Annotated in this window: 58 protein-coding genes and 1 other RNA gene (2 of these 59 only partly in view); 39 read left to right on the top strand and 20 right to left on the bottom strand. The window is 44.0% G+C overall.

What is annotated here, in order from left to right:
* Nucleotides 1–247: the end of an amidohydrolase family protein gene (locus tag GGE08_RS06820; RefSeq protein WP_179384148.1), read on the top strand. Its footprint begins 1052 nt before the window's first position; the window shows 247 of its 1299 coding nt (coding positions 1053–1299); its start codon lies beyond the left edge, outside the window; the stop codon is at nt 245–247.
* A 60-nt stretch (nt 248–307) separates the two neighbouring features.
* Here the strand turns inward: GGE08_RS06820 and GGE08_RS06825 are convergent, their stop codons facing one another.
* Complete coding sequence (locus GGE08_RS06825; protein ID WP_179384149.1) at nt 308–1117, bottom strand: DUF6503 family protein; 810 nt, start codon at nt 1115–1117, stop codon at nt 308–310.
* Between the two features lie 49 nt (nt 1118–1166).
* Between GGE08_RS06825 and GGE08_RS06830 the strand changes: the two genes are divergently transcribed.
* The 15 genes from GGE08_RS06830 (at nt 1167) to GGE08_RS06900 (ending at nt 19863) form a co-directional block, all read left to right on the top strand.
* Nucleotides 1167–1988 carry an RNA methyltransferase gene (locus GGE08_RS06830; RefSeq protein ID WP_179384150.1) on the top strand — a complete coding sequence of 274 codons (822 nt, stop codon included), beginning with the start codon at nt 1167–1169 and terminating at the stop codon, nt 1986–1988.
* A gap of 3 nt (nt 1989–1991) precedes the next feature.
* Nucleotides 1992–3224, top strand: coding sequence for a M48 family metallopeptidase (locus tag GGE08_RS06835; RefSeq protein ID WP_179384151.1), 1233 nt, complete (start codon nt 1992–1994; stop codon nt 3222–3224).
* A 44-nt stretch (nt 3225–3268) separates the two neighbouring features.
* Nucleotides 3269–5473 carry a RelA/SpoT family protein gene (locus GGE08_RS06840; RefSeq protein ID WP_179384152.1) on the top strand — a complete coding sequence of 735 codons (2205 nt, stop codon included), beginning with the start codon at nt 3269–3271 and terminating at the stop codon, nt 5471–5473.
* 41 nt (nt 5474–5514) lie between these two features.
* Nucleotides 5515–5970, top strand: coding sequence for a Fur family transcriptional regulator (locus GGE08_RS06845; RefSeq protein WP_179384153.1), 456 nt, complete (start codon nt 5515–5517; stop codon nt 5968–5970).
* A gap of 12 nt (nt 5971–5982) precedes the next feature.
* Complete coding sequence (locus GGE08_RS06850; protein ID WP_179384154.1) at nt 5983–7251, top strand: adenylosuccinate synthase; 1269 nt, start codon at nt 5983–5985, stop codon at nt 7249–7251.
* A 96-nt stretch (nt 7252–7347) separates the two neighbouring features.
* The gene (locus tag GGE08_RS06855; protein WP_179384155.1) at nt 7348–9459 is read left to right on the top strand and encodes a glycoside hydrolase family 97 protein; all 2112 of its coding nucleotides are present in this window, start codon (nt 7348–7350) and stop codon (nt 9457–9459) included.
* Nucleotides 9460–9544: 85 nt separating this feature from the next.
* The gene (locus tag GGE08_RS06860) at nt 9545–10024 is read left to right on the top strand and encodes a Dps family protein (RefSeq protein ID WP_179384156.1); all 480 of its coding nucleotides are present in this window, start codon (nt 9545–9547) and stop codon (nt 10022–10024) included.
* Nucleotides 10025–10029: 5 nt separating this feature from the next.
* Nucleotides 10030–10470, top strand: coding sequence for a DinB family protein (locus GGE08_RS06865; RefSeq protein WP_179384157.1), 441 nt, complete (start codon nt 10030–10032; stop codon nt 10468–10470).
* Between the two features lie 97 nt (nt 10471–10567).
* Nucleotides 10568–12271, top strand: coding sequence for an OstA-like protein (locus GGE08_RS06870; protein ID WP_179384158.1), 1704 nt, complete (start codon nt 10568–10570; stop codon nt 12269–12271).
* A gap of 2 nt (nt 12272–12273) precedes the next feature.
* Complete coding sequence (locus tag GGE08_RS06875; RefSeq protein ID WP_179384159.1) at nt 12274–13470, top strand: aspartate aminotransferase family protein; 1197 nt, start codon at nt 12274–12276, stop codon at nt 13468–13470.
* Nucleotides 13471–13556: 86 nt separating this feature from the next.
* On the top strand, nt 13557–14957 hold the full coding sequence (locus tag GGE08_RS06880) for a lipopolysaccharide assembly protein LapB (protein ID WP_179384160.1): 1401 nt from the start codon (nt 13557–13559) through the stop codon (nt 14955–14957).
* A 22-nt stretch (nt 14958–14979) separates the two neighbouring features.
* A complete protein-coding gene (locus GGE08_RS06885) occupies nt 14980–15897 on the top strand; it encodes a DUF368 domain-containing protein (protein WP_179384161.1) in 918 nt (305 codons plus the stop codon).
* 19 nt (nt 15898–15916) lie between these two features.
* A complete protein-coding gene (locus GGE08_RS06890; RefSeq protein ID WP_179384162.1) occupies nt 15917–16954 on the top strand; it encodes a DUF368 domain-containing protein in 1038 nt (345 codons plus the stop codon).
* Nucleotides 16908–17660: a shikimate dehydrogenase gene (locus tag GGE08_RS06895; RefSeq protein ID WP_179384163.1), complete on the top strand. Its 753-nt coding sequence runs from the start codon at nt 16908–16910 to the stop codon at nt 17658–17660. The genes GGE08_RS06890 and GGE08_RS06895 overlap by 47 nt, the downstream gene beginning before the upstream one ends.
* A 142-nt stretch (nt 17661–17802) precedes the next feature.
* A complete protein-coding gene (locus tag GGE08_RS06900; protein ID WP_179384164.1) occupies nt 17803–19863 on the top strand; it encodes a DUF349 domain-containing protein in 2061 nt (686 codons plus the stop codon).
* Nucleotides 19864–19924: 61 nt separating this feature from the next.
* Here GGE08_RS06900 and GGE08_RS06905 read toward each other — a convergent pair whose 3' ends face one another.
* On the bottom strand, nt 19925–20350 hold the full coding sequence (locus GGE08_RS06905; RefSeq protein WP_179384165.1) for a CBS domain-containing protein: 426 nt from the start codon (nt 20348–20350) through the stop codon (nt 19925–19927).
* A gap of 227 nt (nt 20351–20577) precedes the next feature.
* On the opposite strand from GGE08_RS06905, the gene GGE08_RS06910 reads away from it, so the two are divergent.
* A complete protein-coding gene (locus tag GGE08_RS06910) occupies nt 20578–21822 on the top strand; it encodes a hypothetical protein (RefSeq protein WP_179384166.1) in 1245 nt (414 codons plus the stop codon).
* On the opposite strand, the gene rny is transcribed toward GGE08_RS06910, so the two are convergent.
* The 4 genes from rny to GGE08_RS06930 form a co-directional block, all read right to left on the bottom strand.
* Nucleotides 21823–23394: a ribonuclease Y gene (gene rny / locus GGE08_RS06915; protein WP_179384167.1), complete on the bottom strand. Its 1572-nt coding sequence runs from the start codon at nt 23392–23394 to the stop codon at nt 21823–21825.
* Between the two features lie 53 nt (nt 23395–23447).
* Nucleotides 23448–23557, bottom strand: a non-coding RNA gene (ssrS, locus tag GGE08_RS06920) — 6S RNA.
* Between the two features lie 54 nt (nt 23558–23611).
* Nucleotides 23612–23905, bottom strand: coding sequence for a cell division protein ZapA (locus tag GGE08_RS06925; RefSeq protein ID WP_127141430.1), 294 nt, complete (start codon nt 23903–23905; stop codon nt 23612–23614).
* Nucleotides 23906–23919: 14 nt separating this feature from the next.
* Nucleotides 23920–24210 (bottom strand): hypothetical protein, encoded by a 291-nt coding sequence (locus tag GGE08_RS06930; protein ID WP_179384168.1) that lies wholly within the window; start codon nt 24208–24210, stop codon nt 23920–23922.
* Nucleotides 24211–24378: 168 nt separating this feature from the next.
* On the opposite strand from GGE08_RS06930, the gene GGE08_RS06935 reads away from it, so the two are divergent.
* Together GGE08_RS06935 and GGE08_RS06940 are read left to right on the top strand one after the other, a co-directional pair.
* Nucleotides 24379–26070 (top strand): M23 family metallopeptidase, encoded by a 1692-nt coding sequence (locus tag GGE08_RS06935; protein ID WP_179384169.1) that lies wholly within the window; start codon nt 24379–24381, stop codon nt 26068–26070.
* Between the two features lie 138 nt (nt 26071–26208).
* The gene (locus tag GGE08_RS06940; protein ID WP_179384170.1) at nt 26209–26856 is read left to right on the top strand and encodes a hypothetical protein; all 648 of its coding nucleotides are present in this window, start codon (nt 26209–26211) and stop codon (nt 26854–26856) included.
* A gap of 13 nt (nt 26857–26869) precedes the next feature.
* Here GGE08_RS06940 and GGE08_RS06945 read toward each other — a convergent pair whose 3' ends face one another.
* Complete coding sequence (locus GGE08_RS06945; protein ID WP_179384171.1) at nt 26870–28018, bottom strand: cysteine desulfurase family protein; 1149 nt, start codon at nt 28016–28018, stop codon at nt 26870–26872.
* A gap of 109 nt (nt 28019–28127) precedes the next feature.
* Between GGE08_RS06945 and GGE08_RS06950 the strand changes: the two genes are divergently transcribed.
* Nucleotides 28128–28649 (top strand): hypothetical protein, encoded by a 522-nt coding sequence (locus GGE08_RS06950; protein WP_179384172.1) that lies wholly within the window; start codon nt 28128–28130, stop codon nt 28647–28649.
* Here the strand turns inward: GGE08_RS06950 and GGE08_RS06955 are convergent.
* A complete protein-coding gene (locus GGE08_RS06955) occupies nt 28646–29188 on the bottom strand; it encodes a Smr/MutS family protein (protein ID WP_179384173.1) in 543 nt (180 codons plus the stop codon). The genes GGE08_RS06950 and GGE08_RS06955 overlap by 4 nt on opposite strands.
* A gap of 129 nt (nt 29189–29317) precedes the next feature.
* Between GGE08_RS06955 and GGE08_RS06960 the strand changes: the two genes are divergently transcribed.
* From GGE08_RS06960 to GGE08_RS06970, 3 genes are read left to right on the top strand one after another with little or no spacing between them, the layout of a single operon-like run.
* Nucleotides 29318–29581 carry a DUF2752 domain-containing protein gene (locus GGE08_RS06960; RefSeq protein WP_306456986.1) on the top strand — a complete coding sequence of 88 codons (264 nt, stop codon included), beginning with the start codon at nt 29318–29320 and terminating at the stop codon, nt 29579–29581.
* Nucleotides 29582–29592: 11 nt separating this feature from the next.
* The gene (locus GGE08_RS06965) at nt 29593–29916 is read left to right on the top strand and encodes a CCC motif membrane protein (RefSeq protein ID WP_179384175.1); all 324 of its coding nucleotides are present in this window, start codon (nt 29593–29595) and stop codon (nt 29914–29916) included.
* A 7-nt stretch (nt 29917–29923) separates the two neighbouring features.
* On the top strand, nt 29924–30235 hold the full coding sequence (locus tag GGE08_RS06970) for a CCC motif membrane protein (RefSeq protein ID WP_179384176.1): 312 nt from the start codon (nt 29924–29926) through the stop codon (nt 30233–30235).
* Here GGE08_RS06970 and recQ read toward each other — a convergent pair.
* Nucleotides 30232–32433, bottom strand: coding sequence for a DNA helicase RecQ (recQ, locus tag GGE08_RS06975; protein ID WP_179384177.1), 2202 nt, complete (start codon nt 32431–32433; stop codon nt 30232–30234). The genes GGE08_RS06970 and recQ overlap by 4 nt on opposite strands.
* Nucleotides 32434–32630: 197 nt before the next feature.
* Here recQ and GGE08_RS06980 point away from each other — a divergent pair, with 197 nt between their 5' ends.
* From GGE08_RS06980 to lptB, 4 genes are read left to right on the top strand one after another with little or no spacing between them, the layout of a single operon-like run.
* Nucleotides 32631–33596 carry an SIS domain-containing protein gene (locus tag GGE08_RS06980; RefSeq protein WP_179384178.1) on the top strand — a complete coding sequence of 322 codons (966 nt, stop codon included), beginning with the start codon at nt 32631–32633 and terminating at the stop codon, nt 33594–33596.
* Nucleotides 33596–34438, top strand: coding sequence for a twin-arginine translocase subunit TatC (gene tatC, locus GGE08_RS06985; RefSeq protein ID WP_179384179.1), 843 nt, complete (start codon nt 33596–33598; stop codon nt 34436–34438). The genes GGE08_RS06980 and tatC overlap by 1 nt, the downstream gene beginning before the upstream one ends.
* Nucleotides 34428–34778 carry a carboxymuconolactone decarboxylase family protein gene (locus GGE08_RS06990; RefSeq protein ID WP_179384180.1) on the top strand — a complete coding sequence of 117 codons (351 nt, stop codon included), beginning with the start codon at nt 34428–34430 and terminating at the stop codon, nt 34776–34778. The genes tatC and GGE08_RS06990 overlap by 11 nt, the downstream gene beginning before the upstream one ends.
* A 57-nt stretch (nt 34779–34835) precedes the next feature.
* Nucleotides 34836–35576 (top strand): LPS export ABC transporter ATP-binding protein, encoded by a 741-nt coding sequence (gene lptB / locus GGE08_RS06995; protein ID WP_179384181.1) that lies wholly within the window; start codon nt 34836–34838, stop codon nt 35574–35576.
* Between the two features lie 4 nt (nt 35577–35580).
* Here the strand turns inward: lptB and GGE08_RS07000 are convergent, their stop codons facing one another.
* Nucleotides 35581–36039 carry a PH domain-containing protein gene (locus GGE08_RS07000; protein WP_179384182.1) on the bottom strand — a complete coding sequence of 153 codons (459 nt, stop codon included), beginning with the start codon at nt 36037–36039 and terminating at the stop codon, nt 35581–35583.
* Nucleotides 36017–36748 (bottom strand): CDP-alcohol phosphatidyltransferase family protein, encoded by a 732-nt coding sequence (locus GGE08_RS07005; protein ID WP_179384183.1) that lies wholly within the window; start codon nt 36746–36748, stop codon nt 36017–36019. Before GGE08_RS07005 ends, GGE08_RS07000 begins: the two co-directional genes overlap by 23 nt.
* A 103-nt stretch (nt 36749–36851) precedes the next feature.
* Between GGE08_RS07005 and GGE08_RS07010 the strand changes: the two genes are divergently transcribed.
* From GGE08_RS07010 to GGE08_RS07045, 8 genes are all read left to right on the top strand, one after another.
* Nucleotides 36852–38021 carry a DUF4105 domain-containing protein gene (locus GGE08_RS07010; protein ID WP_179384184.1) on the top strand — a complete coding sequence of 390 codons (1170 nt, stop codon included), beginning with the start codon at nt 36852–36854 and terminating at the stop codon, nt 38019–38021.
* Nucleotides 38022–38042: 21 nt separating this feature from the next.
* A complete protein-coding gene (locus tag GGE08_RS07015) occupies nt 38043–39914 on the top strand; it encodes an ABC-F family ATP-binding cassette domain-containing protein (RefSeq protein ID WP_179384185.1) in 1872 nt (623 codons plus the stop codon).
* A gap of 38 nt (nt 39915–39952) precedes the next feature.
* Nucleotides 39953–40417, top strand: coding sequence for a hypothetical protein (locus tag GGE08_RS07020; protein ID WP_179384186.1), 465 nt, complete (start codon nt 39953–39955; stop codon nt 40415–40417).
* A 17-nt stretch (nt 40418–40434) separates the two neighbouring features.
* Nucleotides 40435–40596, top strand: a complete 162-nt coding sequence (locus GGE08_RS07025) for a hypothetical protein (RefSeq protein WP_179384187.1) — start codon at nt 40435–40437, stop codon at nt 40594–40596.
* 48 nt (nt 40597–40644) lie between these two features.
* On the top strand, nt 40645–41202 hold the full coding sequence (locus tag GGE08_RS07030; protein ID WP_179384188.1) for a cob(I)yrinic acid a,c-diamide adenosyltransferase: 558 nt from the start codon (nt 40645–40647) through the stop codon (nt 41200–41202).
* 125 nt (nt 41203–41327) lie between these two features.
* Nucleotides 41328–41552, top strand: coding sequence for a DUF2795 domain-containing protein (locus GGE08_RS07035; RefSeq protein WP_013551418.1), 225 nt, complete (start codon nt 41328–41330; stop codon nt 41550–41552).
* A gap of 135 nt (nt 41553–41687) precedes the next feature.
* Nucleotides 41688–45050 (top strand): preprotein translocase subunit SecA, encoded by a 3363-nt coding sequence (secA, locus tag GGE08_RS07040; RefSeq protein ID WP_179384189.1) that lies wholly within the window; start codon nt 41688–41690, stop codon nt 45048–45050.
* 158 nt (nt 45051–45208) lie between these two features.
* Nucleotides 45209–46429 carry a sensor histidine kinase gene (locus tag GGE08_RS07045; RefSeq protein WP_179384190.1) on the top strand — a complete coding sequence of 407 codons (1221 nt, stop codon included), beginning with the start codon at nt 45209–45211 and terminating at the stop codon, nt 46427–46429.
* A 162-nt stretch (nt 46430–46591) separates the two neighbouring features.
* Here the strand turns inward: GGE08_RS07045 and GGE08_RS07050 are convergent, their stop codons facing one another.
* Nucleotides 46592–46828: a hypothetical protein gene (locus GGE08_RS07050; RefSeq protein ID WP_179384191.1), complete on the bottom strand. Its 237-nt coding sequence runs from the start codon at nt 46826–46828 to the stop codon at nt 46592–46594.
* A gap of 400 nt (nt 46829–47228) precedes the next feature.
* Between GGE08_RS07050 and msrA the strand changes: the two genes are divergently transcribed.
* Nucleotides 47229–47924 carry a peptide-methionine (S)-S-oxide reductase MsrA gene (gene msrA / locus GGE08_RS07055; RefSeq protein ID WP_179384192.1) on the top strand — a complete coding sequence of 232 codons (696 nt, stop codon included), beginning with the start codon at nt 47229–47231 and terminating at the stop codon, nt 47922–47924.
* A gap of 78 nt (nt 47925–48002) precedes the next feature.
* On the opposite strand, the gene GGE08_RS07060 is transcribed toward msrA, so the two are convergent.
* From GGE08_RS07060 to GGE08_RS07075, 4 genes are all read right to left on the bottom strand, one after another.
* Nucleotides 48003–49451, bottom strand: a complete 1449-nt coding sequence (locus tag GGE08_RS07060) for a hypothetical protein (protein WP_179384193.1) — start codon at nt 49449–49451, stop codon at nt 48003–48005.
* Nucleotides 49423–50025: a hypothetical protein gene (locus tag GGE08_RS07065; RefSeq protein WP_179384194.1), complete on the bottom strand. Its 603-nt coding sequence runs from the start codon at nt 50023–50025 to the stop codon at nt 49423–49425. The genes GGE08_RS07060 and GGE08_RS07065 overlap by 29 nt, the downstream gene beginning before the upstream one ends.
* Nucleotides 50015–50497 (bottom strand): RNA polymerase sigma factor, encoded by a 483-nt coding sequence (locus GGE08_RS07070; RefSeq protein WP_257023980.1) that lies wholly within the window; start codon nt 50495–50497, stop codon nt 50015–50017. The genes GGE08_RS07065 and GGE08_RS07070 overlap by 11 nt, the downstream gene beginning before the upstream one ends.
* A 205-nt stretch (nt 50498–50702) precedes the next feature.
* Nucleotides 50703–51128 (bottom strand): Ohr family peroxiredoxin, encoded by a 426-nt coding sequence (locus tag GGE08_RS07075; RefSeq protein ID WP_179384196.1) that lies wholly within the window; start codon nt 51126–51128, stop codon nt 50703–50705.
* Between the two features lie 206 nt (nt 51129–51334).
* On the opposite strand from GGE08_RS07075, the gene meaB reads away from it, so the two are divergent.
* Genes meaB through GGE08_RS07090 form a run of 3 tightly spaced genes read left to right on the top strand, consistent with a single transcriptional unit; the run spans nt 51335 to nt 54229 of the window.
* A complete protein-coding gene (gene meaB, locus GGE08_RS07080; RefSeq protein WP_179384197.1) occupies nt 51335–52378 on the top strand; it encodes a methylmalonyl Co-A mutase-associated GTPase MeaB in 1044 nt (347 codons plus the stop codon).
* 35 nt (nt 52379–52413) lie between these two features.
* Nucleotides 52414–53376 (top strand): glycosyltransferase family 2 protein, encoded by a 963-nt coding sequence (locus GGE08_RS07085; protein WP_179384198.1) that lies wholly within the window; start codon nt 52414–52416, stop codon nt 53374–53376.
* On the top strand, nt 53357–54229 hold the full coding sequence (locus tag GGE08_RS07090; RefSeq protein WP_179384199.1) for a lysylphosphatidylglycerol synthase transmembrane domain-containing protein: 873 nt from the start codon (nt 53357–53359) through the stop codon (nt 54227–54229). The genes GGE08_RS07085 and GGE08_RS07090 overlap by 20 nt, the downstream gene beginning before the upstream one ends.
* Here the strand turns inward: GGE08_RS07090 and GGE08_RS07095 are convergent.
* The 4 genes from GGE08_RS07095 to GGE08_RS07110 all read right to left on the bottom strand — a co-directional run.
* The gene (locus tag GGE08_RS07095; RefSeq protein ID WP_179384200.1) at nt 54226–55884 is read right to left on the bottom strand and encodes a glycosyltransferase family 39 protein; all 1659 of its coding nucleotides are present in this window, start codon (nt 55882–55884) and stop codon (nt 54226–54228) included. The two genes, GGE08_RS07090 and GGE08_RS07095, sit on opposite strands and share 4 nt — an antisense overlap.
* Nucleotides 55881–56450: a phosphatase PAP2 family protein gene (locus tag GGE08_RS07100; RefSeq protein ID WP_179384201.1), complete on the bottom strand. Its 570-nt coding sequence runs from the start codon at nt 56448–56450 to the stop codon at nt 55881–55883. The genes GGE08_RS07095 and GGE08_RS07100 overlap by 4 nt, the downstream gene beginning before the upstream one ends.
* Nucleotides 56450–56677, bottom strand: a complete 228-nt coding sequence (locus tag GGE08_RS07105; RefSeq protein WP_179384202.1) for a hypothetical protein — start codon at nt 56675–56677, stop codon at nt 56450–56452. Before GGE08_RS07105 ends, GGE08_RS07100 begins: the two co-directional genes overlap by 1 nt.
* Before the next feature lie 132 nt (nt 56678–56809).
* Nucleotides 56810–57357 carry the end of an MATE family efflux transporter gene (locus GGE08_RS07110; protein ID WP_179384203.1) on the bottom strand. 820 nt of this gene lie beyond the right edge of the window, so only the last 548 of its 1368 coding nucleotides appear in the window; its start codon lies off the right edge, out of view; the stop codon is at nt 56810–56812.

Consider the following 57357-nt stretch of genomic DNA (forward strand, 5'->3'; position numbering starts at 1 on the left):
AGAAACCGCTTTACAATTGATCACGGGCAATACCGCAAAAATTTTGGGTATTGACGATATGTACGGAACCTTGGAAGAAGGGAAAAGCGCCACTTTGTTAATCTCCGAAGGAGATGCTTTGGACATGCGCACCAACAAACTCTCCAAGGCCTATATTGATGGCAGGGACATTTCGTTGGAAACCCACCAGACCGAACTTTGGAAACGGTATATGGGAAAATATGAAAGACAACAGGAGGGCCAATAGGTCTCGAAAATAGAAAAGGCGCCCACTGGAGCGCCTTTTTTTTGTTTTTCATGTTCCCTATTAATTCATCTGGATGGTTACATACTCCCCTGCTTCAGGTTTGGCATAAAACACATCAGGTTTTGATTTACCATCAAGTGTAACCTCCTCAAAGGTCACGGAATTAACAGGTTCCAATATAGTTCTACCCTCGTACTTGTGCCAGGTGATGGTCTTTGGCAGCATTAAGCCATTAACCTCTTGCCAATCACCATAATTGATCCATTTCACATTGTCGGAGCTTTCTCCTGAGCGGTACGTCACCGTGTACCCCAGCCAAGCCATTTGATGGGATTCGGGGTCAAAATGAATGAAATATTCGTCCTTGGACGATGCCCCTACTCCAGATTCATAGGCTATTTGGATTCCAGGGTATTTCTTTCCTTCATATTCCAAATCGGGTGTGGCAGAATATACGATACCATCATCGGCCAACACAAAGGGCATGGCATAAAAGTAGAACATCAAATTATGGTAAAACCCAACATCACCTTCGTACTTTCCACTACCATTCATGAGCCAAGCCTGTTCCCCATCAAAACCCATTGAAAATTGTTCGGTATCGATTCTGTCCTGTCTGGACCAAAGGTCAATGGTATGGGTTTCTGGCATATTAGGCTTTGGAATCACGTAAGATAGGGTTCGTTGTGCTTTCCACTGTGTCAAGCCACCATGGGCCTCAAACACCTTTGCGAGTGCATCGGGATAAACAGTTTCACTTTTCATACTCTCCTGAACCTCGGTTACAGGAGCTTCGTTTGTTTCGTTTTTAGCTTCTTGTTTGCAGGCAACAAGGCCCAACAAAAACAAAAAAACAGTTAATTTGTTCATGGTCTAGGTTTTAACACTTGGTCGAAAACCCCTTTCAATAATTACAGGAATGGCTATTTTTACCATGCCTATGGAAGCCAAAGTAATCAGTAGTGCCCAAAATCCGTTGATTAAAAAAATCCTACTGCTCAAGGAGAAATCCCGCGAACGCAGAAAGAATGGGCTTTTTGTCGTGGAAGGTCAGCGCGAAATCGAATTGGCCCTAAAAGGAGGTTACCGATTGCAAACCCTTCTTTTTTGTCCAGAAATTATGGGTTCCGCTTCGATTGGGACATTTACTGCCCAATCACACCCAGAAATGGTACAGGTTTCCGAAAGTGTTTACGGCAAAATCGCACATCGGGCTACTACGGAAGGCCTTCTGGGTATCATGGAATCCAAAGATCATGGATTGGAGCACATTTCCTTTTCCAATACATCACCTTTGGTGTTGGTTGCCGAAGCTCCCGAAAAGCCTGGCAATATTGGCGCCCTGCTGCGAACTGCCGATGCGGCCGCCGTAGATGCCGTTTTGATTGCAAATCCCAAATCCGACCTATATAGTCCGAACATTATCCGTTCCAGCGTGGGTTGTCTGTTTACCAACCAAATTGGCGTAGGAACCACGGACGAGATCATTGCTTTTTTACAAACCAACCAAATCAAAATTTACTGTGCTGCCTTAACCGCTTCCAAAAATTATGTGGACTGTGATTTTAAAGCCGCTTCGGCCCTGGTGATGGGTACCGAGGCTACTGGATTGACCGAAAAATGGCTTCAAAATTCCGACCAAAACATCATTATACCGATGCAAGGAGAAATAGACTCCATGAATGTTTCGGTATCCGCTGCAATACTTATATTTGAGGCGAAGCGCCAGCGCGGATTTTAAGCTATGGAAAAAAACTTGCTCTTTTATGTCATCCTGGCCATCCTTGTGGTCCAATATCTGGCTCACCAGTATTTGGAGTACTTGAACGCCAAGCGTTTCAAATCGACCGTACCTCCTGAACTGGCCGATGTTTTTGATGAATCTGAATATCAAAAATCCCAACAATATAAACGGACCAATTATAAGTTTGGAGTAATTTCTGATGGTTTTTCCTTGATCTTGACCATCTGCTTTCTGGTTTTTGGAGGTTTCGAGTGGGTAGATCAATTCACACGTTCCATCACCGAAGACCCGATTCCCATGGCATTGATTTTCTTCGGGATCATTATGCTGGGAAGTGCTCTTTTGGGCCTACCGTTTTCCTATTACAGAACATTTGTGATCGAAGAGGAATATGGGTTCAACAAAACCAGTCCATCCACCTTTTTCTCGGATAAACTAAAAGGAGGCATCCTCACGGTTATTCTTGGAGGTGGTATTTTGACATTGTTCATGTTGTTTTATCAATCCACAGGACCCTATTTTTGGATCTATGCGTGGATAGCCGTTGGTATTTTCATCCTGTTCATCAATTTGTTTTACAGTCGATTGATCGTGCCCCTGTTCAATAAACAAACGCCCTTGGAAGACGGAAGTCTTAAAAGCGCCATCGAAAATTATGCCCAGAAAGTGGGGTTTGAGCTTCAAAATATCTTTGTTATCGATGGTTCCAAGCGCTCCACTAAAGCGAATGCCTATTTTTCTGGTTTCGGAAAAGAAAAACGAATTACCTTGTTCGATACCCTGATCCAAGATTTGAGCGAGGATGAAATTGTGGCCGTTTTGGCGCACGAGGTCGGACACTACAAACGCAACCACATCATTGTCAACCTGATCGTCTCCTTATTGACGACAGGACTTACCCTTTACATTCTATCATTGTTCATCAACCACCCCGAAATCTCATTGGCCATTGGGGTATCCACTCCTAGTTTCCATGCCGCATTGGTTGGGTTTGCATTGTTGTACAGTCCCATATCGGAACTTACGGGATTGCTCATGAACTATGTGTCGAGAAAATTTGAATTTCAGGCTGATGACTTCGCGAAGACTACCTTTGCTTCGCAACCGTTGGTATCTTCCTTAAAGAAGTTGTCCAAAAAGAGCTTGAGCAACCTCACGCCCCACCCCGCTTATGTTTTTGTGCACTACTCCCATCCGCCCTTGGTAGAGCGCATCCGAAACCTTAAGGCATAGATTTTGTTGTTTAGATAATAAGATTGTAGTAAATTTAATATACTATGACAGAGGCTGCTATTGAAAAAGAGAACAAGGAGATTGCGAAGCAGTACAAAGAATTGCTTCGCATAAGCTACCAAACGTTGACGGATGAGGACAAGAAGTTGATTCGGTCAGCCTTTGATGTGGCCGTGGACGCCCATAAGGACCAGCGTCGCAAATCGGGCGAAGCTTATATTTTTCATCCCATTGCCGTTGCCAAGATCGTTGCTTCGGAAATCGGGCTGGATGCCGTTTCCATTGCTTCCGCACTACTGCACGATGTGGTGGAAGACACCCCCTATACCTTAGCGGATATTGAACGAATGTTCGGGGAAACAGTGGCTCGAATTGTTGACGGACTCACCAAAATAGCCCACCTCAAGAAGGATAAAGACATCAGTCAGCAAGCGGAGAATTTTAGAAAAATGCTGCTGACTCTTCATGATGATGTACGGGTCATCATCATTAAAATTGCAGATCGTTATCATAACATGCTCACCATGGACTCCATGCCCGAGCACAAACAGGTAAAGATTGCATCGGAGACCTTGTACATTTACGCTCCCTTGGCGCACCGTATTGGTCTGTACAACATCAAAACGCATCTAGAGGATCTCTCCCTAAAATATACGGAGCCAGAGGTCTATCACGACATACTTGCCAAGATTGAGGATACGGAAGAAGAAAGTCTGTCATATATCGAGGACTTTTCCAATGTGATCCGCACCTCATTGGACCGCGAGGGACTCAACTATTACATCAAAGGGCGGATGAAGTCCATTTTCTCCATCAGAAGGAAAATGAAGGCCCAAAATGTCACTTTTGATGAAGTCTACGACAAGTTTGCCATCCGGATCATCTATAAGTCCGATCGTAAGAACGAGAAATTCCTTGCTTGGAAAATCTATTCCATTGTTACGGACCACTTTACCCCCAATCCCATTCGTTTGCGCGATTGGATCACCTCTCCCAAATCCACGGGCTACGAGGCGCTCCACATCACCGTAATGGGACCCAAGGGGAAATGGGTGGAAGTTCAGATACGCAGTGAGCGTATGCACGAAATCGCGGAAAAAGGATATGCCGCCCATTTTAAGTACAAGCATGGCAACCAAAAGGAACAAGGTATAGAGGAATGGTTGAACAAACTGCAGGAAGCGCTGGAAACGGCCAATGGCAATGCTGTGGATTTTGTGGAGGAATTCAAACTGAACCTATACGCAAAGGAAATATTTGTATTCACTCCTAAAGGAGACCTAAAATCAATGCCCAAAGGGTCTACGGCCCTCGATTTTGCCTTTAATATTCATACAGAAATCGGTATGAAGACCCGTGGAGCCAAGGTCAACGGGAAATTGGTTCCCCTGGGAACAAAATTGAGGAGTGGGGACCAAGTGGAAATCATCACTTCCGATAGCGCCAAACCTTCACAAAGCTGGTTGGATTATGCCGAAACGGCAAGGGCAAGATCTAAGATCAAATCGTCCCTAAGCGAAGAGAAGAAAGAGGTGGCCGAAGAAGGCAAGGAAATCTTGCGCCGCAAGCTCAAGGCCCAAAAAATCAATTTGAACGAGGATACCGTCAACAAATTGGTGACCTTTTTCAAATTAAAGACCAGTTTGGACCTGTTTTACCGCGTGGGTATCGGCGTTATCGACAATGAAAAATTGAAGGATTTTGCCTCATCCTATCACAATGCGTTCATCAATTTCTTTAAAAACAGGATTCGAAAAACCCCTGTACCTAAAGATGTTGACAAGAACGAGATTACCACCAAATACGACTTGCTCGTGTTTGGCAAGGAAGAAGAAAGGCTCAACTATAAATTGGCGCAATGCTGCAACCCTATTCCCGGGGATGATGTATTCGGTTTTGTAAGTGTCAACGATGGGATCAAAGTGCACAAAAAAAACTGTCCCAATGCCATTTCGCTGCAATCCAACTATGCATATCGAATTATCAGTGCCAAATGGATAGATTCATCCCAAGAAGAATTTTCGGTGGATATACAACTTACCGGTATCGACAATATGGGATTGGTAAAGGACATCACCAAGATCATTTCGGAAAACATGCACGTAAATATGCGCAACCTTAACTTTAGCGCGGATGGCGGTACATTTAAAGGAAAAATCACTTTGGTCGTGAAAAACAACAACATCCTTAAAAGGCTGATGAACAATTTAAAGCAAGTCGAAGGAATCGATAAAGTGACCAGAATTTAATTTTTAACTGTACCTTTGTGCATTAGCATAGGTAGAAAGCCATGGGAAACAATAAAAATCAGGAAATTGTAAAAAACGTGTTCACGGCCTATCTTGAGGAAAAAGGACACCGCAAGACCCCTGAACGCTACGCCATTTTACAGGAAATTTACGACAGTGACGACCATTTTGATGTGGAATCCCTTTACATTAAAATGAAGACCAAAAACTACAGGGTGAGTCGAGCTACACTTTACAATACCATCGAGCTTTTATTGGAGAGCAAACTGGTCCGTAAACATCAATTTGGCAAAAATCAGGCGCAATACGAAAAATCCTATTTTGATCGCCAGCATGATCATGTTATCCTTACGGACACTGGCGAGGTGGTGGAATTTTGTGATCCTCGCATCCAATCCATCAAAAAAACAATCGAAGAGGTGTTTGATATAAAAATCAACAATCACTCTTTATACTTCTACGGAACACGAAACAAAGAAAAAAACCTAACTGAATAACCCAAACATTACATGGTAGATTTATTGCTTGGACTCCAATGGGGAGACGAAGGAAAAGGAAAAATTGTTGATGTACTGACCAAGGAATACGATATTATCGCCAGATTTCAAGGAGGCCCAAACGCAGGCCATACGCTGGAATTTGATGGCATAAAACACGTACTGCACACCATCCCCTCAGGAATATTCCATAAAAATGCCATGAATGTCGTCGGGAACGGCGTGGTAATCGACCCGGTCATCTTCAAAAAAGAGCTGGATAATCTGGAAAAGTTCAATATCGATATTGAATCCAAATTGCTGATTTCCCGAAAGGCACATTTAATCTTGCCAACCCACCGCTTGTTGGATGCCGCCTCCGAAGCTTCCAAAGGAAAGGCCAAAATTGGGTCTACCCTAAAGGGTATTGGCCCCACCTATATGGACAAAACAGGCCGAAACGGAATGCGTGTCGGGGATTTGGAATTTGACAATTGGAAGACCAAATACCGAGCCCTTGCCAATAAGCACGAGGCTATGATCGATTTTTACGATGTGGATATTGAATACAACTTGGAAGAGTTGGAGGCCGAGTTCTGCGAAGGAGTGGAAACCCTGAAAAAACTGACCTTTATCGATAGTGAGGAATACATCTTCAAAGCACAGGCAGAAGGCAAAAAAATCTTGGCCGAAGGAGCTCAAGGTTCCCTGTTGGATATCGACTTTGGGACTTATCCTTATGTAACTTCCTCCAACACTACGGCCGCTGGTGCATGTACCGGTTTGGGTGTAGCACCAAACAATATTAAGCGGGTTTTGGGCATCTTCAAGGCTTACACTACGCGTGTGGGCAGCGGACCTTTCCCAACCGAACTTTTTGATGAAGATGGGGCCACCATGGCCAAAGTGGGCAACGAATTTGGAGCCACCACAGGAAGACCACGCCGTTGTGGCTGGTTGGATTTGGTCGCACTCAAATATGCCGTACAAATCAACGGGGTGACAGAGCTGATGATGATGAAAGCCGATGTACTCAGCGGTTTTGAAACCATTAAAGTGTGTACCGCCTACAAATACAAAGGGGAAGAAATCCAACATTTACCTTACAATATTGAAGAGGAATACGTAACGCCGATCTACAAGGAAATGAAAGGATGGTCGCAGGATTTGACGAAAATGTCAAAATCGGAAGATTTGCCCGCCAATTTGAACGACTACATCGCCTTTTTGGAACAACAGTTGAACGTACCCATTAAAATTGTATCCGTAGGTCCGGACAGGCTCCAGACCATCCACAGATAGGCTTCGGTTTTTTGTTCATTTTTCAGTATCTTTTTTGTCCGATTGAGTTTGGGTAACAACCCTATTTCACCAATTGTATCGATAAAAAACTGTACTATGAATAAAATCTGGACACTCTTTATTTTGATGGGAACCATGGTTTCCTGCACTAAGGAACCTGCCACCTTAAACGTAACATCACCTAGCGGTAACAACGCCATCCATTTTCATCTTTCCCAAGATGGAACACCTTATTATTTGGTGCGTCACGGGGAAAAAACCGTAATCGACTCCTCAGCCATGGGATTCGACTTTAAGGACCAAGATCCTTTAAAATCAGGGTTAAACCTGGTAAGCTCCACCCAAAATACCGTAAATGAAACTTGGGAAATGCCTTGGGGCGAACAAAGGGAGGTGGTGAACCACTACAACGAGATGGTCGTTACCTTGGAGGAATCAGCAGCCCCCAAACGTCAATTCAATATCTATTTCAGGGCTTATGACGACGGTATCGGATTTCGGTACGAGTTTCTTCCCCAACAGGGTAGAGACAGTATTATCATCATGGACGAGAATACCGAATTCCAACTGACCGAAGACTATACTACCTGGTGGATTCCCGGTGACTGGGATATTTACGAACACCTCTACAACACGACCAAAGTCTCGGAAATCGATGCCCTATCCAAAAGGAACAATGCCGACCTTGCCGCAACCTACATTCCCGAGAACGCCGTGAACACTCCTGTGACCATGCGGGGCGAAGATGGACTTCACTTGAGCTTTCATGAAGCCAACCTTACGGACTATGCCGGAATGACCTTGAAAGTGGATACGGACTCTTTACGGTTGACCAGTGAATTGGTGGGTTCCGACCGATTGGGATACAAAGTAAAACGGGAACTTCCCTTTAAAACACCGTGGCGAAGCATCCAGATTGCGGACAAGGCCAGTGAACTCATCGAATCCAAATTGATTGTCAATTTGAACGAACCCAATAAACTTGGGGATATGAGCTGGTTCGAACCCAAAAAATATGTCGGCATCTGGTGGGAAATGCATGTAGGGCAATCCACTTGGGACTATGCCGGTTCGCAGGACATGAACACCTTCACCCAAGATTTAAAACCCACTGGGAAGCATGGCGCGACCACCGAAAACACCAAAAGATATATCGATTTTGCGGCCAAAAACAATATCAAAGGAGTGTTGGTCGAGGGTTGGAATACCGGATGGGAACATTGGATAGGTTTTGAGGACCGCGAAGGCGTTTTTGATTTTGTGACCCCCTACCCCGATTACGATTTGGAAGAATTGAACCGCTACGCCAAGGAGAAAGGGGTGGAAATCATCATGCACCACGAGACCTCCGCTGCACCACGGACCTATGAGCAACAATTGAATACGGCCTTCCAACTGATGAAGAAATACGACATGAGTTCGGTCAAAACTGGGTATGTGGGCGAAATCATTCCCAAAGGAGAATACCACCATGGCCAATGGATGGTGAACCATTACCGAAAAGTGCTGGAAACAGCTGCAGGGTACAAGGTGGCCATTAACGCCCATGAACCCATCAAAGCCACAGGAATCCGAAGAACTTATCCCAACGCCATTGCCAGGGAAGGACTTCGCGGTCAGGAATTCAACGCATGGTCGGCCGATGGTGGAAATCCCCCCGAACACTTACCCATTGTTTCCTTTACACGAATGTTGGCCGGTCCAATAGATTTTACACCCGGTGTATTTGATATTGAAATTCCCGGCAAGGAAAATAATCGGGTCAGTACCACTATTGCGCAGCAGTTGGCACTTTATGTGGTCATCTACAGCCCTGTGCAAATGGCTTGTGACCTGCCCGAAAATTATGAAAACCAGCCTGCTTTCCAGTTTATAAGGGATGTGGGCGTAGATTGGGACGAAACCCATGTGTTAAATGGCGAGGTGGGAGATTACGTCACTATTGCTCGAAAAGAGCGGGAAACAGGCAACTGGTTCGTTGGTGGGATTACCGATGAAAACGCCAGAGAAGTTACCCTCAATTTTGATTTTCTGGAAGATGGTGTAACCTACAAGGCCACTCTTTATAAAGATGCAGCGGATGCGCATTACCGAAACAATCCTACGGCCATTACCATTGAAGATGTAGCTATCAGCAAAGGGTCATCAATGACCATTCCTATGGTAGAGGGTGGAGGTTTTGCTATCAGTTTGATGAAAACTAGATGATTGGCACCCTAAAGTTATGTGACTAGGGTCACTGTAGCTTAGAAAGAACAGAGTTATTTTTGATTAAAATCAAAATTAGCAAGACATGACACATCATCTCAACAGAATTGGACTGGACAAACAAGCATCAAATGAACTGGCCAATAAACTCAATGAACTGTTAGCCAACTACCAACTGTTTTACATGAATGCCCGTGGTTTTCATTGGAACATTAAAGGCGAAAAGTTTTTTGAGCTTCATATAAAGTTTGAGGAACTGTACAACGATTCATTGATCAAAATCGATGAAATCGCAGAGCGGATTCTGACCTTGGGGTTTGTTCCTTTGCACACCTATGCCGATTATTCCAAAATATCCAAGATTAAAGCGGCCAAGAACGTATCCGACGGTAACAAAGCGATTCAAGAAATTTTGAATGGATACGAAGTACTGCTGCCACTTGAGAGGGAGTTATTGGAAATGTCCGGAGATTCAAGTGACGAAGGTACCAATGCATTGATGAGCGATTACATCCGGGAGCAAGAAAAATTAATTTGGATGTACTCTGCTTACTTAAACCAATAATTTATATGACCAAATACCTCCTTAAGGATTTATTGGATCAAAATCTAAAAACGTGCAGTTACACGTTTAAGGAAATCGACCAAAAGAACAGTTCCTTACGATTGAACGACGATACCGCTTCCGTGGGCTTTATCTATAAGCACATAGGGGAAATCATGCACTTGATCAGTCAGTTTTTCGGTATTCCCACCACGGTTCAGAATACCACCATGGGTGAAAAGGATACGGGCAAGGTCTATCAATGGGAAGAAAGCAAGAAATTGGTGGAAGACGGCTATCAAATACTACAGGATTTGGTGGAAAACCTTTCCGAGGAGGAGTGGATGGAAACCATTGAAACTCCATTTTTTGGACCAATTTCCAGAATCAAGTTGTTCGGGCATATCCTGTACCACAACAGCTATCATTGCGGTCAAATCACCCTAGCTCTCAAAAGGGGAAAATAAAACTCTGATAGCTGTAGCCCTTTGGGATACAATTGCCAAAGCTTTCTAAAGGATGTGTGCCACTTCCGTTAAAAATCCTACTTTTGGGCAAAATTCAATGAATTTGAAAAATAGTGCATTTTTCATAGTGTTTTTTGCCTTTTTGAGTGGGATTGCCCAAGAACAACAGCCAGAAGGTGGAAGACAAATCAACATCGTGTATGGGGCCAACTTCACCAAGGATGAGGCCCAATTTCCCGGTGCTTCGATTTTTAGCAAGGACGACGAAAGGCAGGTGCAGTTTGAGCATCAAGGGGCGGACCTTTGGTGCGATATTGCCATTTTTTATGCGGAAGAAAACCGGTTAAAAGCCATTGGAAATATCCGCTTGCAACAGGGTGATTCCATTGAAATGAACAGCGGGAAGATGGATTACGACGGGAACACCAAACTCGCAAAGGCTTGGGAAAAAGTGGACCTTACGAACGGACAGATGCGGTTGACCACCGATACGCTTTATTTTAATAGGGAAAAGCAGGAGGCCTATTACAATTCAGGAGGTAAGGTAGTTGACTCGGCCAATGTGCTGACCAGCAAGGTGGGTACCTACTTTATGACCCCAAAAAAGTACCAATTTCAGCGCAATGTACATATCGACAACCCAGATTACATCATAGATTCGGAGCAATTGGACTATTACACCACTTCCAAAAACGCCTATATGTACGGCCCTTCCACGATAACGGGAGAGGAATATAAAATCTATTGTGAGCGCGGCTTCTACGACACCAAGATTGAACAGGGCTACGGTATCAAAAACACCCGTATTGATTACGACAATAAAATCATCGAGGGCGACAGCCTGTATTTCGATAAGTTCAAGGAATTTGCTTCGGCCACCAACAATATCCAAATCACGGACACCATCAACAATGGGGTGATTCGGGCACACTACGCCGAGGTGCACAAAGCCAAAGATTCTGTTTTTGCCACCAAAAGAGCGGTTTCCATCAGTTTGGTGGAAAAGGATTCCCTTTACATGCACGGCGATACCTTGATGGTGACCGGAAAGGAAGAAGAGCGCGTTCTGAGAGCTTTCAGAAACGCCAAATTTTACAAAACGGATTTGAGCGGTAAATGTGATTCCATCCATTTTGAGGAAAAAACGGGCATCACCCAATTGATCACCGACCCTATTTTATGGAATGTGGATAATCAAATAACAGGCGATAGCATTCACTTGATTTCCGATTTGGAAACCGATAAGCTGGATTCCCTCAAAGTGATAGAAAATGCCTTTATTATTTCGTTGGATACCATCAGTAGAACCGGCTACAACCAAGCTAAAGGCAAAAATCTTTTTGGCAAGTTCATTGAAAACGAATTGAAAATCATTGATTTGGTCCAGAACACCGAAGTCATCTATTACGTTTACAACGATGATGAGGAACTTGTGGGTATTGACAAAACCATTTGTAGCAAAATCAGGCTGCTGATGGCCAATAACGATATTGAGGACATTACCTTCTTTGTGAATCCCGATGGTGATATTTTCCCAGAGACCGATTTACCCGTGGAAAGTCGAAAATTGAAAGGCTTTGTTTGGCGTGGTGATGAACGGATCATGTCCAAAGAAGAAATTTTTGATGAAGACGACAACAACATCGAATTGGTCAAAATTAGGGGTATAGACAACCCGATAGATATTGATGCCGAGGAAAACGAGCGGCAAAACAATACGAACGACCCCATAAACGTACCTAATACCAAGGCGACAAAGCCAAAGAAACCCGTGCTCAAAAAGAAGGCACAGACCCGATAGCCATGTCGAAAAACGATTTTTTCACATACCAAGCCCAAACCACACCACACCCACTGGCCTTGGAAGTTTCCCATGCCAAGGGAAGCTACATTTATGACAAGGCCGGCAATGCCCATTTGGATTTTGTGGCAGGCGTATCGGCATGTAGTTTGGGACATGGACACCCAAGGGTGGTGGAAACCATCAAGGCACAAGTGGACCAGTACATGCACGTTATGGTCTATGGGGAGTATGTACAGGAGCCTGCCGTAGCATATTCCAAGCTACTGGCCTCCCTTCTTCCAAAAAACCTAAGTACCACGTATTTGGTCAACTCAGGAACGGAAGCCATGGAAGGAGCGTTAAAACTTGCCCGAAGACATACAGGCCGCTCCCAAATTATCGCTGCCAAGAACGCCTATCATGGCAATACCATGGGCAGTTTGAGTTTGATGACTTACGAAGAACGCAAAGGTGCCTTCCGCCCTTTGATTCCCGATGTGGGGTTTATTGAGTTCAATTCGGAGAACGATTTGGAACAAATCACGGGACGCACTGCCGCAGTGGTACTGGAGACCATCCAAGGAGGTGCTGGGTTTATTGTGCCCCAAAATGGCTATCTGGAAAAGGTTAGAAAACGCTGCGACGAAGTCGGTGCCTTGCTAATATTGGACGAAATTCAACCCGGATTTGGACGTACGGGCAAATTGTTCGCTTTTGAACACTTTAATTGCGTTCCCGATATTATGGTCATCGGCAAAGGAATGGCCTCGGGTTTGCCTGTGGGCGCTTTTGTGGCTTCGCACGAATTGATGAGCGATTTGATGGACCAGCCAAAACTGGGGCATATCACCACATTTGGGGGAAATCCGGTCATCGCAGCCGCCAGTTTGGCCACCTTGAAGGAAATTACCGAAACCAACCTTATGGCACAGACCTTGGAAAAGGAAAAGCTGTTCCGAAAACTATTACAACATCCATTAATAGACGAAGTCAGAGGAAAAGGGTTGATGCTGGCTCCCATCATGAAAAACAAGGAGATAGCCAATTACGTGGTGCTGGAAGCCGCAAAAAAAGGTCTTATCTTATTCTGGTTACTGTTCGAGCAGCGAGCCGTTCGAATATCGCCTCCACTCACCATTTCCATGAAAGAAATTGAGGAAGGTTGCGACTTAATACTTGGCATTTTAAACGACTATCCAACCCCTACTGTTAACTAATTTGTTGATAACATACCCTAAAAATGGACTTCAAGAGCAACCCAAAAGGTTAATTTTAAGTCCATAGTTCAACCAAAAACGTTCCTATGGCGTTAGAATCTAACGAATATCCTGACAAATCGATAAGCAAATTTGAGTCCATGCTCAAGACGGATGACGTCTACTTCTTCGATGCGGAGGACTTTGAGGAAATCATCCATCACTACCTGAACAACGGCAAAATATCCCTAGGCAAAAAAGCCATTCAAATTGGTCTGGAACAACATCCCAATTCCATGGAATTAAAGCTTTTGCAGGTGGAGGTTTTGGCTTTTGAGGACAAATTTGAAGCTGCAGAGACACTCTTGGATGAAATCCAGAACATCAATGCGGGCAATGAAGAAATCTACATCCAAAGAGCCAATATCCGTTCCAAGCAGGACAAACACCAGGAAGCAGTAAATTTGCTCTTGGAAGCACTTAACGTGACCGACCACTCCTTTGACATCCACTCCCTTTTGGGAATGGAATACCTGTTCATGGATAACTACGAGCAGGCCAAACTCAGCTTTATGCGCTGTGTGGAAATGGACGACAGTGACTATTCATCCCTATACAATGTGGTGTACTGTTTTGAATTTTTGGAAGATTTTGATGGGAGCATCTACTACCTGAACGATTATTTGGACCGCAATCCTTACTGCGAAGTGGCCTGGCATCAACTCGGTAAAATGTACTTGGCCAAAAATTTGTATCTGGAAGCATTGACGGCATTTGATTTTGCGGTGATTTCAGACGATTCTTTCATCGGGGCCTATTTTGAAAAAGGCAAGGTGTTGGAAAAACTGGGCAGGTACAACGAAGCCATAGAAAACTACGAGTCCACCATTACTATGGAAGACCCTACTTCCTATGCTTTTTTACGTTTGGGCAAATGCCATGAAAAACTGGGCAATTACGATCTGGCCAAGTATTATTACTATCATACCGTACATGAAGACCCTTTGTTGGACAAAGGTTGGTTGGCCATCACCGATTTCCATTATGGACAAAAGAATTACGAAAAAGCCCTGTATTATATCAACAAGGCCATCAATATAGATGGTGAAAACCCAAAATATTGGAAAAAAGCAGCCAAGATTTATGCAGCGCTCGAAAATTATGATGAAGCCGACTTTGCCTACAAACAAGCGGTGGATTTGGGCAACTACGAATTGGCAACATGGAGAAACTGGGCCGAAGTACTCAACCAAATTGGGGACTACAATTCCGCTATTCAAGTACTTATTCAAGGTTTGGAGTTTTATCCCGATAATTCCGACCTCACCTACAAATTGGCGGGTCTCCATTTAAAAAATAACGACTTGGACGAAGCAAAAACCATTTTGTCCAAGGCCATGAAAGTGGATATTGGTAAATTGCGGCAGTTTGAAAAGGAATTCCCAGAATTCATAGAAGTTGATTGGGTGAAAGCGTTGGTTTCCAAAGTTAAGAGAACCGCCAAGTAACCCCACCATAGCCCAAAAATTCATGCAAGCACGTCGTACACTGGACTACGTATTTATCACCCTTAAAGGTATGGCCATGGGTGCCGCCGACGTAGTCCCGGGAGTATCCGGAGGAACCATCGCATTTATTTCCGGAATTTATGAGGAACTCATCACCTCCATCAACAACATAAACCTTTCCCTCATCAAAATGTTGCGAAAAGACGGTATCAAAGCCGTCTGGAACAAGGTCAATGGCAACTTTCTTTTGGCATTGTTCGTTGGGATTTTTATCAGCGTCCTCTCCCTGGCCAAATTCTTGAGCTGGCTTTTGGAAAATGAGCCCATTTTGCTCTGGTCTTTCTTTTTTGGCTTGGTGGTGGCTTCCATTTTTATGGTCGGTAAGGAAATCACGAGGTGGAACATGGGTTCGATTGCGATATTGCTTCTGGGTGCGGCCCTTGCCTTTTTTATTACCGAACTGCCGGCCAGCGATAATGTGGATAGTCTCCCCTATCTGTTCCTTTCCGGAGCCTTGGCCATTTGTGCTATGATCTTGCCCGGAATCTCAGGGGCATTTATTTTGGTACTGCTTGGCTCCTACAAAACCATTTTGGACGCTGTTCACGAAAGGGACTTTAAAATTATATTGACCGTGGGCATTGGAGCTATTTTTGGCCTTTTGAGCTTCGCTCGATTGCTCAAATGGATGTTCAACCACTACAAAAACATCACCTTGGCCCTTTTGACAGGCTTTATTTTGGGATCACTAAATAAAATCTGGCCCTGGAAAAAGGTATTGGAAACCAAAACCTTTGGTGACAAGACCATTGTGGTGGACGATATGAACGTGCTTCCCGGCGCTTTTGAGGGCGATAGCAAATTAATGCTTGCCCTAGTGTTAGCCATCCTAGGTTTTTCACTTATTTTTATCCTGGAAAGATTAGCTTCCAAAAAATAAGGAAAACCCGTAAAGGCGCATGCAGCAACCTAGAACACTTCTGGATAATTTTTTCTTGGTCATTAAGGGACTGTGCATGGGAGCTGCGAACAAGGTTCCAGGTGTTTCCGGAGGTATTGTGGCCTTTGTGGCTGGTTTTTACGAAGAATTCATCTACTCGCTTCAAAAACTAAACTCCAAAGCGGTAAAACTGCTGTTCAACGGCAGATTCAAAAGTTTTTTTAGGTACATCAATGCCAAATTTCTGGGGCTCCTGATCTTCGGGATGTTGGTCAGCTATTTTAGCGTTTCCCGGATTTTGGACTATTTCTTGGATCACAACGAACTCTTTGTGTGGGCCACCTTTTTTGGGATGGTCATCGGGTCCATTTACTATATCGGAAAAGACTTTTCGCCTTGGAACCAGCGTACCATTCCAGCAGGAATATTTGGTTTGGTGGTGGGTGTTTCCATCAGTTTTTTGAACCCTGCCAAGGAGAACGATAATTTGCTGTTTATTTTCTTCTGCGGGATTATCAGTGTTTCCGGAATGACGCTTCCAGGACTTTCCGGTTCGTTTATTTTGATTCTGTTGGGCAATTATGTCCTGCTCTTGGTTGATTCCGTAAATGCCCTTTACGATACATTTTCCGAAGTGTTTTCGGGCGATTTCAGCTTTGTAAACAACAGGGAACGTATTCAGATTCTAAAAATTTTAGGCGTGTTCACGTTGGGTTCAATTACCGGATTGGTCACCTTTTCCCATTTGCTCAGTTATGTATTGAAGCATTTCAAAGCAACTACAACGGCAGTCCTGTTGGGCTTTATTACGGGGTCGTTGGGGGTTCTTTGGCCATGGAAACGAACTATTTTTAAGTTGGATGAAGCCGGAAATCCGTTATTGGATTCGAACGGCGACAAGATTATTCAAAATTATACACGACACTTCCCGAATATGGCCGAGGCGGAAACTTGGTGGGCCATCCTTTTTATATTGATGGGGATTTTGGTATTATTGATTTTGGATTGGTATGGCAACAACAGAAAAAAGAATGAACAGGTACGGGCTACTCGGTAGAAATATTTCCTATTCCTTTTCCCAAGGATACTTCACCCAAAAATTCAAGGATTTGGGCCTTCAAGACCATAGCTACGAAAATTTTGATATCCAGCAAATCGACGATATTAAGAAGGTCTTGGCACAAAAAAACGTAAAAGGCCTTAACGTCACCATTCCCTATAAGCAAGAGGTATTGCCTTATTTGGATGAACTGGACCCCAAAGCAGCTCAAATCGGTGCCGTCAACACCATTCAATTCACAGGAAAAGGGCTCAAGGGCTTCAACACCGATGCCTTTGGATTCCGAACATCACTGGAACCCTTTTTAAAAGCACATCATACCAAAGCATTGATTCTGGGAACAGGAGGCGCCTCAAAAGCCGTAAGATTTGTGCTCAACGAATTGGGTATTGAAAGCACCTATGTATCCCGCAGCAACAAAGAAGGCCAATATACCTATGACGACTTGAACGGGGACATCATCAGGGAAAATACACTCATTATTAACTGTACACCCTTGGGAACCTATCCAAAAACAGAGGATAAACCCGACATCCCTTACGAGTTTATAGGAACCGACCATTTACTCTACGACCTGATCTACAACCCAGAAAAAACAAGCTTTTTAGCAGCAGGTGAAGCAAGGGGTGCCCAGATAAGCAATGGTCTAAACATGCTCGAACAACAGGCAGAAAAGGCGTGGGAAATCTGGAACCAAGTCTAAAAATTACCTTTGGTAAAGACATCCGGCCCTTCCGTACATCCACCAAATCGCACAAAAGAAGAATCAATACTTTTGCTATTAGACAATTAAGTTGTTAAATTGGCTATAACTTTCATCAATCAATTAGGTAAACTAGCGACTAATGCAGGACAAGGATCGTAAACTTCAGCAGGCTGAAGGTGGCAAAGAGGAATCTACAGAACAAAGAAAGGCACCATTGGAACAAGCCACTCAGGCCGAACCAAAAGTAGCCGAGGATACAGTATCCGAAACCGAAGGTTCCAATGAACCCGAATCCAAAGCGGTTCCCACAGAGAATAGCGACGATAAAAGCCCCAAAAAGGAAGAGTCCAACGATCACTTGGATGAAATCGATGAATCCAACGCTGAGGATGCCGAGGATACCGAAAACGAAAAAAGGCACACCATCCCCATGCTGGACTATCATTCTATGTCCATGGAAAACCTTGTTGGGGAGCTCCAGCGCTTGGTCAAGAATGAGAAAGTACAGGCCATCAACAAGCATGTGAGCGCAATTAAATATGAATTTGACCAGAAATTTCAGGATTTTCTGGATGAGAAAAAGGAAGAATTCATCTCCAAGGGAGGAAATGAAGTGGATTTTAGGTACAACTCGGTAGCCAAAAGGCAGTTCAACGAAGTCTACTCGGATTTTAGGGAAAAACGGGACCAGTACTACAAACAACTGGACCAGTCCTTAAAAACCAACTTGCAGAAAAGGTTGGAAATCATAGAGGAACTCAAAGGGCTCATCGACATTGAGGAAGATATCAACACCACTTACAATAATTTCAAAGACCTGCAAAACCGCTGGAAAAATGCAGGGCCTATTCCAAGGGCCAATTACAATGATGTATGGCGCACTTACCACCATCACATGGAAATCTTTTATGATTTCCTGCACCTCAACCGAGAATTGCGTGACCTTGATTTTAAACACAATCTTGAAGAGAAGCAGAAATTGGTGGAACGTGCCGAAGCATTGGCCGATGAACCGGACCTGAACAAGGCCTTCCGCGAACTGCAGACCCTTCATAAAATATGGAAGGAAGACATTGGTCCCGTTGCCAAGGAACATCGGGAAGAAATTTGGGAAAAGTTCAGCAATGCCACCAAGGCCATGCACCAACGGAGGCAAGAGCATTTCCAAGAGTTGGAGAAGGTCTACGAGAAAAACCTTGAGAAAAAACAAGAGATTATTGCGGGCATAACCAAGATTGCCGAAAACGTGGCCGACAACCATCGCGGAATTCAACAGCAAATCAAGGAGGTGGAGGCGCTTCGCGAATCCTTCTTTAAGGCAGGAAAGGTGCCCCAAAGAGTAAACGAGGAAACTTGGGGACAGTTCAAGGAGACCGTACGCAAGTTCAACCGTACCAAAAATGCCTTTTACAAAAACCAAAAAAAGGAGCAACAGCAAAACCTTGAAAAGAAAAGGGAGCTTTTGCAGTTAGCCGTTTCCCTGAAGGATAGTGATGATTGGGCCGAAGTAACCCCACAGATGAAGCGCATACAGCGCGACTGGAAAAAAATTGGGCATGTGCCCCGAAAGTACTCCGACAAAATATGGAAAGAGTTCAAGGATGCCTGCAATCATTATTTTGACCGTTTGCATGCCGAAAGAAACGACGCCCATAACGAAGAGTTCGAGAACTTTAAAAAGAAAAGCGAGTGCCTTGACCGTTTAAAAGCTTTCCAATTGAGCGGAGACAAGAAAAAGGATATCGAGGACATCAAAGCCTTTTTGTCCGAGTGGAAGCAATATGGCCGTATTCCCTACAATAAAAAACACATCAACGGGAAGTTCAATAAAATTGTGGACGCCCTGTTCAAAAAAATGGGGATTGCCAAGGAACAATCCGAGTTGTTGAAGTATGGAAACAAGGTACAGGAACTGGCCAAGACCGAGGACAATTACGCCATTGGCAATGAGCGTATTTTTGTAAAACGCAAAATTGACGAAGTCAAGTCCGAAATACGCCAATTGGAGAACAATCTACAGTTTTTCTCTAACGACTCAGAGGACAATCCGCTGGTGAAAGAGGTGGTCCAAAAATTGAACAAGCAAAAAGAAGCACTCCAAACCTGGAAGGAAAAGATGAAAAACCTCAATATCTTGGAGCATAAGCTCAATAAAGAAAGTGAAGAGGAAGAAACTGAGGGCAGCGAAGAGGAAGAATAAACATTGCCTTTTGGCAAAACAACAAAGGGCCGCTAAAAGCGGCCCTTTGCTTTTCTTTCGCCTAAGCTTCGATACATTCGAGTAAATAGTTGATCAAGTCCGTAGTGGTAACGATCCCCACAATTTTTCCGTTATCCACCACCGGTAATGCATGAAACTCCTTTTTTGAAAGAAAACGTGCTACATCCTTAATGGAAGTTGTCGAAGATACGGTAACCACATCGCTCACCATCACTTGTGGTATGGTAAACATGTTGTACACAATGGTATCCACATATTCTTCATGTTCGTCCACCGCATCGGCAAAGCTAATCCGGAGCAAATCCGTATAGCTCAACATGCCTTTGATGGTATTCCCCTCAACAACAGGGATATGTCGTATATGGTGCTTTTTAAACAATCGCTCCGCGGTCACCAAATCATCTTGGGGAGAGAGCGTGACCAGTTTTCTGGTCATTATTTTTGAGATAGGTACACTATTTTTCATCACTCCAGTAGTTTATCAATTCCTCGAATGAAGTTACTCCAATACCTACTGGAAAAGTATGATAATTGTCAGCCTATCTCCTGTTGATACAGGATATCCATAAAATGGAGTCTCGACTTCCATCAAAATGAAATTCACATCCATTTTTTATCCTTACATCTCATTTTTTTGGGTTTTCCATTAGGAACCTTCATTTTTATAGTCAAATACCAACCAATCCAATACCAATGAAGAATTTTTTTACTCTTTTTTTGTTCTTGCTTTGCAGCCTTCCGGGCATCTCACAAAACTATTTTGAGACCAGCTGGGTGAGCGGGGATGTGAAATACACTGCCCTTGTCATTTTTTATAGCGATACCGAAGCAGTGGTGCGTGTAAAATATTATGCCAACGGGGCAGACAAAGTCGCGGGCTATATCTGCAGTTACAAGGACTTTCAAAAAGCGGATGGTACAACGGACAAATACCTGAATGGATACGACGCTTACATTGTTCGCGGGCCATCCGGATCCAGCTACAGCGCAGATAATTTTTACCTGAAAAATAACGGGGGCTCCTTCCAAGCCTATACTGCCGATGACAATGCGTTCTCGAGTGGCGACTTCACACAAGTGATGAAGCCAATGCTGTACTGGGTAGAACTCAACCCAGAAGCGATGACGAAGGGGTATTTGGACGATTACTTTTTAGAAGGTGAAGAATTGCTCCAGTTACTCATGTACATGAACAAAGGTGAACTATCCTTTTCAGTACCCAATAACTCGGTTACTGTTTTGGCCAATGGTGTGGATGGTCAATCAGTTTGGGCAGCCGTAATGGACCCCAAGACCAAAACCTCCTATTCGGAACAGCGCATCAAAGAATCGACAGAGTTTCCCAGTGAATGGATAAAAAGTCAATGGGCGAACGGTTTCTACATCAGCACCTTCGATTATGATGAAAGCAAAAAAACCTTTGTGGTTCTGATGAGCAAGGGTTCTGGCCGTGGACCACAATCTTGGAGAAAATCCGAAACTTTTCCAAAGGAATGGGTCAGCGAAAAATGGGATGACGGTTACCACATTACCTCTATGATGTACGGGGGTGGCAACTGGTACCTTGCCATGGACAAGAACACTGGATTTGGCACCCAACGTTGGCGTACAAGCTACGATATACCCAGGGATTGGATGATTGATAGCTGGAACGAGGACTATGCGATTACTTCGGCCACCTACGGTAACGGATTATGGGCCTTAACGATGACCAAGGGTTCCAAATTAGGGGCACAAACTTGGAAAACGGATGCGTCTTATCCGTTCGAATGGATCAAGGAACGGGCCGAAAAGGGATACTCCATTACCACCATTACTTATGGTGATGGTATGTGGTTGGTAGTTATGACCAAAAATCCGACCAACACTACAAACCGATCCAGCACGCAATACACGGATCTCCCCATAAGTTGGGTTTTAAAGAATGCCGGGTACTAATTATTTCGCTACGTTCACCGATCTGGTTTCCCGGATCACGGTGACCTTCACTTGGCCTGGATAGGTCATATCCGTTTGGATTTTCTGGGAGATTTCGAACGAAAGTTCTGCGGCCTTGTCATCGTTTACCTTTTCGCTCTCCACAATCACGCGTAGTTCCCTACCCGCTTGAATGGCGTAGGCTTTCTGTACGCCGTGGAAACCAAAGGCGATATCCTCCAAATCCTTCAAACGTTGGATATAGGAATCCAGCACTTGCCTTCTGGCGCCAGGACGTGCACCGCTGATGGCATCACACACCTGAACTATGGGTGAAATAAGTGTGGTCATTTCTACTTCATCGTGGTGGGCACCAATCGCGTTGCATACTTCATCTTTCTCCCCATATTTTTGTGCCCATTGCATTCCCAAAATGGCGTGTGGGGTCTCCACTTCCACCTCGGCCATGGGTACTTTTCCAATATCGTGCAACAATCCAGCTCTTTTCGCCAATTTTGGATTTATACCCAATTCCGCAGCCATTACACCGCAAAGTTTTGCGACTTCCCTAGAGTGTTGCAAGAGGTTTTGTCCGTAAGAGGAACGGTACTTCATTCGCCCAACAGCTTTGATCAATTCGGGGTGCAGGCCATGGATACCCAAATCTATCACGGTACGTTTTCCAATTTCGGCGATTTCCTCATTGATTTGCTTCTCGGTCTTTTTGACCACCTCTTCGATACGGGCAGGGTGGATTCGACCGTCAGTTACCAATCGGTGCAAGGACAATCTGGCCACTTCCCGTCTCACAGAATCGAAGCAGGACAGTATGATGGCCTCAGGCGTATCGTCTACAATGATTTCAACCCCAGTGGCCGCTTCCAGTGCACGGATATTTCTTCCTTCGCGACCGATGATTCGCCCTTTTACGTCATCTGACTCCAAATTGAATACGGAAACGCAGTTTTCAACAGCTTCTTCGGTTCCGATGCGTTGAATGGTATTGATTACAATCTTTCGGGCCTCTTGTTGCGCGGTAAGCTTCGCTTCTTCCAAGGTGTTTTGGAGGTAAGCCATGGCATCGCTCTTGGCGGTTTCTTTTAAAGACTCTAGCAGTTGTGCCTTGGCATCCTCTGCGGAGAGTCCTGAAATGACCTCCAGTTGCTGCACCTGACTTTTGTGCAATTTCTCTACTTCGGCCTGTTTCTTATCGAGTATCTCGCTTTTGTAATCGACCTCCTTGATTTTCTGTTGCAGTTGGTCGTTCAGTTTTTTGTTCTTGGCCAATTCGCTGCTCACCTGCGATTCTTTGTCCCTGGTGCGCTTTTCGGCTTCGGCGATTTTTTTATCCTTGTTGATAATGACCTTTTCATGCTCTGCCTTCAACTCCAAAAACTTCTCCTTCGCCTGAAAGATCTTATCCTTTTTGATGCTTTCCCCTTCCTTATTGGCCTCTTTTACGATATTGGCCGCTTCCCGCTTTGCATTGGCAATGGTCTTGGATGCCTTTCCCTTCTCCATCATTTTGGCAATGGCAAAACCAATTGCCAATCCAACGACTGCCGCAACAACAATCACTATGATATTATCCATGTTTAGTTTGTGTTTAGTTAAAAAAAAAGCCCACATCGGAAGAAGTTTTGTACAAACTCCGAAATACAGGTTTAGGGCTAACAGACTGATCAAGGATCCCTATACGGGTAGGGCCTGCTTTTACAGCCTAAACTCACCCTTTCTAATTATATTAGTGTTGAGTTTGTCAAAAAATATTTACCAATGTGGGCAGTAACAATATTTTATTTAAAAGAACTTATTCCCCCAGTTTGGAATGGACCAACTCGTCCAACGCCCTGAGTCGCTGCATAGCGGCCTCTGCATTTTCGGAACGGTCTATTCCGCCTTGCTCAATTTTGGATGCAAACTGCAGGGCGCACATGGCCAGCACATCTTGCTTGTCCCGAACGGCATAGTTTTGCTCAAACTTCTTTGCCAGATTCTCAATATTCTTGGCTGCCTTTCGCAACCCTTCCTCCTGCCTTGGGTCAATCGTAAGTGGATATACCCTATCGGCAATCGAAAGCTTTATTTTGAGCTTCTCGTCCATAATTTCGGTAACCTTTAATCCGCCAGTTTTGCAATGCAAACATCCAGTTCGCGGATCAATGTATTTATTTTGAGCTTAGCTTCTGTTTTACTCGAATTACTACCCAGCATCGTGTTCGCCATTTTTAGGGAGTCATATTTCTCCTCCCATTCTTTGAGAGCGTTCTGTTTAAGTTCGTTTTCCTCCTTCAGAAGTTCCAAATCATTTCTCAATTTGGCATTCAATTGATGCAACAGCTCCATTTTGTGCAGCAGTTTGCTCACCTTGTTCTCCAAAGAATCCACAATCTCAACAAGTTCGCTCATAGATGCAAACAACAATACGTATTACACAAAGTTAACCAACCTCGCCCAACCTCGCAATACTTTTTGGATTTATTCTTAAAGTGTTGCTTTAAGCAAAATAGGGGCGTTCAAATCTTTTCATCAAATCAAAACATTGGTTACATTCGTAGATAATTTTTGAATTGCCCTATGCGCCACACCTGCTTTTTAGTCCTTTTTTCCATCATTTTCCACCTACATGCACAACAAGAATATCCGCAAGATGCGTTCCGCTCTCCCTTGGACATTCCCTTAGTGTTGGCCGGAACTTTTGGGGAACTACGTTCCAACCATTTCCATGCCGGTGTGGACATCAAAACGCAACAGCGCGAGGGATTACCTGTTTTTGCGATTGCAGATGGCACGGTAACGCGCATAAAAGTCTCGCATTGGGGTTATGGCAAGGTTCTTTACATAGCACACCCCAATGGATATACTTCTGTTTATGGCCACCTGCAAAAGTTTGGGCCCGAAATCGAGGAATATGTCAAAAAAGTGCAATACAGGGAAAAGTCCTACGAAGTGGAAATATTTCCAGATTATGGGGACCTAAAGGTCATCAAGGGAAATACCATTGCCTATTCCGGAAATACCGGTGGTTCCGCAGGTCCGCACCTGCATTTTGAAATACGGAACAGCGTGAACGGTAAACCTACCAACCCGCTTCTGTACGGTTACGAGGTCAGGGATGCTACAGATCCTACCCTTTTGGAGCTTTATGGATATCCCATATCCGATGGGGCTTTGATCAACCAGAGTGCCGAAAAAATCCAGTTGAATTTCACCCGACAATCGGATGGTTCCTTTTTAGCCGACCCGGTAAGCGCGATCGGCACCATCGGTTTTGGCATCAATACATTCGACCGCTTGGATATGGCCGCCAATAAGAATGGTGTTTACGTCATCAAACAAACGGTGAACGGTAGGGTATATTCCGAATTCGATTTTGAAACTTTCTCCTTCGGAGAATCGCTCTACATCAATACACTGATTGATTATGAACATTACTACAACAACAGGGACCGTATTCAAAAATGCTTTAAGGAACCCTACAACTATTTGAGCATCTACAAAACGCTCTACAATGACGGTAAAATCGATGTGGAAGATGGCATGTCGTACAATGTGGAACTGCATATTTCCGATTTGGCCGGCAATACCACCAAGCTCGTTATTCCTGTTGAGGGCAAACAGCAAGAGGAGAAAATTGGGAAAGCGGACAAAACCACAGATCACTTTGTGATTGCGGACAAGCCCAACAACTTTGATTTGGGTGTGGCCAAAGTATATTTCCCGGCGAACACGTTTTATAAAGATTTCTTTATCCACTTGGAAAAAGGCTCCGATACAGTTACCATTCACGATAATAGTGTAGCGGCGCACCGAAACTTCACTATTAGTTTTGACCCTTCCGGCCATTCAGAGGCGGATAGAAAACAACTGTTCATTGCCCATTTGGAGCGTGGGGGGCGCCCCTCCTACTCCAAAACGTATAAAAGGGATGGCTCTTTCACCACTCGCACCCGTACCTTGGGCACCTATACGTTGGTCAAGGACAGTGTTGCTCCAGAGATAAGACCCAAAAATTTTAAGGCAAAGCAATGGTTGAGCAATTACAGCTATCTCAGTTTGACCATCTCCGATGACCTGAGCGGAATTGACACCTATTCGGCCACCTTGAACGGCAAATGGATATTGATGGAGTACGAACCCAAGACCAACACCATCACCTACGATTTTGATGATAATGTTGTGACGGATACCGAATGTGAACTAAAAGTTATTGTTACCGACAACGTAGGCAATTCCAGTACCTATACGGCCAACTTTTTCAGGAAATAGCCTTATTTTTGCACACGTAAAATCGGACAGCGTTATAAACATGTCTTTTTTGCATGGCTTTTGTACCATACATAAAGTCAGCCATCTATAAACAACAACCGTAACCTTAGTGAAGATTGTTGAATTAAAAACAGATCAATGAAAAAGATTGTCTTTGTGCTTACTCTTTTTGCCACTACGATGGCAATGGGCCAAAAGAACATTTATGAGAGTATACGATTTGACGAATACACCGAGGACCACGAGATTCTTGCCATAGTTCCCTTTATTGCCAATTTGGAACTTAAAAAAGCCGTAGATCAAGATGAGCTCGACGTATTGGCCCAAAAGGAAGGATATGCAGTGCAAAATGCCTTGGAAACCTATTTTTCCCGACGAAAAAAAAGGAAAAAATTCAATGTTGACTTTCAAAACATAGCCAACACCAATGCTATTTTGGCACAGAACAATATCACTTACGATAACATTGACACCTACACCACTAAGGAGCTGTGCAAAATATTGGAAGTGGACGGTATCATTAGCGGTAACCTCAACCTCAATATCTTACTTTCCGAAGGGGTCCCTACAGATTTCAGCATTTTGGATTATTTCAGCGGCAATGCCAACTATGGACGCATTGGGGTTAAAATAAGCGATGGCGAAACCGGCAAGCTGCTATGGAAATACGAGAATGAAATTTCCAAAAAGACGGGCAAAAATACGAATGAGCTTATCGATAAGATGATGAAAACCGCATCCAGAAAGTTTCCATACGATAAGGAAAAAAGAAGAAATAGAAACTAGGCTACAGGAACGCTTAGCTGTTAGCGAACTCCTTTAGCACCTCGACCGTATAGTCCAATTCTTCCTTGGTATTGTACATAGAAAACGAGAAACGAAGGGATGGCTTGTCCAACTCCTCTCCCGATAAAATTTCGTTGAGCACATGTGAACCTTGATTGCTTCCGGATTGGCATGCACTGCCTTTGGAGCAAGCAATGCCCTTCATATCCAAATGGAACAAAAGCATCAACCCTTTTTGCTTATCAAAAGGCAAGCGGATATTGGCCAAGGTGTATGTACTTTTTTCCATATCGCCAGAGAGTCCATTGCATTCGGCTCCGGGCACTTCTGCCAAAACCCTTTCCACAAAGTACCTTTTGAGCTCTCTTATGGTCGTGGTCTCCTCTTCCAAATGCTCGTACGACTTTATAAAAGCTTCCTCCAACCCAACGATATTGTGAAAAGACTCTGTTCCGGCCCTGAAGCCTCTTTCTTGGGACCCACCTAAAATTAATGGCTTTAATCCCGAATTTTTGCGGATGTAAGCAAAGCCGATTCCTTTTGGACCGTGAAATTTATGGGCTGCTGCTGCCAAAAAATCCACATGCACTCCCTGCACATCCCATCGGTAATGGCCAATGGACTGCACGGTATCGGAATGAAACAGGGCATTGTTCGCTTTGCATAGTTCTCCTACCGCAGCAATATCGGTGATATTCCCAATCTCATTGTTCACATGCATCAAACTGACCAGTTTCTTGGAATCATCTTTTTTCAACAAGGTCTCCAAATGACCCAGATTTGGATTTCCGAACTCGTCCAGATCTACAAACCATAGGTTCATGCCGTACTCCTTTTCCAACTCTTCCACGGTATGCAATACGGCATGGTGTTCTATTTTGGAGGTAATGATGGTCTTTACCTCCAAATCCCGAACTGCACAACGCAAAATCATATTGTCGGCCTCTGTTCCGCCCGAAGTAAAAATAATCTCGGAAGGCTGGGCATTCAAGGTCTTGGCAATGGTTTTTCGAGCCTGCTCCACCGCCGTTTTAGCGGATCGTCCAAAACTATGGGTAGAGGAAGGGTTTCCGTAATGCTGGGCCAAGGCCTCCTGCATCCGTTCGATTACCTCTTGCCTCACTTGGGTGGTGGCGGCATTGTCCAAATAGACTTTTTGCATGGTCGAGTTCTTTTTTGAGAGGAGCAAAAGTACAGGAAATAAAGTTAATTTCTTTTAAACTATTCACAAGGATTGGTATAGTAAAATTGATTTACGTTAAATTTGGCGCATGAGAAAATTCGTCTTTTCAGTACTTGTTTTAGGTATGTTGGGGTCTTGCAGCGATGGTGACCTTGAAATAGAAACCATCGACTTTGACAGTGCCTCCCTTCAGTTTTGTGCCAATCCGGTCGCAAATGCCAAAAACCTCATGTTCAAAATAAACGATAGCGAGGCGCTCATCCTCGAACTACAGAGCGGAACGCTTAATAAAGGGGTCGTGGGCGAAACGGTGATTACCGAGAGTGCAGTGCCCAGCCAATCCCAAGTCACCTATCGGGCTTTTTCCGGCACGGTGAACAAGGATTATTTCTGTGATGAAATTCCTGTCGTAGAACCAACAGTAATCCAAGAAGTGGTGGCACAGGATGGTGCTGTGATTGTAGAAACAATGCTTTCTGAAAACGACCCTACCCGTTTTGTGCACAACATAAGCCTTAGTGGAATATCTTTTGTGACCAGTAATGGAGAGCGCATTACCAACTTGGCCATCAATGAGTTTGGTGAAGTAACTACGCCAGTGCCCAACTAGGCATTTTGATAGATGTAGACCTCGGTGGCACCCAAGCCATACTTTTGATAGTCCGCATCATAAAATTTTACGTTATCGTAGCGATTGAACAGATACCGTAACTCTTCTTTTAACACACCCTCGCCCACTCCGTGGATAAACACCACTTTTTGGATTCGTTTGCTGATGGCAAAATTCAATTGCCTTTTGGCGGTGTCCAGCTGAATGTTGAGCATATCGTAGTTGCTCATGCCCTTGCTCGATTTTACCAGTTGATGGATGTGTAAATCGACCTCCATTTTTGGCGCACTGCGTTCTTTGGGCTTTATAGTTGGGGCTTTCCTTTTTTTGGAGGCCGCCTTTTCCTTTTTGACTTGGGCCACTTCATAATTGGTCACCGAAATATCACCTTCAATCTTCACGAGGTCGTTCTCCATAAAGTGCATCGGGAAACCATCCTCGGTAATCAAGGTCACCCTATCGCCATCCACTTTCTGAATCACTCCAGAAATGGCTTCGTCCAGTACCTCTGCCCTATCTCCAATTGAAAATTTGCCCATATTGCGTTTCTTCTCTAAAAAATGAGGTGAAAATTAATCACAGATACAAAAATAATAGTATTTTTCGGGCTCGACAGTATTATGACGAACCTAATGCCAACCATAACCGCCTTTAGTTTAGAGGACTATATGCTGCCCTGCCTAAACAAACAACTTTTGGGAGTGGACTGTCCTGGTTGCGGTTTACAGCGTTCGGTTCACCTTCTCCTGCATGGAGAGTTTGTGGCAGCTTTTCAAATGTATCCTGCCATTTACACCATAATACCGCTCTTCGCACTGGTAATTAGCAGTAAGATATTCAATTTATCGGTGGACCACCGATGGATATCTGGATTAGGAGTAGTTACGGTAGCTTTGATTTTAATAAATTATATTCTAAAATTCTTACACTAAACATTTAAACCATGGAACAAAAGAACCTTCCAAATGTAACCATCGCCTTAGTTTTGGCAATTTTATCATTTTTATGCTGCTGTTTTGGAGGAGCTCCTGGGCTTGTCTTGGGCGGAATAGCTTTTTTACTCGTTAGAAAAGATGAAAAAACCTATGCCGAGAACCCAGAGCTTTACAAAAACTACAAAACTTTAAAAACCGTTCGCACACTGGCTATCATTGGTATGGTACTCGGTCTGTTGTACTTATTGTATACCCTGTGGACCATTAACCAAATGGGAGGCTGGGAAGGCTACATGGAAAAAGTACAGGAAATGACGGAACAATATCAATAAAAAAGATATGAGCCAACAACCCTTACCCGGGGCAAGCACGGTGTTGACAATGGGGATACTCTCCATTGTCCTCACTTTGTTTTGTTGTGGTCCTTTTGGTGCCATATTTAGCATTATCGGATTGGTAAAAGCTAAAAGTGCGGACCAGTTGTACCAAGCAAACCCCGAAAATTATACGGATTACAGCAATGTAAAAACGGGCAAAATCCTATCCTATATCGGATTGGCATTAGCAGTAGTGTCCCTTGTACTTACAATCCTTTACTTTGGATTTATAGTAGCGGCGATCACTACAGGAGAATTGAGTGGCGAATTTTAATTCGCCACTTCACTTATAAATTTAAGGCGGTACAAGCGAAGTTCTTCATCTTCGTAATCGCCGTCAAATTCTTCTATGGCCGCCGAGATGGAATCGGTATCGGCTTCCAGGAAGTAATCATGGATTTCTTCTTGTTGGTCCTCGTCCAATATTTCATCGATCCAATACCCAATGTTCAACTTGGTTCCGCTGAACACAATCTGCTCCATTTCCTTGATGAGTTCCGGCAATTCCAGTCCCTTGGCCGAAGCAATGTCATCCAAAGGCAATTTTCTATCTACACTTTGAATCACATAAAGTTTTAATCCCGAGTTGGCTCCCGTACTTTTTACAACAAGGTCGTCCGGCCTTACCACATCATTTTCCTCTACATACTTCGAGATCAAATCTACAAAGGCCTTTCCATATTTTTTTGCCTTGCCCTCACCTACTCCCTGAATGTTGATCAATTCTTGCATGGTAACAGGATATTTCAAGGACATATCATCCAACGAAGGGTCCTGAAATACCACAAAGGGTGGGACCCCTAATTTCTGCGCCTCCTTTTTGCGAAGATCACGAAGTAGTTTCAATAATTGTTCATCGGCAACGGCTCCGTTCGATTTTTCGGCGGTGACAATATTGCCCGTTTCGTCCTTGGAGTACACATGATCTTTCGTCATCATAAACGAAGTGGGCTTCTCCAAAAATTGTTTTCCCTCCTCGGTTACATGGAGAATCCCATAGCGCTCAATTTCCTTTTTTAAAAGTCCGGCCACTAGCGCCTGCCTTGTTAAGGCCATCCAAAATTCCTTGTCCTTGTCCTTGCCTATTCCAAAGAAACCTTTCTCGTCTGTTTTATGGGAAGAAATCATGGCATTGGTCTTGCCCACCAGTACACGCACAATCTCCTTGGTCTTGAACTTTTCGTTGGTGTCCCGAACTACACTCAGTAATTTGACAACATCATCCTTGGCCTCCTCCTTGGGTTTGGGATTTCTGGCATTGTCGTCCATATCGGCTCCTTCCCCATTGACCTCATCAAACTCTTCCCCAAAATAGTGGAGTATAAATTTTCTTCGGGAAATGGATGTTTCGGCATAGGCCACGATTTCCTGAAGCAGTGCATTCCCAATTTCTTGTTCGGCCACAGGCTTTCCCGACATGAACTTTTCCAGTTTTTCCACATCCTTGTACGCGTAATACGCCAAGCAATGCCCTTCGCCACCATCCCGTCCGGCACGACCGGTTTCCTGATAGTAGCTTTCAATACTCTTTGGGATATCATGGTGGATGACAAAGCGCACATCGGGCTTATCGATGCCCATACCAAAGGCAATGGTAGCCACGACCACATCTACCTCTTCCATCAAGAACATATCCTGATACTTGGAACGTGTTTTGGCATCGAACCCGGCATGATACGGGACAGCACTCACTCCATTCACTTGGAGTACTTGCGCCAGTTCCTCGACCCTTTTTCGGCTCAAGCAATAGATGATTCCCGACTTTCCTTGGTTCTGTTTTACAAAACGGATGATGTCCGCATCCACATCCTTGGTTTTGGGACGCACTTCGTAGAACAGATTGGGCCTGTTAAAAGATGCCTTGAACACCTTGGCGTCCGTCATCCCTAAATTTTTGATAATATCTTCCTGTACCTTTGGAGTCGCCGTTGCGGTGAGGCCAATAATCGGGATATTGTCTCCCAACCGATTGATGATGCCGCGTAGGTTTCTGTATTCTGGTCTAAAATCGTGACCCCATTCTGAAATACAGTGGGCTTCATCCACGGCCACGAACGACAGTTTTACCTTCCGTAAAAAATCAACGTTTTCCTCCTTGGTCAAGGATTCCGGTGCTACGTAAAGTAACTTGGTCACTCCGTTCACAATATCCTCCTTTACTTGCTTTACCTCTGTTTTGGTCAAAGAAGAGTTGAGGACATGTGCAATCCCATTCTGTTCAGATATGCCACGTATGGCATCCACTTGGTTTTTCATAAGGGCTATCAACGGGGAAACTACAATAGCAGTCCCTTCTTTCATCAGGGCCGGTAATTGGTAGCACAGGGATTTACCTCCTCCCGTGGGCATGATTACAAAAGTGTCATTATCACTAAGCACATTTTGGATTACACCTTCCTGTAACCCTTTAAACTTCGAGAAACCAAAATATTTTTTGAGCGAGGAGTGCAAATCAGTATTTGTTAGGCTCATTTCCGCATTTTTCAATTAATAACAAGCAAACCTAATAGGTAGTTGAAGCTTTACAATTTAACCACTCGTTTACAGAAGCATCTATTCTCACTTTCACAATAGTCTGTAAAAGATAGTTTGATTAGTTTTGTAATCTTAAAGATAAGACATTCTTTTAGGAATACAATCAGTAAATCGGTTTATTACTTTTTAATACTTTGAACGACACCAAATCCATTTTATCCATAGCAAAACGGACGCTTGAGATTGAAAGCAAGGCCGTGGCCAACCTGATCGGTCTTTTGGACGAACAGTTTGCGCAAGCCGTACAGTACATCATGGAATCCGACGGAAGGGTCATTGTTACCGGAGTGGGCAAAAGTGCCATTGTGGCCTCTAAGATCGTAGCCACTTTAAACTCCACCGGCACCCCTGCCATCTTTATGCATGCCGCAGATGCCATTCACGGCGATTTGGGCACTATTCAGGAAAACGATGTGGTCATCTGTTTGTCACAGAGCGGAAATACTCCCGAAATCAAGGCGTTGCTTCCCCTCATTAAAGTTGGAAATCACAAACTTATCGGTATCACCGGAAACATGGAATCCGTATTGGCCAAACAGGCCGATTTTGTGCTGAACACCTACGTGGAAAAAGAAGCCTGTCCCAACAACCTGGCACCCACCACCAGCACCTCTGCCCAAATGTCCATGGGCGATGCCCTCGCCATTTGCCTGCTGGAGCTCAAAGGATTCAGCAGTGCCGATTTTGCCAAATACCACCCTGGTGGCGCATTGGGAAAGAAACTATATTTGCGCGTCGCCGATATTGTGGTGAACAACCAAAAACCACAAGTGGACATCAATGCCGACATTAAGGAGGTAATCGTTGAAATTTCCGAGAAAATGCTCGGTGTTACCGCTGTGATGGATGAAGGCAAAGTGGTAGGTATTGTAACCGATGGCGACGTACGAAGAATGTTGAGCAAATACGATAACATCAGTGGACTGACCGCAAAGGATATTATGACCTCCAATCCAAAGACCGTAGACGTGGACACTTTGGCCGTAAAGGCCTTAAAACTGCTCCAAGAAAAGAGCATATCCCAACTATTGGCTTTTGATGGTGACAGCTACGCGGGAGTGGTCCACATCCATAACCTGATAAACGAGGGAATCCTATAATGGCTAAAAAACAGAGAAAAAATCCAGATGAAATGTCCTTTTTGGACCATTTGGAAGAATTACGTTGGCATTTGGTGCGCTCCACCTTGGCGGTGGTCATCATTGCCTGTGCAGCCTTTGCCTTCAAAGGCTTTATTTTTGATACGATATTGTTCGGTCCCAAAAACATGGACTTCCCTACCTATCAGTTCTTTTGCAACATTGGGAAGTTCTTTGGGGTAGATTCCGAGTTTTGTGGGGAATCGTTGCCCTTTACCATTCAGAGCCGTTTGATGGCCGGACAGTTTTCCGCCCATATCTGGACCTCGATTTGGGCAGGTGTGATCCTAGGTTTCCCCTACATTTTGTGGGAGCTTTGGAAATTTATCAGTCCAGGGCTTTATGAAAACGAGCGAAAGCATTCCAGAGGCTTCATCATAACCGCCTCAGGGTTGTTTTTTCTTGGGGTGCTGTTCGGGTACTACATCGTAGCCCCCCTATCCATCAATTTCTTGGGCTCATACCAAGTCAGCAAGGAAGTATTGAACGAAATCGACTTGGCTTCCTACGTGGGTACGGTTCGGGCCTCCGTGATCGCCTGTGGAATCATGTTTGAATTGCCCATTGTCATCTTCTTTCTGACAAAGGTTGGATTAGTGACCCCCGAAATCCTGAAGAAATATAGAAAAATAGCCTTGGTTATCATTTTGATACTTTCGGCCATCATCACACCACCTGATATCACCAGTCAAATTATCGTTTGTATTCCAGTACTGGTCCTGTATCAGGTGAGTATTTTTATATCCCGAATGGTAGTTAAAAGAGAAGCCAGAAAAGAGAAAGCTAGACAAAATGCCAAATAAAGTAGAAGAGTTTAATGCTTATCGTGCCAAGATGAACGATAAGCTGCTTGCTGAGAACAACAAGCTCATCAAACGTATTTTTAATCTAGACACCAATGCCTATATGGCAGGCGCTTTGGATGTGAAGACCAAGGAACTATTGGGACTGGTGGCCTCTGCGGTTCTCCGTTGCGATGATTGTGTGAAATATCACTTGGAAAGTTCCAAAAATGCAGGCGCCAACAAAGAAGAGGTTATGGAAACCCTAGGCATCGCCACTTTAGTGGGAGGAACCATTGTAGTGCCCCACTTGCGCCGCGCCTACGAATATTGGGAAGCCCTGGAAGAAAACGAAGCCTAAAAAAATCCAAAAGAGCATTCGCCAGACAAAGAATATGTTTAGTTTTGGCACATTCCTATGAAGCTACGCGCAGAAAATATCATGAAGGCCTACCGCGGCCGAAAAGTTGTCAAGGGCATTTCCCTAGAGGTCAATCAAGGTGAAATTGTTGGACTTTTGGGTCCCAATGGGGCAGGAAAGACCACCTCTTTCTATATGATCGTGGGATTGATCAAACCCAATGGCGGCCATATTTACCTTGATGGCATGGACATTACCAGTTTTCCCATGTACAAAAGGGCACAGCATGGCATAGGCTATTTGGCGCAGGAAGCATCGGTTTTTCGAAAACTGAGCATCGAAAAAAATATTCTTAGCGTTTTGCAGCTCACCAAATTGAGCAAAAAAGAGCAGCACATGAAAATGGAGTCCCTTATCGATGAGTTTGGTCTGGGACACATCCGCAAAAACCGCGGGGATTTGCTTTCCGGTGGGGAACGTCGTCGTACCGAAATTGCTAGGGCCCTGGCCACAGACCCCAAATTTATTTTGTTGGACGAACCTTTTGCTGGGGTAGACCCCGTAGCGGTTGAAGACATTCAGCGAATTGTGGCACAATTGAAGAACAAGAATATCGGTATTTTGATCACCGACCACAACGTACAGGAAACCTTGGCCATTACCGAACGCTCCTATTTGATGTTCGAAGGTGGTATCCTAAAGGCAGGCGTACCCGAAGAACTCGCCGTGGATGAGATGGTACGTAAAGTGTATTTGGGCCAAAACTTTGAACTGCGCAAAAAGAAGCTCGATTTTTAGATTTTCACTGTTTCTTCTTTTTTAGCTCCACTTGAATGGATGGAGAAAGGCGCTTCAGATGCGCAATGAATCCCATTTTATCTTTCGGGGAGATAATGACACTGCTGTATTTGCCGTAATACACCTCCAATCGGTCCAAAGAGGCTGCTGGTGAACTTATGGGGTTGTTCGACTCCACTATCCTAGTGATATCTTTAATCAGAATGTTTTTTTTGATAAAGAAAAACGAAATTACTGATAGAACTTCATCGGTCACCTCATAAGAAATCGAGAAAAAAAGGGCAACAAAGCCGAACATTAATCCGAACTGGAGCACTACGCCTGTAAGACTAGCTTTTTCAAAAGTGCTCACAAATAGTATTGCAAAAATCAAAATTATGGGAACAAGCAACTCCAATCCAACTTTGGATGGATAAACAACTTTATTCCCTTCCTGATTGCTATGCAGTTTTCCCTCCTCCATCGACCAATGACATCAAAATATACACGAAAACAATCACTGGAATCGCCAAAAAACGAAGGGTCAGCAGTAACACCAAGCTCCCGATGATGAACAAATAACGAATTCCATTTTCCTTAAAGCTCCAATTTTTGAACTTGAGGGCAAACAGTTTAACGGACGAATTCAGCAGATACGAACTCACAACCGTCAAAATCACCAAAAACCATGGATTAAGTATGATGTTGTTCAACGCTTCATTGTTGTGGTACAAGAGTATCATGGGCAAAGACAGGATCAAAATCGCATTGGCAGGTGTCGGCAGTCCCACAAAAGACGAAACCTGATTTTCGTCCACATTGAATTTGGCCAAACGGTAGGCCGAAGCCAGGGTTATGGCAAAGCCCACGAAGGGTAATAGGGTAATATCGGCATCATGACCAATAAACCCAAGGTTCCATCCGCCCCGCTCCGCCATGCTCAATAATTGAAACATGACCACTCCCGGCACCAAACCGCTGGTAATCACATCCGCCAAGGAATCGAGTTGTACACCGATCTCGCTCTGTACCTTCAAGGCCCGTGCAGCCAATCCATCAAAAAAATCAAAGAAAATCCCGATAAACACGAACAATGCGGCCCACTCCAAATGATTGAGCACTGCAAATACCGTGGCAATACAACCGCTCATCACGTTGAGCAAGGTCAGGAAATTGGGAATATAGGACTTCATGTATCTTAAGATTTTCGTAAAAATAAAGGAAAAATTGAACTGTGGGCCACTTACTACGGAAGGTGCCGTTTTTATTCAGATATTTGCCCTGATAAAAACCAAAATGAATCGAAAACTCCAACTTTTAGTATTTTTCTTCGCTTTAGGAAATTTCCTTTTTTCCCAAACACCTACACTTACGGAAAATGCAAAAGTAAGCGTGATCACTTGCGCTTCGGGGGACGCACTGTACTCCGCTTTTGGGCACACCGCATTTCGGGTGCAGGACACGGCCTTGGGCATCGATGTGGTATACAACTATGGTACGTTTGATTTTGAACAGCCCAATTTTTATCTCAATTTTACCAAAGGTAAAATGATCTATTCCCTTTCCCGCAGGAGTTTTGAGGCGTTCCTCTACGAATATGAACTGGAAAAAAGATGGGTGAAGGAACAGATTTTGGATTTGACCGTAGCGCAGCGCAATCAGCTTCTCCTATTTTTTGAGGAAAACTACCTGCCCGAAAACCGGGATTATCTCTACGACCCCCTACTAAACAATTGCTCCAGCATCACGGGCGATATTTTAAAGGAACAGTTTGGGGACGCCATTGTATTTGATGGCTCCTATCTGGAAAAACAATACACCTTTAGACAATTGGTACGCCAGTTTTTGGATATGAATTCTTGGTCCATGTTCGGAATCGACTTGGCTTTTGGGTCACCCGTAGACCGAAAGGCTACCGTTCAGGAGCATATGTTTTTGCCCTACTATACCATGGAGCAATTGCGGCACACTACTTTTAATGGCAAGCCCATTGTGCAAAGGGAACGCAACATTTTGGATTATAACGAACATTTACAAAGGGGATTTTTTCCCTTGTCTCCCTTGTTTTGGTTTATCTTATTGCTGGCATTCACGGGCATCATCACCTATTTTGATTTTAAACACAAGGCGCGCAGTCGGTGGCTGGATTTTTCACTCTTGTTCATTACCGGATTGGCAGGCACCTTTTTGTTTCTGCTTTGGGTGGCTGCGGACCATACCTCCACCCCCTATAATTACAATATTTTATGGGCGTTTCCTATCAACCTAATAGTCTCTTTCACCCTATTGTTTCAAGATAAGGTTCCGCAATGGAGCCCAAAATATTTTATGTTAGCTCTTGGGTTGATGGCGATCATGCTCCTCCTTTGGATACTAAAGGTGCAGATTTTTTCTCCCGTACTGATTCCGTTACTTTTGACCCTGGCCATACGATACGTGTACCTCATCAGGTATTCCAAATTGTAAGAAGGTCCTCAAACCATACTCATGAATCTACTCACGGTCGAAAACATATCAAAATCCTACGGAGAGCTGGTGCTCTTCTCAGATATTTCCTTTGGAATCAACAAAGACCAAAAAATAGCCCTTATCGCCAAAAATGGGAGCGGAAAAACATCCATTCTCAATATCATGTCGGGGAAGGACACCTCCGAAACGGGACAGGTCACCACCCGAAAGGGCATCAAAATCTCTTTTTTGGAACAGGAACCCGACCTGAACCCGAATTTGACCGTTGAGCAGACCATTTTTACCACCGACAACGAGATCCTGAAGGTGATCGCCGCTTATGAAAAGGCGGTGGAGAACCCGGACAACACCACCCAATACCAAAAGGCCTTTGAGGCCATGGAGCGACTCAATGCCTGGGATTTTGAAACACAGTACAAACAAATTCTTTTCCAGTTGCAGCTTTCTGACCTTAATGCGAAGGTGAGCACCCTTTCCGGAGGACAAAAAAAGCGATTGGCACTGGCCAATGCGCTGCTCAACAAACCCGACCTATTGATTCTGGACGAGCCGACCAACCATCTGGACCTTGAAATGATCGAATGGTTGGAAGCCTATTTTGCCAAGGAGAGCATTACCCTTTTTATGGTGACACACGATCGCTATTTTTTGGATAGGGTGTGCAACGAAATATTGGAACTGGACAACAACCAACTCTACACCTACAAAGGCAACTATTCCTACTATTTGAACGAAAAGGAGGCACGCATGGAACGTGAGGCCGTGGAGCAGCAAAAGACCAAAATGCTGTACAAAAAAGAGTTGGAATGGATGCGAAGACAACCCAAAGCACGTACCACCAAGTCCAAATCGCGTATTGATGACTTTGCTGAAATCAAACAACGGGCCCATCAAAGGCGCAAGGACCACGAAGTGCAGTTAGAACTGAACATGGAACGTCTGGGAAGCAAGATTTTGGAGCTTCACAATATCTCCAAATCTTATGGGGACAAAACCATTCTGAACAAGTTCGATTACAATTTCACCAAAGGTGAACGTGTGGGCATTATCGGAAAAAATGGAACAGGGAAATCCACCTTTTTGAATATCATTACCCAACAGGAAAGTGTGGAAGGTGGTAAAGTGGTGGTCGGGGACACCGTAAAATTTGGTTACTATACCCAAAAGGGTATTCCCAACAAGGAAGGGCAAAAAGTAATTGATGTAATCCGTGAGTTTGGGGATTACATCCCTTTGAAAAAGGGCAAGCAAATTTCCGCACAACAATTACTGGAACGTTTCCTGTTCGATAGAAAAAAACAATACGATTTTGTGGAAAAACTGAGTGGCGGGGAGCGCAAGCGGCTTTACTTGTGTACCGTGCTCATTCAAAATCCCAACTTTTTGATTCTGGATGAACCCACCAACGATTTGGACATTGTTACCCTGAATGTGCTCGAAAGCTTTTTGTTGGATTTTCCGGGCTGCTTGATCGTGGTTTCCCACGACCGCTATTTTATGGACAAAATCGTAGACCACCTATTTGTATTTCGGGGAGAGGGCATTATCGAAGATTTCCCAGGAAATTACTCGGATTACAGGGTGTACGAGAGCAGCAAAGTCAGCGAGGAACGGGAAAACAAGACCACTACCTCCGAAAAGACCGAAAATAATTGGCGGGACACCAGCGGTGGCAAACTTTCCTATTCCGAGCAAAAGGAGTACAAGCAGTTGGAAAAGGACATTCAAAAATTAGAGGAAAAGAAAGAGGCTCTACAGCACAAGTTCACCGACCCTGATTTGGACGGCGATGCCATTGCCAAACTCTCCATCGAGCTCAAAGAAGTTACCGATGCCATAGAGGAAAAAACGGAACGCTGGTTCGAGCTTTCTTCCATTTTAGAAGGATAGCCATGTGGTTCCGATTCGTTTCATATCTGAAATTTTTAATGGTTTCCACCAACCAACATGGTGTGCACTCCCCTTTTGTGTTCCGTTATGTAACGCAGTGTCTTTATGCCAAAAACAAGATGCACAAAAACAGGAGTATCAATGTATTGCTCAAAACCATTGCGTACTTCGGTTTTGAAAAAGTCAGCATCAAAAATAAAACGCAAGTAAAAAAACTCGTCCAACAAACCTTCCCTGAAATTCAATTTGATGGGTATCCCTGCGACCTGCTTTTTGTAGATAAATTGGCGAGTGGAACCTTTCAGCAGCTACTTTCCGAAGGAAAATTGCATAACGACAGTATTATTTTGGTGGATTCCATTCACCGAACAGCGGAAGATTTGGAACAATGGAACCATTTGATAGCCCTCCCAGAAATAACGGTAAGCATCGATATGTTTCATTGCGGCCTGTTGTCCATCCGACGGGAACAGGTAAAAGAACATTTCAGGATTCGGATATAAAACGGTAATTTTAGGGTATGGAAAATGTAGCATCAGATAACACCATTTGGTACGTATTGGGCGTTTTGGGCCTCATTTATTTGATTATTTTGTTCCGTAACAAGAAAGCGACCAAACGCAGAAGGTCCCGAAAGTTCATGGAAGGCAAACGCCAACGCGACAAAGACCGTGACCAATAGCTTCCGATACTTTAACAGCGACAACGTACAACTTACTATCAAAAGAAAATGAAGATATACACCAAGACTGGCGACAAGGGCACCACAGCATTATTTACCGGAACCCGAGTACCCAAGCACCATGCCCGTATAGAAAGTTACGGTACCATGGATGAGCTCAACTCTCATTTGGGTTTGCTTCGCGATCAGAATATCGACGAGCATTCCAAAAAAACACTCACCCTGATCCAAGAAAAGCTATTTACCGTCGGTTCCATATTGGCCACGGAGCCCAAAAAGGACAATAGATTAAAGATACCTCGCATTAGTTCAGAAGATATTGAGTTTTTGGAGCAAGAAATGGATAGCATGAACGAAGAACTACCAGAAATGACACATTTTATCCTTCCCGGTGGCCACACCACCGTGTCATACTGTCATATCGCCAGGACCGTTTGCCGTCGAGGCGAGCGAATGATTTCCTATCTACATGAAAATGAACCGGTTCCAGATAACGTTTTGTCGTACATCAACCGACTTTCGGATTATTTGTTCGTACTGGCACGCAAGTTGTCAAAGGATTTGAAAGCCCAAGAGGTCAAATGGATTCCAGAGAAGTTGGACTGAGAAAATCACTTTTTTGACCCAAATGTTTTGCCAACAATAAAATAATTTTTAAATAATACTGTTTTTACTTGGCAAATTGGGTTTAAAAATTATTTTTGCAAAAAATTTAAAATCAAACCGTTACTATGTACTGGACTTTAGAATTAGCTTCATATTTAAGTGATGCGCCTTGGCCAGCAACCAAAGACGAGCTGATAGATTACGCCATTCGTACAGGAGCACCGTTGGAAGTTGTAGAGAATTTACAATCTATGGAAGAAGAGGGTGGCGAAATATACGAGTCGATTGAAGAAATCTGGCCCGACTATCCTACCGAGGAAGATTACCTCTGGAACGAGGATGAATATTAAAATTGAAACACATAAACCACGTTAAAAAGTCTCTTTTGAGGCTTTTTTTTATGTAATTTTGACAGCCTAGCGAAAGATTTTCATCGCAATCCCATCGATGGAACAACTTTTGACAATCAATAGAAAACATATTTCATGAGTTTTATTAATTCCGTACTAAAGGTATTTGTAGGAGACAAATCGGAGAAGGATGTGAAATCCCTGCAACCTTTGGTGAAAGAAATCAAATCCTTTGAGCAGCAGCTGGAAGGATTGTCACATGACGAACTGAGACAGAAAACAGCCGAATTCAAGGCCCGAATAGCCGAAGACTGCAAAGAAATCAATAACAAAATAGCCGAGTTACAGGCAGAGGTCGAAAACTCCAACGACATTGACCGTAACGAAGAGATTTATTCCGAAATCGACAAACTCAACGAGGAAGCCTACAAAATTTCGGAAAAAACCCTGAACGATATACTTCCAGAAGCCTTTGCCGTGGTCAAGGAAACCGCAAAACGATTTGCGGCCAACGAAACCCTAACGGTCACTGCAAGCGAATTTGATCGCATGCTATCCGGTGATAAGGATTATGTGACCTTGGAAGGCGATAAAGCAGTTTGGCAAAACTCATGGGATGCCGCAGGCAAGGAAGTGACCTGGGATATGGTGCATTACGATGTTCAGCTGATCGGTGGTATAGCCCTGCACCAAGGAAAAATTGCCGAAATGCAAACAGGTGAGGGTAAAACATTGGTAGCCACCCTCCCACTCTATTTGAACGCATTGGCAGGAAAAGGTGCCCACTTGGTGACGGTAAACGATTACCTCGCCAAAAGGGACAGCGCTTGGATGGCCCCTATTTTTGAGTTCCATGGGCTTTCCGTGGACTGCATCGATAAGCACCGACCCAATTCCGATGGAAGAAGGGCCGCCTACAATGCCGATATTACCTACGGTACCAACAACGAGTTTGGTTTTGATTATCTGAGGGACAACATGGCGCATACTCCAGATGATTTGGTACAGCGCCCGCACCACTACGCCATTGTGGATGAGGTGGATTCGGTATTGATAGATGATGCCCGTACCCCTTTGATCATCTCGGGTCCGGTTCCAGAAGGTGACCGACATGAGTTCAATGAGCTAAAGCCCCAAGTTGCCGACATTGTGCAAAAGCAACGCCAGCACCTGACAGGCGTATTGGCCGAGGCCAAAAAATTGATCAAGGAAGGCAACACCAAAGAAGGAGGCTTTCTTTTACTTCGCGTGCATCGCGGACTTCCGAAAAACAAGGCACTCATCAAGTTTTTGAGCGAAGAGGGCGTGAAGCAACTGCTTCAAAAGACCGAAAATTTTTACATGCAGGACAACAATAGGGAAATGCCCAAAGTGGACGAAGACCTATTGTTCGTTATCGATGAAAAGAACAACCAAATCGAATTGACCGATAAAGGGGTGGAATACATCTCCGACGATCAGGACAAGGAATTCTTTGTGATGCCCGATATTGGAAGTGAGATTGCAAAAATCGAGAACCAAGGTCTGGAAATCGAAAAAGAAGCGGAGCTCAAGGAAGAACTCTTCAAGGATTTTGCCGTTAAGAGCGAACGCATCCACACCATGACCCAATTGTTGAAAGCCTACACCCTTTTTGAAAAAGACGTGGAGTATGTGGTGATGAACAACAAGGTAATGATCGTGGATGAACAAACCGGTCGTATCATGGACGGGCGTCGATACTCCGATGGTCTCCACCAAGCCATTGAGGCCAAGGAGAACGTAAAAATCGAGGCGATGACCCAGACCTTTGCCACCATCACCCTTCAGAACTATTTTAGAATGTACAACAAGCTATCCGGTATGACGGGTACAGCGGTGACAGAAGCAGGTGAATTTTGGGAAATCTATGAGTTGGACGTAATGGAAATCCCAACCAACCGACCCATCGCCCGTGACGACAGGCACGATTTGATCTACAAGACCAAACGCGAAAAATACAATGCCATCATAGACGAGGTTACCAAACTATCGCAGGCCGGTAGGCCCGTTTTGATTGGTACTACTTCTGTTGAAATTTCAGAGTTGCTGTCCAAATTGTTGAGCGTACGCAAAGTGCCGCACAACGTATTGAACGCAAAGCTCCACAAAAAAGAGGCGGATATCGTTGCCGAAGCTGGTAAGGCTGGAGTGGTGACCATCGCCACCAACATGGCCGGTAGGGGTACCGATATTAAATTGTCCCCAGAGGTGAAAGAAGCCGGTGGTTTGGCCATTATTGGTACGGAACGCCACGATTCCAGACGTGTGGACAGGCAGCTCAGAGGTCGTTCCGGACGTCAAGGAGACCCCGGTAGTTCCCAATTCTATGTCTCGCTGGAAGATAATTTGATGCGTTTATTTGGATCGGACCGTGTGGCCAAAATGATGGACCGCATGGGCTTGGAAGAAGGTGAAGTAATCCAACATTCCATGATGACCAAATCCATAGAGCGTGCCCAGAAAAAAGTAGAGGAAAACAACTTTGGTATCCGTAAGCGTTTGTTGGAATATGATGATGTAATGAACGCGCAGCGAGAGGTCATTTACAAACGAAGACGCCATGCCTTGGAAGGGGAACGCCTCAAAGTGGATATCGCCAACATGATATACGATACCTGTGAGGCCATAGCCGAGACCAACAAAATGGCAGATGACTTCAAGAACTTCGAGTTTGAGCTCATCAAATACTTCTCCATTACATCACCGATAAGTGAAGAAGAGTTCAAAAGAATGAGTTTCCAGCAGATTGCCATGAAAATCAATGACGAGGCCTATGCTTTCTACAAGCAAAAGATGGAGCGTAGCGCCAGTGTGGCATTCCAGGTCATTAAAAAGGTATACGAGGACGAATCCAATAAATTCGAACGCATTGTGGTGCCTTTCACCGATGGTATCAAATCGCTGAATGTGGTGACCAATTTGGAAAAGGCGTACAATACCAATGGTAAGCAGTTGATTACCGATTTCGAGAAAAACATCACACTGGCAATCATCGATGATTCTTGGAAAACACACTTGCGCAAAATGGATGAGTTGAAACAATCCGTGCAATTGGCCGTCCATGAGCAAAAAGATCCTTTGTTGATTTATAAGTTTGAGGCTTTTGAACTTTTCAAGGAGATGATGGACAAGGTGAACCGTGAGGTCATCTCTTTCCTTTTCAAAGGGGAACTGCCTTCCGAGAACACCAATCAAATCCAAGAAGCACGTGCGGCACGCCGTCCAAAGGAAAATCTTCAGACCACGAAGGAAGAAATTCCCAATAGCGACGAATTAGCGGCCCAGAATAGAGCTGCCGGTCAAACCCAAGGACAACGTCCACAGGTTACGGAAACCATTGTTCGGGAAAAACCGAAAATTGGTAGAAACGAGAGGGTAACCATTAAAAATGTAATGTCGGGCGAAAGCAAGACCGTGAAATATAAACAGGCCGAACCCTTAATAGACAAAGGGGAATGGGTACTGGTCAACGACTAGTGAAAGCCTTCAAAACACACAAAGTGGCAGTTATTATAGCTGCCACTTTTTTTATATCAAAAACATAATTAGATTTACAGCTTGAAACACCCCAACAAGCAGCTCTACCACACACCATTCAACCTATTTTGTGGTCAGGGCACATTCACGCGCAGCATATGAAAGTTCCTAGAAAGGATACATATCGATTACAAGATAAGATTGATTTGATACTCAAGGTAAACTACAATTCATCATTCTTTGCTGCCATTTTCGGATTGGTGTGCTATTTCTTTTTGCATATTGAAGGGGTGATTCCCTACACTTTTCTGGCGTATGCCTTTATCAATATAGTGAACACACTTTTGTACAAGCAACATCAAAAATTGGTGCTTACCTATAATTTAACCTCTATCCTATCCATGTTAGGGGCCGTGGTGATTACCATGTACAGTGGAGGTATCAAAAGTCCGTTCATTTTTGTTTTGGCCATTATTGTTTTTGCCGGATATGTCACCACCAAAGTTTTTGGCCAATTGTACCTCATTTTGAACCTTGCGGTACTCACCTTGTTATTCCTTTATGAAATCGGGGACTTTAAAATATCGCAGAACACCGTACCAGAAGCATCCCAAACCTGGTTTGCCTATTTGAGTGCAGTATTTGCCGTGTACCTTTTGGGAGGCGTTTTTGGGAAGAACTTGTTAAGGGCCCATCATAAATTGTACAAATCCCGCAACGAGATCCAACTTCGTATCGATGAAAAGGAAACCCTGTTAAAGGAAGTGCACCACCGGGTCAAAAACAACCTACAGACCGTTTCCAGTCTGCTGAGCCTTCAATCGCGTTCCATTGACGACAGTAAGATCAGTAATATCATAAAAAGTAGCCAAAACCGAGTGGTATCCATGGCCATGGTTCACGAAATGCTCTACAAGCGGGACGACTACCTTTCCAAAATTGAACTGGAACCTTATGTGAAGGAATTGTGCGATTATTTGGTACGATCCGTAGAAGGAAGCGGTAGGGACGTTAAAGTGAACTTGGACATCAAAAACTACAAGTTGAGCATCGATACGGTGATTCCATTGGGGCTCATCATCAACGAAACCATTACCAACGCTTTAAAATACGGTATTGTCGAAGTACCGAACGGGGAAATCCATGTTTCCGTTGAAAAAATCAATGAAAACCGCTACAAAATGTACTTGGGCGACAATGGTATCGGGTATTCCGAGGAAATTAACCCTAAAACGTCCAATTCTTTAGGTTTAAAACTTATTTATAACCTCGCTAGGCAGTTGAGGGGCTCCATTACCCGTGACTACTCCAAAAAGGGGACCCACTACACCATCGAATTTGAAGAGGTAATCGAACAATTTAATTCTGTGGATAATTAAGACAAAAAAAGTCGGTGTAAAACACCGACCTTCATCAATACCTATTCCACTATAAACTTAAACTTCTAAAACTTTCTTTCCCGAAAAGAGAAAGCAATACTTGCCAAAACAAAGGCAGTACTTAAAAACAACACGGAAGGTATCAACATTTCCAACATCATATTAAGCTAGTTTAGCTCGGTCCTTCTTCGTTTTGAAAGAAAGCTCTTTTTTGATTCGTGAGTTCTTGAATTTGTACAATCTTGCGGTCTTTCTATCCTTTCTTACTTCTTTGTTAATTTCAACCTTCAACTCAACACCCATGGCAATCGTTTCCACTTTAGCCTCTTTGGATAGATCCTGAGCAGAAGCCATGGTTCCGAAAAAAGTGATTGCGATAATGGTGAAAATTGTCTTCATTGTTCTAATTGTTTTACGATGTAAAATTAATTTCAGCGACAGCCCCAGCCCGATTTCCTTCGCTCAATGACGCCTTTCTTTCGGTGAATACATTTTTTTCGGGTGAAGTGTTTTTTATCCTCGACGAACGTTTTCGACCCCAAAAACAGCACACCGAAGGCATGTGCATTTCATCGATCATATCACTTTTGAAGGATGTGTAACCTATTGAAGTTCAATAGATTATTTGTAAGAAAAAGATTATAATTTGTAAGACTCATGTAGGAAATAACAACAAAAATCTATGTGTGTTGAATAAGATTGGAGAACGACATTGTCTCGATCAAATAGAAGCTTAACAAATTTTAACGGCCATCCGTGTAATAGTTGGTATCTTGATACAACTAAACAAGAAACTAAAATGAATACCGTGAAAACTCCATTTTTAATTCTACTGTTATTGGCATCCATTAGTTGCCAACCCAAAAACAAATCAAACAAAGAAGATGTTGCCAAAAGTGAACCGGCGGAAGCCCAATTGGAAACCAAATTAACGGCCGAGCAATTGCAGGATTACGAGACCGCCTATTTTGCCAGTGGATGCTTTTGGTGCGTGGAGGCCATTTTTGAAAGTGTCAAAGGCGTAAAAGAGGTCTATTCCGGATACGCCGGAGGTACCGAAAAAAATCCGACCTATGAGGAGGTTTCCTATGGAAGGACCACCCATGCCGAAGCCGTAAAGGTGTTTTATGACCCAGAGGTCATTTCTTTTACACAATTGGTTCAGGTATTCTTTGGTTCCCACGATCCCACCACCCTCAACAGACAAGGCCCTGATCGCGGTCCACAATACCGTTCCATTGCCTTTTATAAAAATGATAAGGAAAAAAAGATTATCCAGGATTACATGAACAAGCTGGAAACCGAAAATGTGTATGGCGACCGTCCTATCGTAACGGAGGTGAAAGCTTTTGATACTTTCTACATGGCCGAAGAGTATCATCAAGACTATGAAAAACGTAATCCAAACAATAGTTATATCCGAAATGTTTCAATTCCCAGATTGAACCGTTTCAAGGAAAACTTTCAATCCTACCTAAAGGAAGATGCACATTAATGAAGTGGAGGTAGGTTGTTGCTTGTAGGAGAAAATGCCTATGAGGTTCGAGGTGGTTTGTGGGACTGGCTGTACAAGCTAGTTCTTAAGAACCACCTCGCTGTATTTGGAGTTGATCTTGATGGTTTTCCCATCTGTCTTGTTCAAATGGTAACCCGTATAGGCGTTGCCTCCATTCTTTTTGGTGGATGTCAACTTTAGGGATTTTGGATATTGAAAACCAGAAGTTGTCTCGTTCACCGAAATGGTATAGGGAGTTTCTGGAAGAACACAATCCAACTCCCCATTCTCCACCGAAATATCGATGGTTTGGAACCCATCGGAAACCTGGTCTATGCTCAAGGCACCAAAATTATTCGTCACCAAGGCCTTGCCCACTACTTTTCCGATAACCACGTTGGAGGATACCGAATTCAATCGCAGCTCCTTCACCTCCTTTAAATTGACTTTATCCGAATAATCGGCCCTGAGCCTACCATAGTTCCAGTTCTGTACCACTACCGGGGAGTAGGATACACGAATATCGGTGTTGGCCCCTTCAATGGTAGAAGCAAGCAAGCTTGCGTAGGACAAGCTTGCATTGATGTTTTTGGTGTTTTCGGCAAGTTTCACCTCACCGTGCCTCACGTTCATGTTCAATTTAATGTACTTGGGCATTTTAATGATGATTCGCTTTTTGACCTTGTATTCCTTATGTTTTCCATCAGAAGAAAAATAGAACACATTGGGGCTTCCGTGTATGGTCCTGGCCTCTTCCCGTAGTTGTTTTCTGAGTTCCGCCTGTTCGCTTCTGAGCTCTTCCCTTTGGGCACGAAGTTCTTCGCGCTGCTCCCTCAATTGTTCGTGCATTTCCTCGCGCACCTTTTCACGCTCTTCTCGGAGTTTGTCACGTTCTCCCCTCATCTCTTCCCTTCGGGCGTTGCGCTCCTCGGCCATCTTCTCCATTTCTTCGCCCCATTTTTCAAAGCGCTCCTTATATTCCTTATCAAAGGTTTTCTCAAACTCCTTTTGCCACTCCTTCATATATTTCTCTCCATCCTTTTTATAGGCATCATAGTCAAACTCAATGGGCGGCAGGGGCGGCAAAGGTGGCATGGAAGGCATTACGGCAATTTCTGGAAGCACAATCTCAGGAATTTCCACATTGGCCATAATTTCCGCTACCGATGGCATATCGGGAACACCAATATTTACCGTGTTGAAGTCAAAGGAATAAGGTGATGCCCCTTTGGTACTGACCTCAATTTCCTTGCTATTTCCCATAATCTTCACCAAATCCCTATCAAAATAGGAATCGGCCTCCTTTTTATCCACACCATCCAACTCGATGATAGCGGTGATTTCCACTTCGTCCTTATTCCATGTTTGGAACTCAATGTCCGCATAACTGGTCGTGATGTTCAACTCCGTGTCCTTGTTGACATTGAAAGTTTCTTTGTAGGTTTTGGACTTTTGTTGTGCCATACCGGTAAAACCGACGAGCACAAGCAGCAATCCACTACACCATATTTGATGATTCCTGTTCATTTTTTGATGATTTTAATTGATTTAACTTTGATTTTAATTTTTGCAACAACTGCAACCGTAGCTGTAGGTTGTTCACCAAGGCGCTGATGGTCTGGTCGTTGGGACCCAATTCGTTCAGCTCTTGGTTCAATCGTTGATATTCTTGATTCAGTTCGGCCAAACGTTCCATATAACTGTCCACCAATTCCTTGTTCCCAGGGTCGTCGGCCAAATCGGACAATTGTAGGTTGATGTTGGTCGTGTAGTACGTTTCTATCTTTTTGAGGTCTGGGGACAAATCACCCAATGAAATGCCCTGTACCTCTCCGCTCGGATTGTTCCTATCCACCACCGTCACCTTTTCATCGGGAAGCGGTTTGGTATCCGAACTGGAGAAATAATAAATGGACAACCCAAGTACCACCACCACCGAGGCAGCTATCTGCATCCATAGGGAAAACACCTTTTGTTTTGGAGGGTTTTTGGGGAGTTCCTGCTCCAACTTGGCAAAGAACCGGTCCTCATGTCCCTCTTTCATGGTAAAACCTTGCTCCTCCCTTTCCTTTTCAAACAATTTTCTAAGATCACGTGCCATAAGCCAAATCCTTTAATTTTTCTTTCAGTTGTGCCTTTCCTCTTAAGAGCCTCGTTCTAGATGTTGTTTCCGTTATGTCCAGAATTTCGGAAATCTCACTGTGGTCGTATCCTTCCACTAGAAACAATTGCACTACATATTTATATTTTGGTGCCAGTTCGTCGATGGCTTCCTTGACCTGATCCATGGAGATGCCTTCTTCCACGGACCAATCATCATCCGCAGCGACCTGCATATAATTCTCGTTCAACTCCACCGTTCGTTGGTGTTTCGACTTTAAAAAATCGATACTCCCATTCACCACAATACGTTTCAACCAAGCCCCGAACGTGACATCCCCCTTAAATTGCTCAATCCGCTGAAACGCTTTTATGAACGAATCCTGAAACACATCTTCGGCATCATCAGAATTTTTAAGGAACCGCATGGCCACACAGAACATCCCATCGCAATACTGACGGTACAGTTTCATTTGTGCATGACGGTCGTTTGCCTTGCACTGCTCTACAAGCTCGATATGGAGCGCACTTGGTTCTATGTTCGGTTTTTTTAGTGGTTCTGTACTAAGGACGATGCAAAAAACGCAACGTTGCAAATTAGGTAGTTTTTGGCGCATTTTTAACAAAAAAGCCCCGCTGCACATCACAACGGGGCTCATTTTTAATAGGTTACGCAGTTTATTCGTCCAACATTAAATTTAAGTGAACGGTGATATTATCGCGGGTAGCCTTGCTATACGGGCACATTTCGTGGGCTTCCTTTATAATAGTCTCCCCCATTTCCTTGTCTACCGTAGGCAAATACGTATCCAAGGTCACTTCCAAGAAAAAACCATCCTCTTCCTTATTAAAGGCCACAATGGCCGTTACATTGAAATCCCCAAGGTCGTCAATATTGTGATTTTTGGCTACGGCCTGCACGGCACCGGCATAGCAGGTGGAATAGGCTGCCGCAAAGAGTTCTTCGGGATTGGTGGATTTTGGGTCCGGTTTTCCTTTGGAATTGGGCATGCTTATCGGAAAATCCAAAACACCGTCCTCACTCTTTACATGTCCTGACCTTCCGCCCGTATTGGTGGCCTGGGCCTCAAAAATAGTCTTCATCTTTTAACTGTTTATAGGTTCATAAAAATCGGTTCGTTCAATACAACCGATTGCTGACCGAATAAGGTACCAATTTGTAAGCGGAAGTGTGGAGAAATGGATATTAAATTTTTGTGAAATGGAAATACGGGAAAAGTATGGATTTGTCGCCCCATAGAATCAAACCCATAAAATCTTTATAAATTCGTATAAACCGATGAATCCCTTTGGCAGACGATAAAAAAACACCCGAAAACACCATTTCCAAGATCAAGGCACTCCGAAAACAGGAGCTTTCGGCAGATGCGTTAGCTCAAGGAATATTTGATGGAAACAAAGCCATGCTGGCCAAGGCAATCACGCTTTTGGAGAGCACCAAACCGGAACATGCCGAAAAAGCCAACGCGGTGATCGAAAAATGTTTGTCCAAGCCCAGCCAAAGCATTCGGTTGGGTATCACGGGCGTTCCAGGGGTGGGCAAAAGTTCTTTCATTGAAACCTTGGGAAAAACCTTGACCGAACAAGGCAACAAGGTGGCCGTTTTGGCCGTGGACCCGACCAGCTCGTTGAGCAAGGGGAGCATTTTGGGCGACAAAACCCGAATGGAAACCTTGGCGAAGGACCCCAATGCCTTTATCCGTCCGTCCCCTTCCGGTAGCTCTTTGGGCGGGGTGGCACAAAAAACCCGAGAAAGCATCATGCTCTGCGAGGCTGCAGGGTACAATGTGATTTTAGTGGAAACGGTCGGTGTGGGCCAAAGCGAAATTGCCGTCCACAGTATGGTCGATTTTTTTCTACTGCTGAAATTATCGGGAGCGGGAGACGAACTGCAGGGCATCAAACGGGGCATTATGGAGATGGCCGATGCCATTGCCATCAACAAAGCGGATGGCAGCAATAAGGAACATGCGCAATTGGCCGTAACTGAATTTTCAAGGGCCTTGCACCTATATCCCCCCAAAGCTAATGGTTGGATACCCAAAGTGAAGAAATGCTCTGCGGTAGAAAACACGGGAATCATAGAAATTTGGGAAATGGCACAACGTTTTGTGTCGCACACCAAGGAAAATGGTTTTTTTGAAAAGAACCGGCAGCAACAGAACAAAAATTGGTTCCTACAGACCGTGGATGAATACATTAAGCAATTTTTTCATCAAAAGGAATCCTTTAAAACGGAACAGGCCAAACTGTTGTCGGATATCGAAGCGCATAAAATATCCCCCTTTTATGCTGCAAAAATCCTGTTGGACAAGATTACCAAGGAACTTTAAATAAAAGCAATAAATTTGCACAGATTTTATACCGAATGAGCACCGTTACCGATTCCCTGTTATCCATAGTGGTTCCTTTGTACAACGAGGAGGACAATGTGGTTCTTTTGACCCAGAAGATCAACGAAAGTCTGGAGGGGTACAACTACCAAATTGTTTATGTGGATGACTTTTCCACGGACAAAACGCGCATCAAGGTCAAGGAAATGGACGATAAGAGAGTCCACTTGATCGAACTCAAAAAAAATTATGGGCAGAGTTTGGCCCTTGCTGCCGGAATCGACTATGCCGAAGGCGAATACATTATCACAATGGACGGTGATTTGCAAAACGACCCCTCCGATATTCCGGGCATGCTGGAATATGCCATTGGTGAAGAATATGATCTGGTCACCGGAATACGTCAAAAACGGAAAGACTCCCTTGTTAAAAAAATACCCTCAAAAATCGCCAACTTTTTGGTGCGCAGGGTAACCAAATTGGACATTAAGGACAATGGCTGCGCCCTCAAGGTTTTTACCAAGGATATTGCCAAAAGCCTAAACCTTTATGGGGAAATGCACCGTTTTATTACGCTTTTGGCCCATTTGGAAGGTGCACAGATCAAACAAGTTCCCGTAAAGCACCATGCCAGGCACGCAGGAGTTTCCAAATATGGGTTGGAGCGTGTTTTTAAGGTAGTGGCCGATATGATGCTGTTGCTCTTTATTCGAAAATATTTCCAACGGCCCATTCACTTGTTCGGGATTTTTGGAGTGTTGCTGGTAATCCTTGGAATTTTGATCAATGTGTACCTATTGATCGTCAAACTCGGCTTTGGACAGGATATTGGTACCCGGCCATTGCTTATTTTCGGGATGATGTTCATTGTGGGGGGAATCCAATTGTTTACCATCGGCATTGTAATGGAACTCTTGATCCGTACCTACTACGAATCCCAGCAGAAACGCCCGTATCGCATCAAAAAAATCAGCATAGGTGACGGAAAAGCTGCGTAAAAAAGGTATCACCGCGTTAAAAATTGTGATTAGCGCAGTGCTGATCTACTTTATTTTTACCAAAATAGAGCTGAAAGATGTACTCCAAACGCTAAAAAAAAGCGACCCGCTCTACTTGTCCCTGGCTGTATTGTTTTTCGTATTGTCGAAGGTAATTTCGGCCATTCGGACCAATCTATATTTTCATCAAATTGGAGCACCCCTTACGCAACGGAGCAATCTAAAATTATCCCTGTTGGGGATGTTCTATAACCTGTTTTTGCCAGGTGGGATTGGCGGTGATGCGTACAAGGGCTACGTCGTCCAAAAAGAATATCAACCGGGAACCAAAAAAGTGGTGTCGAGCATACTTTTAGATCGGTTGAGCGGTATGCTCCTGCTTTTTGTGTATGCCTGCTTGCTGGCCATACTATCCAAGAATGCTTTTTTTCAAAAGTTTTACGGCCTGTTTATAGCAGCCATTCCCCTGAGCATTGTGGTGTTCTGGTTCGTGAATAAGACCTTTTTTACGTCGATTCTACCCGTTTTTTGGAAATCTTTGGGGTTTTCGGCCATGGTACAAATGGCTCAGCTCATCAGTGTTTTGTTTATTCTGAAGGCCTTGTCCGTTAGTTTGGACACCGTCGAGTACTTGTTTGTATTTCTGGTTTCTTCCATTGTATCGGTCATTCCTTTGACCATTGGAGGTATTGGAAGTCGGGAAGTCACTTTTTTATATGGCGCCAAATGGTTGGGGTTAGATGAAAGCACTTCCATTGGGGTCAGTTTTGCTTTCTTTTTGATTACCGCCCTGATTTCTCTTTTTGGAGTCATCTATCATTTTAAAAAGCCAAAACTGGAATCCGTGGCCTAGTCCAAATGCACCAAATGCATATTGTTCAATTTTTCCTCCCTTGTGTTGAGGTTCAAAAATTTGATTTGTAAACGGGTAATTCGGAATTGATCTACCGTAATTTGATTATCCCAGGTCATACCTTTTTGCTTCAACTGTTGCAGTTCATCATCCGTGGCATAGACCCAAACATCACTTTTGTTGGCAATTTCGTCCAGCGAGGTGATTTGAACCGGTTTTTTGTTATAGAAATCCAGCGACCATGAATATCGTTCCGAAATCTTGTAAATCCTGTCCACTGGAATCTGTTTCTCTTCAACTATGGCGGCCATATTGGAGCCGCCTTGGTATTCGAGCAGTTTGGGATAAAAATGGGCATTCATAAATCCATTCAACAGTACCGAGCTCCATAAAGCAACCGTAGCAATTTTTGTATATGGAGTATCTTTTTGTAGGATGATGTAACCAACCGTACCAATGGCTATTAGCAACAGCACATAACCGTACCAATGTTCCAATTGGAACACTAAAAAACTGATCAATACCATAAAGATGACCACCAACCCCAATATAAAATATTGGATGCCCAGAATCACCTTTGCCATTTTCTCTTGTTCCTTTTGATGCAGCATATATAAAAATCCTGCCGACAGGATGGCGTACAGTGGCATGAGGATGTTCATGTAGTGGGGCAATTTGAACTGTGCAAAACTGATGAGGAGGAACAAAATCGAAATTCCGCCCACGGTCAAAAATTCCAAATTTGGACGGTAGGAGAACTTGACCTTCCAAAAGGCCTTGACCTTCATCCAATACCCCAATAAGGCGAGTACGGTCCACGGCAGGAACACCCACAAAAACGTATGGAAGAAAAAGAAAAAGTCGCTACTGTTCTTCCCTATCCCCTCTCCGCTCATCCGTTCGAAGCTCTGCTCCCAAAAAATAAAAAAGATACCACTGCGGTTGTCCTTTCCGCGAATCACTTTCTCAGGATGCAAATCAAATTGATGGTAATAGGCATACAGCATGGGCGAAATGGTCAAAGCAAATACCAAAATCGCCACAACAACCTTCCAATGTAGCAATGATTGCCACTTTCGGGTATACGCCAAATGACAGAGCAGCGATATCCCGATGACCACCAAGGCAATCTGCCCTTTGGTGGAAAACGCCATGCCAGCCCCAAAGGCACCTAGAGCGATGCTTTTTAGGGTATTTTTCTCTACATAGGTAACCAGTTGCCAAATGGAGAAAATGGCAAATCCGGTCAAAACAGCATCGGTACGTACATCGAGATTGGCCAATACGATGGTTTGGGCCGTCATAAAAATCAAAGCGGCCAATCGTCCCACATCCTTGTTATACAGTAATTTTCCCAGGCCGTAGCAGCTGTAGGCACCCAATAAGGTCGACAAAATACCGGGAATACGGTAAGCCCAATCGTGGATACCGAACAATTTGTACGAAAGTGCGGCCAACCAATAATGCATGTGGGGCTTATCCAGATACTCTTCGGGCCCTTTGAACAGGCTTAAAAAATCATTTTCCTGCACCATGCGCATCGCCATTACGGCAAATTGGGCCGAATCGTTTTCCATTAAGGTGACGAACATCCCAATGATGTACACCAATACAATCAGTGCCAAGTAAAACCAGTATCGCGTGGTGGATATCATACCCCTGTTTTTTGGAAAGCAAATATAGCCAACTTGGCCCATAACCACCCGAACAGGGAACCTACCAAAGCGCCGGTAAGCACATCCAACGGATAGTGTACGCCAATGTAAATTCGGCTATAGGCCACCACACAGGCCCAAAGCAACAACACCCAAGAAATGTACTTTACCTTGTTCCTGAACATCACGGTAAAGAAAATAGCGGGTCCAAACGAATTGGCTGCATGGGCGGAAAAATACCCGAACTGTCCGCCACAATAGCTTTTCACCAAACGCATGGCTGGACTTACCTCAAGGTCATGACAAGGCCGCAATCGACCTACGCCATATTTAAAAAAGTTGGATAGTTGGTCCGTACAGGTAATCAGCAGGGCAATGGATACCAAAACAATTCCCGTTCCCTTCCAGCCAAAGCTTCGATATGACAAATAGAGCAATAGCAGATAAAGTGGAGCGGAATTTCGGGTGGTGGTCATGAACATCCAAAAGCCGTCCCAAGTTTCGGTTCCCAATCCGTTGAGAAACAAAAACAGTTCCTTATCGTATTGCAGTAGTTGCTCCAGCATCAAGAATCGTATCTGGAGACTTCCCGATCATAAAACGCGGTAGCCGCCTCGATCAAGCTTTCCGCTTCTTCCATCAAATCGGCCTCGTCCTCCTTGGAGAACTCTTCCATCCATTCCACCTCATCATTTTCCAAATTGATGATAAAGCGTGGGTATTCGGTATGGACAATAAAGATGGCATCCGGATGATCCGTATTGTCGGCCAATAAAAATTTAGGTAGTTCCATGTGCTCGTATTTTGATTTCCAATATGAAATCTAATATTTTATATTTTTTAAGGCGTCATGTTGAACTCGTTTCAACATCACATATATTTTCATTTTGTAATGAGACCCTGAGACAAGCTCAGGGTGCCGAAACTATTCTTCAATCAATTTCTTGGTCAAGAAGTTAAATCGAAGATACAACATTACGGCCGATGCGGTTAGCCCCGACAACAATCCAATCCAAATGCCCGTACTTTCAAAACGGGTATGCAAGCCCAAATAGTAACTGATAGGGAAACCAATCAACCAGTAGGCCACAAAGGTGATGAAAGTAGGTATCTTCACATCTTGCAAACCCCGTAATGCACCCAAAACCACGACCTGTAGGCCATCGGAAATCTGAAAAAAGGCCGCTACCAAAAGTAGCTCGGCTGCTACAATGATCACTTCTGCGTTATCGGCTTGGTTGACAATATCGTCCACGTCCAAATAAATGGTAGGGAACCAATGCCTTCCCAACAAGAAAATAGCCGCGAAGGCCACTTCCAAAATCAGGGTCAGGAAAAAAATGGATTCCGCAATACGCTTTAATTCCTTGTGGTTACGCAGTCCTTTTTGATTGCCCACACGAACCATGGCCGCCACGCTGAGGCCCATGCCCACCATAAAGGTCATACTGCTCAGGTTCAAGGCAATTTGGT

The sequence above is a fragment of the Allomuricauda sp. ARW1Y1 genome, assembly GCF_013407935.1.
Classification (GTDB): domain Bacteria; phylum Bacteroidota; class Bacteroidia; order Flavobacteriales; family Flavobacteriaceae; genus Flagellimonas.

What these genes read in the sequence shown, in the direction of transcription:
- GGE08_RS06825 (WP_179384149.1), bottom strand. Translation starts at nt 1,117, where the DNA reads ATGAACAAATTAACTGTTTTTTTGTTTTTGTTGGGCCTTGTTGCCTGC.
- GGE08_RS06830 (WP_179384150.1), top strand. Translation starts at nt 1,167, where the DNA reads ATGGCTATTTTTACCATGCCTATGGAAGCCAAAGTAATCAGTAGTGCC.
- GGE08_RS06835 (WP_179384151.1), top strand. Translation starts at nt 1,992, where the DNA reads ATGGAAAAAAACTTGCTCTTTTATGTCATCCTGGCCATCCTTGTGGTC.
- GGE08_RS06840 (WP_179384152.1), top strand. Translation starts at nt 3,269, where the DNA reads ATGACAGAGGCTGCTATTGAAAAAGAGAACAAGGAGATTGCGAAGCAG.
- GGE08_RS06845 (WP_179384153.1), top strand. Translation starts at nt 5,515, where the DNA reads ATGGGAAACAATAAAAATCAGGAAATTGTAAAAAACGTGTTCACGGCC.
- GGE08_RS06850 (WP_179384154.1), top strand. Translation starts at nt 5,983, where the DNA reads ATGGTAGATTTATTGCTTGGACTCCAATGGGGAGACGAAGGAAAAGGA.
- GGE08_RS06855 (WP_179384155.1), top strand. Translation starts at nt 7,348, where the DNA reads ATGAATAAAATCTGGACACTCTTTATTTTGATGGGAACCATGGTTTCC.
- GGE08_RS06860 (WP_179384156.1), top strand. Translation starts at nt 9,545, where the DNA reads ATGACACATCATCTCAACAGAATTGGACTGGACAAACAAGCATCAAAT.
- GGE08_RS06865 (WP_179384157.1), top strand. Translation starts at nt 10,030, where the DNA reads ATGACCAAATACCTCCTTAAGGATTTATTGGATCAAAATCTAAAAACG.
- GGE08_RS06870 (WP_179384158.1), top strand. Translation starts at nt 10,568, where the DNA reads ATGAATTTGAAAAATAGTGCATTTTTCATAGTGTTTTTTGCCTTTTTG.
- GGE08_RS06875 (WP_179384159.1), top strand. Translation starts at nt 12,274, where the DNA reads ATGTCGAAAAACGATTTTTTCACATACCAAGCCCAAACCACACCACAC.
- GGE08_RS06880 (WP_179384160.1), top strand. Translation starts at nt 13,557, where the DNA reads ATGGCGTTAGAATCTAACGAATATCCTGACAAATCGATAAGCAAATTT.
- GGE08_RS06885 (WP_179384161.1), top strand. Translation starts at nt 14,980, where the DNA reads ATGCAAGCACGTCGTACACTGGACTACGTATTTATCACCCTTAAAGGT.
- GGE08_RS06890 (WP_179384162.1), top strand. Translation starts at nt 15,917, where the DNA reads ATGCAGCAACCTAGAACACTTCTGGATAATTTTTTCTTGGTCATTAAG.
- GGE08_RS06895 (WP_179384163.1), top strand. Translation starts at nt 16,908, where the DNA reads ATGGCAACAACAGAAAAAAGAATGAACAGGTACGGGCTACTCGGTAGA.
- GGE08_RS06900 (WP_179384164.1), top strand. Translation starts at nt 17,803, where the DNA reads ATGCAGGACAAGGATCGTAAACTTCAGCAGGCTGAAGGTGGCAAAGAG.
- GGE08_RS06905 (WP_179384165.1), bottom strand. Translation starts at nt 20,350, where the DNA reads ATGAAAAATAGTGTACCTATCTCAAAAATAATGACCAGAAAACTGGTC.
- GGE08_RS06910 (WP_179384166.1), top strand. Translation starts at nt 20,578, where the DNA reads ATGAAGAATTTTTTTACTCTTTTTTTGTTCTTGCTTTGCAGCCTTCCG.
- rny (WP_179384167.1), bottom strand. Translation starts at nt 23,394, where the DNA reads ATGGATAATATCATAGTGATTGTTGTTGCGGCAGTCGTTGGATTGGCA.
- GGE08_RS06925 (WP_127141430.1), bottom strand. Translation starts at nt 23,905, where the DNA reads ATGGACGAGAAGCTCAAAATAAAGCTTTCGATTGCCGATAGGGTATAT.
- GGE08_RS06930 (WP_179384168.1), bottom strand. Translation starts at nt 24,210, where the DNA reads ATGAGCGAACTTGTTGAGATTGTGGATTCTTTGGAGAACAAGGTGAGC.
- GGE08_RS06935 (WP_179384169.1), top strand. Translation starts at nt 24,379, where the DNA reads ATGCGCCACACCTGCTTTTTAGTCCTTTTTTCCATCATTTTCCACCTA.
- GGE08_RS06940 (WP_179384170.1), top strand. Translation starts at nt 26,209, where the DNA reads ATGAAAAAGATTGTCTTTGTGCTTACTCTTTTTGCCACTACGATGGCA.
- GGE08_RS06945 (WP_179384171.1), bottom strand. Translation starts at nt 28,018, where the DNA reads ATGCAAAAAGTCTATTTGGACAATGCCGCCACCACCCAAGTGAGGCAA.
- GGE08_RS06950 (WP_179384172.1), top strand. Translation starts at nt 28,128, where the DNA reads ATGAGAAAATTCGTCTTTTCAGTACTTGTTTTAGGTATGTTGGGGTCT.
- GGE08_RS06955 (WP_179384173.1), bottom strand. Translation starts at nt 29,188, where the DNA reads ATGGGCAAATTTTCAATTGGAGATAGGGCAGAGGTACTGGACGAAGCC.
- GGE08_RS06960 (WP_306456986.1), top strand. Translation starts at nt 29,318, where the DNA reads ATGCTGCCCTGCCTAAACAAACAACTTTTGGGAGTGGACTGTCCTGGT.
- GGE08_RS06965 (WP_179384175.1), top strand. Translation starts at nt 29,593, where the DNA reads ATGGAACAAAAGAACCTTCCAAATGTAACCATCGCCTTAGTTTTGGCA.
- GGE08_RS06970 (WP_179384176.1), top strand. Translation starts at nt 29,924, where the DNA reads ATGAGCCAACAACCCTTACCCGGGGCAAGCACGGTGTTGACAATGGGG.
- recQ (WP_179384177.1), bottom strand. Translation starts at nt 32,433, where the DNA reads ATGAGCCTAACAAATACTGATTTGCACTCCTCGCTCAAAAAATATTTT.
- tatC (WP_179384179.1), top strand. Translation starts at nt 33,596, where the DNA reads ATGGCTAAAAAACAGAGAAAAAATCCAGATGAAATGTCCTTTTTGGAC.
- GGE08_RS06990 (WP_179384180.1), top strand. Translation starts at nt 34,428, where the DNA reads ATGCCAAATAAAGTAGAAGAGTTTAATGCTTATCGTGCCAAGATGAAC.
- lptB (WP_179384181.1), top strand. Translation starts at nt 34,836, where the DNA reads ATGAAGCTACGCGCAGAAAATATCATGAAGGCCTACCGCGGCCGAAAA.
- GGE08_RS07000 (WP_179384182.1), bottom strand. Translation starts at nt 36,039, where the DNA reads ATGGAGGAGGGAAAACTGCATAGCAATCAGGAAGGGAATAAAGTTGTT.
- GGE08_RS07005 (WP_179384183.1), bottom strand. Translation starts at nt 36,748, where the DNA reads ATGAAGTCCTATATTCCCAATTTCCTGACCTTGCTCAACGTGATGAGC.
- GGE08_RS07010 (WP_179384184.1), top strand. Translation starts at nt 36,852, where the DNA reads ATGAATCGAAAACTCCAACTTTTAGTATTTTTCTTCGCTTTAGGAAAT.
- GGE08_RS07015 (WP_179384185.1), top strand. Translation starts at nt 38,043, where the DNA reads ATGAATCTACTCACGGTCGAAAACATATCAAAATCCTACGGAGAGCTG.
- GGE08_RS07020 (WP_179384186.1), top strand. Translation starts at nt 39,953, where the DNA reads ATGGTTTCCACCAACCAACATGGTGTGCACTCCCCTTTTGTGTTCCGT.
- GGE08_RS07025 (WP_179384187.1), top strand. Translation starts at nt 40,435, where the DNA reads ATGGAAAATGTAGCATCAGATAACACCATTTGGTACGTATTGGGCGTT.
- GGE08_RS07030 (WP_179384188.1), top strand. Translation starts at nt 40,645, where the DNA reads ATGAAGATATACACCAAGACTGGCGACAAGGGCACCACAGCATTATTT.
- GGE08_RS07035 (WP_013551418.1), top strand. Translation starts at nt 41,328, where the DNA reads ATGTACTGGACTTTAGAATTAGCTTCATATTTAAGTGATGCGCCTTGG.
- secA (WP_179384189.1), top strand. Translation starts at nt 41,688, where the DNA reads ATGAGTTTTATTAATTCCGTACTAAAGGTATTTGTAGGAGACAAATCG.
- GGE08_RS07045 (WP_179384190.1), top strand. Translation starts at nt 45,209, where the DNA reads ATGAAAGTTCCTAGAAAGGATACATATCGATTACAAGATAAGATTGAT.
- GGE08_RS07050 (WP_179384191.1), bottom strand. Translation starts at nt 46,828, where the DNA reads ATGAAGACAATTTTCACCATTATCGCAATCACTTTTTTCGGAACCATG.
- msrA (WP_179384192.1), top strand. Translation starts at nt 47,229, where the DNA reads ATGAATACCGTGAAAACTCCATTTTTAATTCTACTGTTATTGGCATCC.
- GGE08_RS07060 (WP_179384193.1), bottom strand. Translation starts at nt 49,451, where the DNA reads ATGAACAGGAATCATCAAATATGGTGTAGTGGATTGCTGCTTGTGCTC.
- GGE08_RS07065 (WP_179384194.1), bottom strand. Translation starts at nt 50,025, where the DNA reads ATGGCACGTGATCTTAGAAAATTGTTTGAAAAGGAAAGGGAGGAGCAA.
- GGE08_RS07070 (WP_257023980.1), bottom strand. Translation starts at nt 50,497, where the DNA reads ATGAAACTGTACCGTCAGTATTGCGATGGGATGTTCTGTGTGGCCATG.
- GGE08_RS07075 (WP_179384196.1), bottom strand. Translation starts at nt 51,128, where the DNA reads ATGAAGACTATTTTTGAGGCCCAGGCCACCAATACGGGCGGAAGGTCA.
- GGE08_RS07085 (WP_179384198.1), top strand. Translation starts at nt 52,414, where the DNA reads ATGAGCACCGTTACCGATTCCCTGTTATCCATAGTGGTTCCTTTGTAC.
- GGE08_RS07095 (WP_179384200.1), bottom strand. Translation starts at nt 55,884, where the DNA reads ATGATATCCACCACGCGATACTGGTTTTACTTGGCACTGATTGTATTG.
- GGE08_RS07100 (WP_179384201.1), bottom strand. Translation starts at nt 56,450, where the DNA reads ATGCTGGAGCAACTACTGCAATACGATAAGGAACTGTTTTTGTTTCTC.
- GGE08_RS07105 (WP_179384202.1), bottom strand. Translation starts at nt 56,677, where the DNA reads ATGGAACTACCTAAATTTTTATTGGCCGACAATACGGATCATCCGGAT.